Origin of the sequence: Myroides sp. (assembly GCF_032073645.1) — a bacterium.
Taxonomy (GTDB): domain Bacteria; phylum Bacteroidota; class Bacteroidia; order Flavobacteriales; family Flavobacteriaceae; genus Flavobacterium; species Flavobacterium odoratimimum.
Genome location: NZ_DAMANB010000017.1, coordinates 57,672 through 100,999 on the forward strand (window position 1 = coordinate 57,672; position 43,328 = coordinate 100,999).

At 33.9% G+C, this 43,328-nt stretch carries 46 protein-coding genes (1 of these 46 only partly in view); 26 read left to right on the plus strand and 20 right to left on the minus strand.

Features of this window, described 5'->3' with window-relative positions; translation table 11 throughout:
- The 7 genes from RT228_RS12820 to rlmH all read left to right on the plus strand — a co-directional run.
- Positions 1 to 420 carry the 3' portion of a hypothetical protein gene (locus RT228_RS12820; RefSeq protein WP_006258540.1) on the plus strand. Its footprint begins 216 nt before the window's first position, so only the last 420 of its 636 coding nucleotides appear in the window; its start codon lies off the left edge, out of view; its stop codon occupies positions 418 to 420.
- Between the two features lie 19 nt (positions 421 to 439).
- The gene (locus RT228_RS12825) at positions 440 to 1,087 is read left to right on the plus strand and encodes a hypothetical protein (RefSeq protein WP_006258541.1); all 648 of its coding nucleotides are present in this window, start codon (positions 440 to 442) and stop codon (positions 1,085 to 1,087) included.
- Between the two features lie 2 nt (positions 1,088 to 1,089).
- A complete protein-coding gene (locus RT228_RS12830) occupies positions 1,090 to 1,788 on the plus strand; it encodes a hypothetical protein (RefSeq protein ID WP_006258542.1) in 699 nt (232 codons plus the stop codon).
- 6 nt (positions 1,789 to 1,794) lie between these two features.
- Positions 1,795 to 2,445, plus strand: a complete 651-nt coding sequence (locus tag RT228_RS12835; protein ID WP_006258543.1) for a hypothetical protein — start codon at positions 1,795 to 1,797, stop codon at positions 2,443 to 2,445.
- 6 nt (positions 2,446 to 2,451) lie between these two features.
- The gene (locus tag RT228_RS12840) at positions 2,452 to 3,141 is read left to right on the plus strand and encodes a hypothetical protein (protein WP_006258544.1); all 690 of its coding nucleotides are present in this window, start codon (positions 2,452 to 2,454) and stop codon (positions 3,139 to 3,141) included.
- Positions 3,142 to 3,149: 8 nt separating this feature from the next.
- Positions 3,150 to 3,851 (plus strand): hypothetical protein, encoded by a 702-nt coding sequence (locus RT228_RS12845; RefSeq protein ID WP_006258545.1) that lies wholly within the window; start codon positions 3,150 to 3,152, stop codon positions 3,849 to 3,851.
- A 140-nt stretch (positions 3,852 to 3,991) separates the two neighbouring features.
- Positions 3,992 to 4,465: a 23S rRNA (pseudouridine(1915)-N(3))-methyltransferase RlmH gene (gene rlmH, locus RT228_RS12850; protein WP_006258546.1), complete on the plus strand. Its 474-nt coding sequence runs from the start codon at positions 3,992 to 3,994 to the stop codon at positions 4,463 to 4,465.
- A 160-nt stretch (positions 4,466 to 4,625) separates the two neighbouring features.
- Here rlmH and RT228_RS12855 read toward each other — a convergent pair whose 3' ends face one another.
- Together RT228_RS12855 and folP are read right to left on the minus strand one after the other, a co-directional pair.
- Entirely contained in the window at positions 4,626 to 5,234 is a 609-nt protein-coding gene (locus RT228_RS12855) for a hypothetical protein (protein WP_006258547.1), read from the minus strand.
- Entirely contained in the window at positions 5,231 to 6,055 is an 825-nt protein-coding gene (gene folP / locus RT228_RS12860) for a dihydropteroate synthase (protein ID WP_006258548.1), read from the minus strand. The genes RT228_RS12855 and folP overlap by 4 nt, the downstream gene beginning before the upstream one ends.
- 125 nt (positions 6,056 to 6,180) lie before the next feature.
- Here folP and RT228_RS12865 point away from each other — a divergent pair, with 125 nt between their 5' ends.
- The 7 genes from RT228_RS12865 to RT228_RS12895 all read left to right on the plus strand — a co-directional run bounded on the left by RT228_RS12865 (position 6,181) and on the right by RT228_RS12895 (position 12,283).
- A complete protein-coding gene (locus RT228_RS12865; RefSeq protein ID WP_006258549.1) occupies positions 6,181 to 6,726 on the plus strand; it encodes a DUF1599 domain-containing protein in 546 nt (181 codons plus the stop codon).
- Positions 6,727 to 6,754: 28 nt separating this feature from the next.
- Positions 6,755 to 7,855, plus strand: coding sequence for a BT_3928 family protein (locus tag RT228_RS12870; protein ID WP_006258550.1), 1,101 nt, complete (start codon positions 6,755 to 6,757; stop codon positions 7,853 to 7,855).
- A 12-nt stretch (positions 7,856 to 7,867) separates the two neighbouring features.
- Positions 7,868 to 8,944 (plus strand): ABC transporter permease, encoded by a 1,077-nt coding sequence (locus RT228_RS12875; protein WP_006258551.1) that lies wholly within the window; start codon positions 7,868 to 7,870, stop codon positions 8,942 to 8,944.
- A 23-nt stretch (positions 8,945 to 8,967) separates the two neighbouring features.
- Complete coding sequence (locus tag RT228_RS12880; protein WP_006258552.1) at positions 8,968 to 9,552, plus strand: TlpA family protein disulfide reductase; 585 nt, start codon at positions 8,968 to 8,970, stop codon at positions 9,550 to 9,552.
- 1 nt (position 9,553) lies between these two features.
- Complete coding sequence (tpiA, locus tag RT228_RS12885; protein ID WP_006258553.1) at positions 9,554 to 10,309, plus strand: triose-phosphate isomerase; 756 nt, start codon at positions 9,554 to 9,556, stop codon at positions 10,307 to 10,309.
- A gap of 172 nt (positions 10,310 to 10,481) precedes the next feature.
- Complete coding sequence (locus RT228_RS12890; RefSeq protein WP_006258555.1) at positions 10,482 to 11,339, plus strand: AraC family transcriptional regulator; 858 nt, start codon at positions 10,482 to 10,484, stop codon at positions 11,337 to 11,339.
- 215 nt (positions 11,340 to 11,554) lie between these two features.
- Complete coding sequence (locus tag RT228_RS12895) at positions 11,555 to 12,283, plus strand: FAD-binding oxidoreductase (protein WP_006258556.1); 729 nt, start codon at positions 11,555 to 11,557, stop codon at positions 12,281 to 12,283.
- 47 nt (positions 12,284 to 12,330) lie between these two features.
- Here RT228_RS12895 and RT228_RS12900 read toward each other — a convergent pair whose 3' ends face one another.
- Together RT228_RS12900 and RT228_RS12905 are read right to left on the minus strand one after the other, a co-directional pair.
- Complete coding sequence (locus RT228_RS12900) at positions 12,331 to 12,963, minus strand: response regulator (RefSeq protein WP_006258557.1); 633 nt, start codon at positions 12,961 to 12,963, stop codon at positions 12,331 to 12,333.
- The gene (locus RT228_RS12905) at positions 12,956 to 14,917 is read right to left on the minus strand and encodes a sensor histidine kinase (protein WP_006258558.1); all 1,962 of its coding nucleotides are present in this window, start codon (positions 14,915 to 14,917) and stop codon (positions 12,956 to 12,958) included. Before RT228_RS12905 ends, RT228_RS12900 begins: the two co-directional genes overlap by 8 nt.
- Before the next feature lie 165 nt (positions 14,918 to 15,082).
- Between RT228_RS12905 and RT228_RS12910 the strand changes: the two genes are divergently transcribed.
- The gene (locus RT228_RS12910) at positions 15,083 to 15,559 is read left to right on the plus strand and encodes a hypothetical protein (RefSeq protein WP_006258559.1); all 477 of its coding nucleotides are present in this window, start codon (positions 15,083 to 15,085) and stop codon (positions 15,557 to 15,559) included.
- A 180-nt stretch (positions 15,560 to 15,739) separates the two neighbouring features.
- On the opposite strand, the gene RT228_RS12915 is transcribed toward RT228_RS12910, so the two are convergent.
- From RT228_RS12915 to RT228_RS12960, 10 genes are all read right to left on the minus strand, one after another.
- Positions 15,740 to 16,285, minus strand: a complete 546-nt coding sequence (locus RT228_RS12915; RefSeq protein WP_006258561.1) for a DUF4269 domain-containing protein — start codon at positions 16,283 to 16,285, stop codon at positions 15,740 to 15,742.
- Positions 16,286 to 16,300: 15 nt separating this feature from the next.
- Positions 16,301 to 16,633, minus strand: a complete 333-nt coding sequence (locus tag RT228_RS12920) for a DMT family transporter (RefSeq protein WP_006258563.1) — start codon at positions 16,631 to 16,633, stop codon at positions 16,301 to 16,303.
- Between the two features lie 60 nt (positions 16,634 to 16,693).
- A complete protein-coding gene (locus tag RT228_RS12925) occupies positions 16,694 to 17,254 on the minus strand; it encodes a Crp/Fnr family transcriptional regulator (protein ID WP_006258565.1) in 561 nt (186 codons plus the stop codon).
- A 23-nt stretch (positions 17,255 to 17,277) separates the two neighbouring features.
- Entirely contained in the window at positions 17,278 to 17,799 is a 522-nt protein-coding gene (locus RT228_RS12930) for a GNAT family N-acetyltransferase (protein ID WP_006258566.1), read from the minus strand.
- Positions 17,777 to 18,343: an AAA family ATPase gene (locus RT228_RS12935; RefSeq protein WP_006258567.1), complete on the minus strand. Its 567-nt coding sequence runs from the start codon at positions 18,341 to 18,343 to the stop codon at positions 17,777 to 17,779. Before RT228_RS12935 ends, RT228_RS12930 begins: the two co-directional genes overlap by 23 nt.
- A 345-nt stretch (positions 18,344 to 18,688) precedes the next feature.
- Positions 18,689 to 19,486 carry a class I SAM-dependent methyltransferase gene (locus tag RT228_RS12940; protein ID WP_006258568.1) on the minus strand — a complete coding sequence of 266 codons (798 nt, stop codon included), beginning with the start codon at positions 19,484 to 19,486 and terminating at the stop codon, positions 18,689 to 18,691.
- 116 nt (positions 19,487 to 19,602) lie between these two features.
- Positions 19,603 to 21,012 (minus strand): hypothetical protein, encoded by a 1,410-nt coding sequence (locus RT228_RS12945; RefSeq protein ID WP_039851801.1) that lies wholly within the window; start codon positions 21,010 to 21,012, stop codon positions 19,603 to 19,605.
- Between the two features lie 678 nt (positions 21,013 to 21,690).
- Positions 21,691 to 22,713 (minus strand): ACR3 family arsenite efflux transporter, encoded by a 1,023-nt coding sequence (gene arsB, locus RT228_RS12950; protein ID WP_006258570.1) that lies wholly within the window; start codon positions 22,711 to 22,713, stop codon positions 21,691 to 21,693.
- Between the two features lie 4 nt (positions 22,714 to 22,717).
- Entirely contained in the window at positions 22,718 to 23,203 is a 486-nt protein-coding gene (locus RT228_RS12955; protein ID WP_006258571.1) for a DUF6428 family protein, read from the minus strand.
- Between the two features lie 65 nt (positions 23,204 to 23,268).
- Positions 23,269 to 23,598: an ArsR/SmtB family transcription factor gene (locus tag RT228_RS12960; RefSeq protein ID WP_006258572.1), complete on the minus strand. Its 330-nt coding sequence runs from the start codon at positions 23,596 to 23,598 to the stop codon at positions 23,269 to 23,271.
- Positions 23,599 to 23,830: 232 nt separating this feature from the next.
- On the opposite strand from RT228_RS12960, the gene RT228_RS12965 reads away from it, so the two are divergent.
- Complete coding sequence (locus tag RT228_RS12965) at positions 23,831 to 24,352, plus strand: transposase (protein ID WP_006264246.1); 522 nt, start codon at positions 23,831 to 23,833, stop codon at positions 24,350 to 24,352.
- Between the two features lie 210 nt (positions 24,353 to 24,562).
- Here the strand turns inward: RT228_RS12965 and RT228_RS12970 are convergent, their stop codons facing one another.
- The gene (locus RT228_RS12970) at positions 24,563 to 25,963 is read right to left on the minus strand and encodes an NAD-dependent succinate-semialdehyde dehydrogenase (RefSeq protein WP_071307620.1); all 1,401 of its coding nucleotides are present in this window, start codon (positions 25,961 to 25,963) and stop codon (positions 24,563 to 24,565) included.
- Positions 25,964 to 26,220: 257 nt separating this feature from the next.
- Between RT228_RS12970 and RT228_RS12975 the strand changes: the two genes are divergently transcribed.
- The 3 genes from RT228_RS12975 to RT228_RS12985 all read left to right on the plus strand — a co-directional run bounded on the left by RT228_RS12975 (position 26,221) and on the right by RT228_RS12985 (position 32,350).
- Positions 26,221 to 26,565, plus strand: coding sequence for a DUF6660 family protein (locus tag RT228_RS12975; protein ID WP_071307621.1), 345 nt, complete (start codon positions 26,221 to 26,223; stop codon positions 26,563 to 26,565).
- A 213-nt stretch (positions 26,566 to 26,778) separates the two neighbouring features.
- The gene (locus RT228_RS12980) at positions 26,779 to 31,128 is read left to right on the plus strand and encodes a CusA/CzcA family heavy metal efflux RND transporter (RefSeq protein ID WP_286397540.1); all 4,350 of its coding nucleotides are present in this window, start codon (positions 26,779 to 26,781) and stop codon (positions 31,126 to 31,128) included.
- 10 nt (positions 31,129 to 31,138) lie between these two features.
- Positions 31,139 to 32,350 (plus strand): efflux RND transporter periplasmic adaptor subunit, encoded by a 1,212-nt coding sequence (locus RT228_RS12985; protein ID WP_006264250.1) that lies wholly within the window; start codon positions 31,139 to 31,141, stop codon positions 32,348 to 32,350.
- Positions 32,351 to 32,553: 203 nt separating this feature from the next.
- Here RT228_RS12985 and prmC read toward each other — a convergent pair whose 3' ends face one another.
- Complete coding sequence (gene prmC / locus RT228_RS12990; RefSeq protein ID WP_036496764.1) at positions 32,554 to 33,396, minus strand: peptide chain release factor N(5)-glutamine methyltransferase; 843 nt, start codon at positions 33,394 to 33,396, stop codon at positions 32,554 to 32,556.
- 34 nt (positions 33,397 to 33,430) lie between these two features.
- On the opposite strand from prmC, the gene ribD reads away from it, so the two are divergent.
- The 3 genes from ribD (at position 33,431) to RT228_RS13005 (ending at position 36,316) form a co-directional block, all read left to right on the plus strand.
- Positions 33,431 to 34,501 carry a bifunctional diaminohydroxyphosphoribosylaminopyrimidine deaminase/5-amino-6-(5-phosphoribosylamino)uracil reductase RibD gene (gene ribD / locus RT228_RS12995; protein WP_006258580.1) on the plus strand — a complete coding sequence of 357 codons (1,071 nt, stop codon included), beginning with the start codon at positions 33,431 to 33,433 and terminating at the stop codon, positions 34,499 to 34,501.
- The gene (locus tag RT228_RS13000) at positions 34,501 to 35,127 is read left to right on the plus strand and encodes an IMPACT family protein (RefSeq protein ID WP_006258582.1); all 627 of its coding nucleotides are present in this window, start codon (positions 34,501 to 34,503) and stop codon (positions 35,125 to 35,127) included. The genes ribD and RT228_RS13000 overlap by 1 nt, the downstream gene beginning before the upstream one ends.
- A 151-nt stretch (positions 35,128 to 35,278) precedes the next feature.
- Positions 35,279 to 36,316 carry an alpha/beta hydrolase family protein gene (locus RT228_RS13005; protein WP_058699672.1) on the plus strand — a complete coding sequence of 346 codons (1,038 nt, stop codon included), beginning with the start codon at positions 35,279 to 35,281 and terminating at the stop codon, positions 36,314 to 36,316.
- 59 nt (positions 36,317 to 36,375) lie between these two features.
- On the opposite strand, the gene RT228_RS13010 is transcribed toward RT228_RS13005, so the two are convergent.
- Positions 36,376 to 37,116, minus strand: coding sequence for a hypothetical protein (locus RT228_RS13010; RefSeq protein ID WP_039330326.1), 741 nt, complete (start codon positions 37,114 to 37,116; stop codon positions 36,376 to 36,378).
- A 136-nt stretch (positions 37,117 to 37,252) separates the two neighbouring features.
- Entirely contained in the window at positions 37,253 to 37,660 is a 408-nt protein-coding gene (locus tag RT228_RS13015) for an acyl-CoA thioesterase (protein WP_006258585.1), read from the minus strand.
- Between the two features lie 187 nt (positions 37,661 to 37,847).
- Between RT228_RS13015 and dnaA the strand changes: the two genes are divergently transcribed.
- From dnaA to RT228_RS13030, 3 genes are all read left to right on the plus strand, one after another.
- The gene (gene dnaA, locus RT228_RS13020) at positions 37,848 to 39,287 is read left to right on the plus strand and encodes a chromosomal replication initiator protein DnaA (protein ID WP_006258586.1); all 1,440 of its coding nucleotides are present in this window, start codon (positions 37,848 to 37,850) and stop codon (positions 39,285 to 39,287) included.
- Entirely contained in the window at positions 39,287 to 39,742 is a 456-nt protein-coding gene (locus tag RT228_RS13025; RefSeq protein WP_006258587.1) for a low molecular weight protein-tyrosine-phosphatase, read from the plus strand. Before dnaA ends, RT228_RS13025 begins: the two co-directional genes overlap by 1 nt.
- A 99-nt stretch (positions 39,743 to 39,841) precedes the next feature.
- A complete protein-coding gene (locus RT228_RS13030; RefSeq protein WP_006258588.1) occupies positions 39,842 to 40,567 on the plus strand; it encodes an SAM-dependent methyltransferase in 726 nt (241 codons plus the stop codon).
- Positions 40,568 to 40,640: 73 nt separating this feature from the next.
- Here the strand turns inward: RT228_RS13030 and RT228_RS13035 are convergent, their stop codons facing one another.
- Positions 40,641 to 40,952 (minus strand): DUF6787 family protein, encoded by a 312-nt coding sequence (locus RT228_RS13035; RefSeq protein WP_006258589.1) that lies wholly within the window; start codon positions 40,950 to 40,952, stop codon positions 40,641 to 40,643.
- Positions 40,953 to 41,054: 102 nt separating this feature from the next.
- Positions 41,055 to 42,074, minus strand: coding sequence for a threonine aldolase family protein (locus RT228_RS13040; RefSeq protein WP_058699671.1), 1,020 nt, complete (start codon positions 42,072 to 42,074; stop codon positions 41,055 to 41,057).
- Positions 42,075 to 42,121: 47 nt separating this feature from the next.
- Here RT228_RS13040 and prfB point away from each other — a divergent pair.
- Positions 42,122 to 43,220 (plus strand): peptide chain release factor 2 gene (gene prfB, locus RT228_RS13045; RefSeq protein ID WP_115283932.1). Its coding sequence is split into 2 segments (ribosomal slippage): positions 42,122 to 42,184 and positions 42,186 to 43,220, totalling 1,098 coding nucleotides; the frame shifts between segments, so codons are not numbered across the junction.
- The last annotated feature ends 108 nt before the right edge of the window (positions 43,221 to 43,328 follow it).

Genomic DNA, 43,328 nt, shown 5'->3' on the forward strand with positions numbered 1-43,328 from the left:
AAAGGTATCCCAAAGTTTATATCTCATCCAATAGTTAAGCTTGTAACACAGCCTAATTGGACTGTATATCCCTTAACTTTCTTTGTATCAATTGGACTTACTGTTTTTTTTAGCATACAGAAAATAAGTGCTGTTACAGCTTTTGTGTCAATACTCACAATTACAATAACAGTAGCTACAATCTCTCTATACAACACTAAAAGACTAAAGGGATACTACTTAGATATATACAAACGATTATTGTTGATGGAAATCAGTGTAAGTGTTCTATTATTTGTTCTAATGGCCTTTTTAGATAACTTACTACAATTAAATTATAGTAGTATAGATTCTGTTGTTATGTATCACTTTACAATTACTTGGTATCATATCTATTTATTCAGAAACTTGATAAAAAAAGGTCAATTAAGCACCTCTTAACTATTAAATCAGCACTATTATGACAACACTAACTACTGACAAAATAAAACAGATAGAGGATACTCTAATTACTCAATACAATATCAAGTATCAAGATACTCGTGATGAGGTTCTAGATCACATTTCTTGTGAGATAGAAGAACTGATGAATGAAGGTGCTTATTTTCACGAAGCGAGTAAAATAACAATATCTAAATGGCATAGTCAACTAAAGCCTTCTAATTGGGTGATTAACAAAACGCCTAGATTTATAGTTAGTCCATTAATTGTAAAAGACATGCAAAGCATTGGATTACTATTTATTTTGGCTGTATTCACGACCTTTATAATTCATGTCTTTATCAAAGAACAATTATTCATCTTAGGTTTAGCTTTAGCTATCACAGCTTTTCCTATGTTAGTAATGGGTTACCTCAAGTATAAAAAGAATCGTTACGCGAACTTTAAACTGGATTACTACACTGAACATATCAAAGGCGTTACTTGGTTTAGTGTATTTGTATTAGATGGCATGGTAGCTTTATATTACAGTTTCACGAGTACTTTTTCGATAGTTTACTTAAACCTAACATTCTTACTACTAGCTATATTCTTATCGAGTATAGCCATGTATTTGACCTTAAAACACAACCAAGAATACAACAGTGTTTCATCTAAAATATTGTAATTATGAAAACGCTTACTACTGACCAAATAAAAGAGATAAAAGATTTTATCATCAGTAAAGATGTGAAGTATTACGAAATAATAGAAGAACTTACTGATCACCTAGCTTCTTCTATAGAAGAGAAATGGTCTGAAGGTGACAATAATAACTTAGAATATCTATTAGCTAAAGAATATGAAAACTTTGGTTCTTATAAATTCTTATCTATTCAAGAAAGTAGAGAGAAACAAAAGTTCAGAGAATATAAACATATGTTTTTTAAATCTTTAAAAGAGTTTTTCACATTTCCTTTAATAGTTACAGTTATAGCTATAATATTACTAATTGCCGCATTACTTCATTGGATAGGTCAAGAATTTAAATTCTTAACAATGATATTTATAATGAGCCCAGTTATTGTATTCTTTTATAGCTATGCAAAAGATTTAGTGTTACGCAAAAAAGTGAAGACAAAACTACTATTAGACAGAACTTATTCATCTGTTATGAGTTTTTCGTTACTCTCGAATACAATCTTCTTTAATATCATTATGCAGGGTAAAAGGCTCTTTAACCTACCTACTACTTATGACTCTATAGGGGATTGTTTATTAATGGCTTCGGGTATTACCTTAACTATACTTAGTATCTATGTAGGTCTTAATATCATCAAACCAACCTACCAAAATGAAAGAGATAGAATATTAAAAACTATTAACTAGGCACTTATGAAAACACTATCTACTGGCCAAATAAAACATATAGAAGAGACCTTAATCACTCAATACAATATCAAGTATCAAGATACTCGTGATGAAGTATTGGATCATATTGCCTGTGAAATAGAAGAATTGATGAATGAAGGGTATGAATATGAAGATGCTTTTAGACAGACTTTTATAAACTGGAAGGATTTATTAAAAACAGATCCTTATCATTTCTATAAAAACACACCCTACTTTATCTCTAAAAACTGGATTGAAAAAGATAGTAGAATAAAGAACAACTCTATCTTATTGGGGATAATTATTGCTGTTTGTCAAATGACAGTTCTAGTGTTTTCAGATAGTTTATACTTTATAGTTTCAATGTTATTAGCTCTAGTTTCATTGAATATAGTATTTATACTTAGACACTATATCAAAACGATAGTAAGTGAACACGCTGTTTATCTAAAGAAGAGAATTAAGAAGATAACTTCTTATAATGCATTAATAGTAGTGCTATTCATAAGTATCCTACTCTTTCAACATTTACTTAAAAAAGGAGATTTACTAGGCTTCACTCAAGGTTTTATAATTGGAGGGGCTTTATTTATTCCTTTTTCATTAACCTGGACACTACTTACTTATAAATCTTACAAACAACAATTTAATTAAGTCTTTATGAAAACACTTACTACTGACCAAATACAAGCTCTACACACTTTTGTAAAGAAGCACTATGTAGAATACTATGATATCGAATTGGAGCTAGTCGATCACTTAGCCAATGGAATAGAATCTCAATGGAGAGAGGATGGTTCACTTACTTTTGAAACAGCATTAGACAGAGAGTTTAAGAAGTTTGGGGTATTTGGGTTTAGTACAATCATTGAGAAGAAGGAGAATAGTCTTACGTATTTTTATCTTGGCATTATTCTAAAAGAAGTTCTGCGCTTCCTGCATTGGCCTAAATTACTCTTAACGAGTGCGCTCTTTTATATCATATATACATCACTTAATTATCTATCAACGATATTTGAGAATAGAGATATAATCTCTGTGATTATATGGAGTCTAATGCCTCTAGTTTTCATTTATTATATCATAGAGGCGACTCTAGTTAAAAAACTTCATAAAGCAACTCAAAAGAAGTGGTTTATGGATAGAATAAGATTATCCGTAATAGCATTTCCTTTATCTGCTCTATACATCACGTATTATTTTGCAAGATTTATAGCTGATAAGTCTATTGTGTTATCAAGTGTACTTATCTTATTCGTAGGACTCTGGATATACATTACATACAATGTTATATCTCCTAAGCTCAAACTAGAAAAAGAAGCTACTATAAAGAAGTTTAACACCCTATAACTACTATTATGAAAACTCTAACTACTGACCAAATACAAGCTCTACACACTTTCGTAAAGAAGCACTATGTAGAATATTATGATATCGAGCTGGAGCTAGTCGATCACTTAGCTAATGGAATAGAGTCTCAATGGAGAGAGGATGGTTCACTTCCTTTTGAAACAGCACTAGACAGAGAGTTTAAGAAGTTTGGGGTATTTGGGTTTAGTGACGTAGTGGACTCTAAAATAATAATGACAACGAATAGTTACTTAAAACAGATGTATAAGGTCTTATTAAGTTTCTTCACTATTCCTAAAATAATTGTTTCACTAGCTATATTTTTATTGAGTTTCGCTATTGGTTTAGCTCTGCCTAATTACTATTTAGAGATATTTATAATTACCTCTTTTATACTTCTTTTAGGCTTTATCGGTATGGGGATCAGATGGCAGATAGAACTCAAACAGATCAATAAAAAAAGTAATAAGAAATGGTATTTAACTAGAGTGGCTACTATGGCTCTCGGAGGCCCTGTAATACTAGTTATAGCTCCTTCTTTTAACTCGATTAATCTATTACAAAACTATATTTCATCGATTAGCTTTCTCATTCTAACCTCCTTTTTGATAACCTTATTAATACTGTGGGTTTATATATCTCTTTTTGTATTTATACCCTTTATGCGCAAAGAGATACACCATTCTATTCAACGACACCAACTAACTTAAACACACCTTACTATGATCGCATTAATCACTAAAATTGCGTTGTATATCTGCAACCTAGTATTACATTGGCTATAAATACACCTTAGACAGTGTGCTATTTTCTATAAAAAAACTACTTTTGCAAAAAATAAATCAGACAGATGAATATCAAATTACTTGCAATAGGAAAGACAGACAGTAAACCATTACAAACGTTAATGGATGAATATATGAAGAGATTGTCTTTTTATGTAAAGTTTGACCTAGAGGTAATTCCTGATATCAAGAATGCGAAGAATATGTCTGAAGATCAACAGAAACAAAAAGAAGGGGAACTAATCTTATCTAAGATAGGCCCTACTGATCAGCTAATCTTACTAGATGACAAAGGAAAGGAGTTTACGAGTATTAGCTTCGCTGATGAGCTACAAAAGAAGATGAACTCTGGTATCAAGACCTTAGTATTTGTTATCGGAGGACCTTATGGTTTCTCAGAGGACGTGTATAAAAATGCAAAAGGGAAAATATCACTTTCTAGAATGACATTTTCCCATCAGATGATTCGTTTATTTATTATCGAACAGATTTATAGAGGATTCACTATCCTGCGCAATGAACCTTATCATCACGAATAGGTTTTTAGTTAACGGTGAACGGTGAACGGTGGACAGTTTACAGTGGACGGTTTACGGTTTACGGTTTACATTTTCAGTTAATTGGTTTACAGTGGACAGTTTCACAAAAAAACGGTTTCACGGTTTCACAAACTAACGATTTCACAGTTTCACGATTCGACTAATAAATCAAATCTGTCTTTAAAAACTGGTCTACCACTTCTTTTTCTACAAAGAAAATACGGGTCTGTAAATAAGTTTCGTATGTGACGTCTTTATTCACTCCTAGTTGTAGACTATCTTTATCTTTTATAGCCTCTATTAATTGGTCTTTAGTCACTGACTTACCTTCTACTAAGAAGTTATTAGCATCTTTTAGATATACTACTTTATCTAGAGAAGTAGGTCCTACGAAACCAAAGTCTAAGTCTTTAATTGGAAAAAGAGAAAGATGCTTGTGTAGTGTATCAGCATAACTTAGATATACTCCCTTCTCATCTCTATGCATATTGTCTTCTGCATATTTGTGATCTTTAATTCTCTTTATCTCTTGTAATACTTCTTTAGCATTCAAATCACGTTGAACAGAAACAATATAGTTCGTACCAGCAATTCTGTTGGCATCATTTAAATTAAAGCTCTTTCCTTCTTCTCCTGTTTCAAAGTAAATAGGTGAATGATCGTCTATTCCTTCTTCAACAATAAAAGAAGCTCTACTTAATTGCATTTCTTTCTTATTACAGCTCACTAATAATAGTAAAGCAGGTATTAATAGTAGCACTTTTTTCATATACTCAATTGTTTTATTATTTCTCTTGTTTGTACAGCCTCTTTCACATCGTGAACTCTTAAGATATGAGCTCCTTTTTGTAAAGCTACTGTATTTAATACTGTCGTTCCGTTTAATGCCTCTTGAGGAGTAATATCAAATAACTTATAGATCATAGATTTCCTAGATATACCTACTAAAATAGGCAATTCAAAAGAAGATAACAACTCCATTTTACTCATCAACTCATAATTTTGTTCCAATGTTTTAGCAAAGCCAAAACCTGGGTCTAGTATGATATCATTAATTTTATATTCTCTTGCTTTTGCTACTCGTTCTGAGAAGTATATTTTCACTTCTTTTACTAAGTCATTATATGTAGTCATCGTCTGCATCGTCTGAGGAGTACCTCTCATGTGCATCATAATATAAGGCACTTGTAACTCCCCTACAGTAGGTAACATCTGCTCGTCTAAATGCCCTGCGGCAATATCATTTATAACAGAAGCTCCAGCAGCTACTGTAGCTCTAGCCACACCTGCTCTAAAGGTATCTATAGAAAGGTGCATAGTCGGGAACTCTTTTTGAAGTAACTCTACAATAGGTACGATACGTTCTATCTCTTCTTCTTCACTGACATACTCTGCACTAGGTTTACTAGAATACGCTCCTACATCGATAAAGTCAGCACCTTGCTTTATCATCTGCTCTGCATGATTTAAAAAAGCTAGATCAGACTTATACTTTCCTCCATCAAAAAAAGAATTAGGCGTGATATTTAATATTCCCATTATTTTTGGAGAACTTAAATCAATCAATTCTCCTTTACAATTTATTGTCATTGTGTGTAATGCGTTACTTTTTTATGTAGTTTTATATAATTAAAAACAGCTAAAATACTTCTACCTCTTTCAAAGGGTTAGTATTATTAGTATTTTTGAAAAAATATTACACAAATATAATCCAAATGAATACGACTTCTACTCAATTTGATCAAGTAATTGCGATATGCAGAGATTTATATACCAAGAAAATGAAAGACTATGGATGTGCATGGAGAATCCTTAGAATGCCTTCATTGACTGATCAAATATTTATAAAAGCACAACGCCTTAGAAGTATTCAAGAGAATGAAGTTAGAAAGGTAGATGAAGGAGAAATCCCTGAGTTCATTGGTATTATCAATTATTGTGTGATGGCGCTTATCAATTTAGAGATAGGAGTTGCTAATCAACCTGACTTATCTACTGAAGAAGCAATTGCTTTATACGATCAAAAAGTAGCTGAAACAAAGCAATTAATGGAAGATAAAAACCATGACTATGGAGAAGCTTGGCGTGATTTAAGAGTTAGTTCATTAACAGATCTTATCTTACAGAAACTATTGCGTGTAAAGCAAATCGAAGATAACAAAGGGAAAACTATTGTATCAGAAGGAATAGCTGCTAACTATCAAGATATGCTAAACTATTCTGTATTCGCATTGATACACTTAGATTTACCAAACCAATAAATCACTGTTCTAATACAATCAAATAACTATGAAAATAATTGCTCAATTATCTCGAATATTTGTAGGAATACTATTTATCCTTTCTGGATTAGTGAAACTAAATGACCCTATGGGGTTCTCATATAAGCTAGAAGAATACTTCTCCGAAGCTGTATTAAATATTCCTTTCCTAGCTCCCTATGCTGTAGGATTAGCAGTAACTCTTGTGATTGCTGAGGTACTATTAGGAGTTGCTCTATTAATAGGGTATATGCGAAAATTGACAATTACTTTACTGTTCTTAATGATTGTATTCTTCACATTCCTTACCTTCTACTCTGCATTCTTTAATAAAGTAACAGATTGTGGTTGTTTTGGGGATGCTGTTCCACTAACACCTTGGGGATCTTTCACAAAGGATATTGTATTACTTATCTTGATTCTTATTATCATGAAATATAATCAAGTAATAAAACCTATCTTCTCTGGTAAGATTAACAATATTATAATGATTCTGTCTTTAGTACTATGTAGTTTTATGGGATACTGGGTATTGAACCATTTACCTTTAAAAGACTTCAGAGTTTATAAAGTAGGTACTGATATCGTAAAAGGAATGGAGATTCCTGAAGACGCTCCAAAAGCAGTTTATGAGATTACGTTCTACTATGATGTAAATGGTGAAGAGCGCAAGTTCTCTGATAAAGAGTTAACTAAATTACCTGAAGGTGCTAAATACCTAAGAAGAGAAGAGAAACTTATCTCTGAAGGATACCAACCTCCTATTCATGATTTGACTATGGATAGAGATGGTATTGATCACCTATCTATGATGATGGCAGAACCTAAATTAGTAATGCTTATCTCTTATGACCTAACTAGAGCTGATGAAAAAGGCCTAGAAGCAATGAAAGACTTTGCTAATAAAGCTATTGTTAAAGGATATGTAGTAGCTGGTATGACTGCTTCGAATCAAGACTTAATAGAATCTGTAGTTAGTAAATACAAACTTCCTTTTGACTACTATACATGTGATGGGACTACACTAAAAACAATAGAGCGTGGTAACCCAAGTATAGTAGTAATAGAAAATGGTATTATCGTAGAGAAGAAACATTGGAATGACAGAGAATCTGTAAACTTAAAATAAGCCTACACGACCTTGTTAAGTTATTTTTTAAAGAAACTATTATACGCATTCTTCACCTTGTTTGGTGTAGTTACTGTTGTCTTCTTTCTATTTAATATTCTTCCTGGAGATCCGGCTAGGATGATGCTTGACCAAAATGAAAACTCAGAACAACTATTAGCTATCAAAAAAAAGTATGGTTTTGATCAACCTAAAGGAAAGCAATATCTGCTTTACTTAAATGACTTATCTCCTATCTCTGTACATAGTAAAACAGAAGGAGACTACAGTTTTAATACAGATCAGAAATACAATGGAACAGTCCTATTTAGCACAAGACAATACAACTTGATGCTGAAGACACCATACTTAAGAGAAAGCTTCCAAAAAAGTGGTAAGAAAGTAAGTACCATATTAGGAGAAACCTTGCCAAACACTATTCTATTAGCAACATTAGCTATTAGTATTGCGCTTGGTATTGGTGTACTACTAGGTGTTGTTTCAGCTCTATTTAAAAACACATGGCTAGACAAAACAATAGCTATTATAAGTACTTTTGGGATGAGTATTCCTTCGTTCTTCAGTGCTATTTTATTTGCTTGGATATTCGGGTACTTACTGCATAGTTACACTGGACTACCGATGACAGGAAGTCTCTATGAGGTTGATGATTTCGGAGAAGGAAGACATTTAGTGCTAAAGAATGCTATATTACCTTCGATAGTACTTGGAATAAGACCATTAGCTGTAGTAATTCAGTTAATGAGAAACACACTATTAGAAGTACTTAATCAAGATTATATACGCACAGCCAAAGCTAAAGGACTAAGTACTACGCAGATTATCTATAAACACGCTTTAAAGAACTCCCTGAATCCTGTAGTTACAGCATTATCAGGATGGTTTGCTTCTATGCTTGCAGGAGCTGTTTTCGTAGAATATATCTTCGGGTGGAATGGCTTAGGTAAAGAAATAGTAGATGCACTGAATACACTAGACTTACCTGTCATTATGGGGGCAGTACTTATTATCTCTTCTTCTTTCGTAATCATTACTATTTTAGTAGATTTGATATATGCTTATTTAGACCCTAGAATCAAGTTAAATTAAACAATAAAACAGAAATAGAATCAATGAAAAAAATATTCATAACATTAGCACTAGCTGCTGCAGTATTTACTTCTTGTAAAGAAAAAGCAGAAACAACTACAGAAGAGATCTCAACTACATTACAAGAGGAGACTTCTGCAACTCCAGAAGTAGAACAAGTAAAAGATACAACTGCATTTGCTTCTAGAGCATTAGAACAAGACTTTGCTGAATTAGATGGGAAGTCAATTACACTTCAACAAATCCTTGATCAACAAAAAGGAAAGGCTATCCTTATAGATGTATGGGCTGCTTGGTGTCCTGATTGTATCAAAGCGGTTCCTACGATGAAAGAGATTAAAGCAGAGTTTACGAATGTAGCATTCGTTAATCTTTCTCTTGATAAAACAGAAGAATCTTGGAAAGAAGCAATTGAAAAATATGGTATTGAAGGACTTCACTACTACTCTAAAGAAGGAAAAGGAATGAAAGGAGACTTTGGTAAATCACTAGATTTAAACTGGATTCCTCGTTATATCGTAGTAGATAAAGAAGGAAAAATAGCACTATACAATGCTACTGAAAAGAACTTCGATCAAATAAAAGACTTACTTAAAAAAATTCAATAATATGAGACATTCAATCGTTGCTGGTAACTGGAAGATGCATAAAACATATTCTGAAACGCATACTCTATTAGACGAGTTAATTGAAAAATTACCTTCAGGGAAAGAAGTTGAAGTAATTGTAGCTCCTACTTTTGTAAACCTTGCTAGTGCTGTAGCACATTTAGAAGGAACTAATGTACAAGTAGCTGCACAAAATATGCATCAAGCTGAAGGTGGAGCATTCACAGGTGAAATATCTGCTCAAATGCTTACTAGCATTGGTGTAGAGACTGTGATCATTGGACACTCTGAAAGAAGACATTACTTTAATGAAACTGATGCTGTATTAGCTGATAAAGTAAATACTGCATTACGTCATAATATGCGTGTTATCTACTGTATAGGAGAAGAGCTAAAAGATAGAGAGAATAAACAGTTCTTAAACGTTATCTTTAATCAATTAAGAGATGGGTTATTCCACCTTACTAAAGAGCAATGGAGCAATATCGTTATTGCTTATGAGCCTGTTTGGGCTATTGGTACAGGAATGACAGCTACTCCAGAGCAAGCACAAGAAATACATGCTTTTATCCGTCAAGAAATTGATAGAAAGTATGATAAATCTGTTGCTGAGAATACTTCTATTCTTTATGGAGGAAGTGTTAAACCTAGTAATGCTCAAGAAATCTTCTCTAAACCTGATGTAGATGGTGGTCTTATCGGTGGAGCTGCTCTTGTAGCTGATGACTTTGTCGCTATCGTAAATGCTGCTAATTAATAGTATTTCATAATATTAAAGGGCATAAACTTTTGACAGTTTATGCCCTTTTTGTATATCATAACTTATACATATTGCCTTATTTCACACCCCTTTACGAAAGTATTTATTCTCTATTTAAATAAATTCTAAATAATTACAGTATATTTGTAGTCTATTAAATAACAATATAATGACTCATACTAATGATATTATCACTTATAGCCAGTCTCCTAAAGCATTAGGAGGTATTTATATAAAGGATCATGCACATATAGAACAAAAAAAGTCTATCATTAACCACACACATAGAGATGATTACTATGTAATTTCTATTGTAACTAATGGAGAGATGAGAATGGACTGTGAAATGGAGACATTCACTGCCTTACGCAATAACATACTTATTGTCAAACCTTACCAAATACACAACGTTAGACACATTAGCGATGACTTCACGGGTTATCTTTTAGGCATACAAGAGTATAGGATACCTAATGACATCAATGACTTGCTATACACTCTACCAGAGAGCCAACAACTTCTAAACATAAAAGAAGAAGAGATGCAAATGCTTGCTACTACTTTTGAATTAATGAAGAAGCACACTGCTACCAATAGCCAACATAAGATGCAGATCATTAATGGGCTATTCTCAACTGCACTATATAGCATTTGTTCTCAAACAACGCATAACTTACAAAACAAAGAGTTAGGAGCTCAGTCACAACCAACAGTGATTACAAGCAACTTTAAACGCCTGATCACACACCAGACACATCTGAATCTACCTTCTTATTTTGCTAATGAATTAAGTATTACAACAGCACATCTAAATGACTGTGTAAAGAAAACCACAGGACAAACAGTTAGTTATTGGTTAAAGAAATCAATACTAGATGAAGCGAAACGCTTACTGTATTACACCAACAAACCTGTTAAAGAAATTGCCTTTAACCTAGGCTTTGAAGACCATACGTATTTTTCTCGTATGTTTAAAAAACTAACCTATCAGACTCCTCTACAATTTAGAGATACTGTAAGAGCTTAATTCTATACTGTGAATTAAGCTCTTTTTTATAAGAAAAAAGAGAATAGAAAACAGGAAGCAGTCAACTAAATTTAGAGATGTACATAACTCCTAATTCCCCATTGCTAATTCCTTATTCTACACTTTCCCCTTTTTTATCCAATCTTCTCCTATTTTAGTTTTACATCCTATTCCTTCTTTTTAATGAATTTTGCTTAAAACTAAAAGAGAAGAAAATGCCAAAGATTCCAAAACTAATAGGTACAATAGTAAAGACTGCATGGAGTAAGATGTTTGTTACTGTAGTAGTTACACAAAAAGAACAGCTAGCTAATGGCTTATTGAGAATACGCTTTGAAGCTGACCTTTCTAATGCTAAATACGAAATAGGACAAGCCATATTAATGCAAATATCAGATACAGAATATCGCAATTACACTCCTAGCATTTTTAATAAAGAAGAAGGGTACTTTGATGTAATATTTCATCAAAAAGCGAAAGGTCCTGGCACTACTTTTTTCAAGAATATAACAGTAGGTACTGAACTCACTTCTAGTTTACCTAGAGGTCTAAATATCTATGATGAGAACACCTATTATCACTTCTTCTATGGAGACGATACTTGTATTGGCTTCTGTCAGGCATTACAAGAAGAAATGAAAAAGAATAACCATAAACTAGAAGGTCTACTTGAGTTAAGTGATCATTCTATCCCTTATGCCAATGACCATCTACCTCATATGGAGTATATTGAAAAATCAGATGATAAAGAAGTATACCCTGCAGTAGATTATTTAGAATCTATAGATACTTACCGTTGGAATAAACTAGTTCATGGTCAATTCTACCTAATGGGTAATGGAAAGAGTATTCAGAAGTTTAGAAAGGCACTACGAGCAAAAGGAGTCTCTTCTAACAATATCATTACGCAGCCTTTCTGGATAGAAGGAAAAATAGGCTTATAAAATAGCAAACTTAACTAACTCAATAAACAACTGCTACGGAGAATAAATCAGATTAACTTATTCTCCGTAGCTATTTTTACAAGTTCAAACATATTCTTTGCTTTAAATTTCTGTAACAGATTTCGCCTATGAGTCTCCACTGTAATTACTGATATGAACAGTTTATCTGCTATTTCTGCAGAAGTCAATCCATTAGATACAGCTTGTAGCACCTGCTGCTCTCTTTTAGTCAGTCGTGGCAACTCTACAGGATTAGATAATTGAGTCAACATAATCTCTTGTACTTTCTTACTCAATGCTAACTCTCCATTAATAGCTCTTTCTACACATTCGACTATTTCTTTAGCGTCAGCATTCTTCAGAATATATCCATTACCCCCATTCTCTAAAAATTGAAAGATAATACTTCTCTCTTCCTGATTACTTATCCCTATCACAACAATACTAGGGGATTTCTGTTTAATCATCTTACAGAAATCTAATCCACTACCATCGTTGAGTACTATATCTAATAATACCACATCTACTTTATTCTTCTGTACAAAATCTACTATTGCCTCTCCACTACTGAAGAAGAATAATTGGTACCTCTCATCTACTTGAAACAATGATTTTAAGCCTTCTAATATCATTGGATGATCATCTACTATCGCTAACGTGATTATATCCTTATTACACATTACATTCTACATTTATCGTTGTTCCTTGTCCTTTTTGAGAGTCTATACTTAATGCTCCATTAATTAACTGTACTCTGCTTTCCATATTTTTAATCCCTAATCCACATACCACCTTAGTAGTGTCAAATCCTACTCCATCATCCTCTATTGTCAGAGTCAACAAGTCTTCATTTTGACTAATCTGTACAATCACATTATCTGCTTGAGCATATTTAATTATATTACTCAATCCTTCCTGTGCTATGCGATACAAAGCTAATTGTGTCTGAAAAGGAATAGTCGTACTTATAGTAAATGCTTCGAACTGAATACTCATTTTTTCATACGTCATAGATTCACACAATTCTTTTAGAGCAATTTCTAATCCTAAATTCTTTAGTGTCTCAGGCATTAGGTTTCTAGATATCCTCCTCATTTCTATGATAGACTTATCTATTTTAGCTAATAGCCCACTAGACTCACTCGTCTCTGTAGAAGAAATAGACATCCTTATATTCGCTAACATTCCTCCCATGCTGTCGTGCAGATCTTGAGCAATGCGTTGTCTTTCTTGTTCCTCCCCTTTTAATACAGCCTGAGAAGCTTCATATTTTCGCTTATTCTCTAAGTATATCAATTCTTGTTGATGGCTTATGTTGATCTGTTGATTTAGCTTTTGTTGATTTTTATAATTTCTAAAAGCTAATATAGCTATGATTACACTTAGTACTAGGCCTATTGCTAAAAACAGCATACGCATATTTCTATTTTTAGCCATCAAAGCATCTTCCTTTTTCTCTTGTATTAATTGATTAATTGTCTGCTCCTTATCATGAGTATCGTGTATAATCTCTAATTCGTTCATCTTTTCCAACAGCTTTTGTTGTTGGAGGCTATCTCCTAATACACTTGATTTTTTCATCCATTGATAAGCTTCTTTATAATCGCCTAACACCTCATTAACGGCTGCTAACTGTGTAAAAGTTATTTTGCGATTAACAGCTTCTTTACTCAAGATATTATCCTTTAAGATCTGCTCTAAGATAAGTTTAGCTCCCTCGTAATCACTCTGCATCAAATACACATTATAAACGCGGAAATAAAGCATTTGAGTAAGCTTAGGTTGCTTCATTTGCTTAGAGAGTTCTATTCCTTTATTTAAACTCACTAGAGCAGGTTTATATTCCTGTCTAGTGGTGTGATACATTGCTAATTGATAATAATAATTGGGATACTGTCTCGAATTAGGGTAGTGTTCTAACAGTTGAGTCGCTTTATCTAAATAGATCTTAGCTGCAGTGCTATTAGCTTGATAACAATAATTACTCACTAAATTAAAATAAGTAATCAAGTGAATAGTTTCCTCTTCAGGCAATTCTTTTAATACCTCTAAAGCTTTAAAGTGGTACTCTTCTGCTTTATCAAATTGTCCCACTGACATAAAGGTCAACCCTACTTGCGTATTAGCATAAGCTAGATATAACTTATTTCCTGCCTTTTCACTTAATGGAATACACTTCTCTGTCAGTATTTTTAATAAGACTTCATACCCCATATCCTCTACTTGCACATATGCGTAGTTATACCAACTTCGAATTAAAACATCTACATTTTCCTTATCCTCCTTCAGCTCTTTAATCGCCTCTTCATAATATTGTTTCGCTTTGCTTTTACTCCCTTGATTAGTCTCATAAATCCCTTGATAATACGCTATCACGCCTTTAGATAACAAATGCTTATGAGGCGAAGACAATACCTTAGTCAGCGCTTCCTTACTTTTCACACTATCTGTAGGAGCATAAAACTCTGCTAAAAGCAAATAATGCTCTAAACGATTTTTTTCACTCTTACTAGTCTTGATTTGTTCATTTATTTCTCTGAAGTAACCTTCTTCATCTAAAGGTAATAGCTGCTGACCATAACTAAAAGAAATGAATAAAGTAAAGGAAACAAGTAGATAAAGTTTTTTCAACATAGAATCATGTATTAAAGTACAAATATCACAATAAAAACACATTCATCATTTACTATTCTAAAATTAATGGTAAACCATTAGAAACAGATTCATGGTATTCTGTGATTGTCATAAAAAGCCAATCTACTGATATTTGTAACTCACATATAAAACAAAACAAAAAACATGAAAAACTCAAAATTAAGAACTGCTTTTTTAAGTGTATTAGCCGTTTTAACATTAGGCTTAGCTACTACAGCTTGTAGTAGTGATGATAATAGCACTGACAGCCCAGCTTTAGAAAAGAATACTTACAAAGTCACAGTATCCTTAACTAATGTTGGTGAGAATGATTTCGTTTCTCTAACTTATGCTGGAGGAACACTTAGCGGAAAGACAGATGTATGGAAAGTAAACGGTAAAGTTAGAACAGGTGAGTCTGCTATTAGTCTAGCGAAGAACGACTTCGGTGCTGGTACTAAAACGTATGTAATCGAAACTACTGAGCCTATCAACGCTTTTGCTAATAGTGTACAAATTATTAACTATGGAGAGAGTTTACCAATCAACTATAAAATAGAAAAAGGAGGAAAAGTATTGGTTAATGAAGAACTAACTTTATCAGGAGATGGTAAAGACTTCTCTAAACAATACGCTTTCTAACACATTCTTATTACTTTCTCAAGTATTGTTTAGTTACTAGAACATCTTTATTATTAGTTGTCTAAGATGTTTACATGAGATGTTTGTTAACGATTACCCACTATAAGTGTTAGTACCTATAGTGGGTAATTTTATGTTTAAAAAGGTACTATATACTAATACATCAACCCCACAATTCCTTTATTCATATCTATCTAACTCCTTATTACCATAAAGTAATAAGCTATCATAAGGATTGCCAGTTAACCCTAATAACTGGGCAAAAGCAGGCTCTGTTTTTATCCCTGCTTTTTTCAGCTTTATTACTTCTTGCTTGAAGCTATCACCTTTCTCCTTTAAGATGGCATATTCAATGAGCATATGTCGATAACCATTTTGTTCTTCTACAGGTCTAGGTTGAGCGAATAACTCTACAGGAAATTCTTCTAACGTAAAGTTGACTACTACAGTAGGTAGACCTCCTATCTCTACTTCTGTCAAAGTATAGTCTTCTATAAACAAAAGTTGTACGGTTTGTATAAACTCCTCTTTATTCTGATAACAACAAGCAATATCTAAATCACTCCCTTCAACGGCAATATCTATCGGAAAAGTACCGATTAATACTAGATCAAACTTACGTAACTTATCCATTACTAATCCTTGTTCTAGTACCTCAGCTATTCGCTGTTGTACCTTATTTCCTTCTCTTAGATAACTCAGCTCTTTAAAATTAATATCACTCATTCTTCTATTTATTATTTAATGCGCACTCATCTTAGAGAACACATTGATTACAACTACCCCCGCTATAATCAATCCCAGCCCTAATACAGCAGGAACATCTGGTTTTTGGTTATACAGTACTATCGCTATCAAAGTTACTAAAACGATACCTACTCCTGACCATATCGCATACGCTATCCCTACGGGAATAGTGCGAAGAGTCTGACTTAAACAATAAAATGCAGCCGCATACATCAATACAGTCAATACACTAGCTCCTAATTTAGAAAATTGTTCTGATGCTTTTAAAGCACTTGTACCTATTACTTCACACACAATAGCTACTGCTAAAAAGATAAAATTCTTCATATATCATTTATTTACGCCACAAAAATAGCCCTCAACAGAGGGCTATTTTTTTGATATATGTCAAATTCTTCTGATTCTACTCAGTGTTTCTTGGGAGATCCCTAGATAAGATGCGATATTTCCTAAAGGGATTCTATTCACATCACTCCCTAGATCTTTTAATAATCTGTGGTATCGCTCTGTAGCAGACATGGTCTGTAGTTGAAAAGCTCTATCTTCTAACTGTAAACAATAGTCTTCTGTAGAGCGTCTTAAAATCAAGTTTAACTCAGGATATTCTTTAAAAAAACGAAATATAACTTGGTTTGGAATCGCATGTACCACACAGTCTTCCATACATTGTATAAACTCAAGAGAAGCTTTGCTCTTATACATCTGATAAGTAGACCCCATGATGGTTTGTTCAAAAGCAAACCATACATCTATTTCTTGATCATTATGCATATAGAATCCACGCACAAAGCCTTCTTCTAAAACATAAAGACTACCTGACAGTTGTCCTTTTTTTAGTAAGTACTCCCCTTTTCTCTTATAAAATATCTGAGTATTTTTCTCCAAAGCCTCTTTACACATTGGTGATAAATACCCGTATTGCTCGAATAATCTAATTAACATATTCATAGCGTTCCTTCGTTATAGCCTTTTTATTTCTTAAGTCTAATATACCAAAAATTTGGCACACCTTCATCTAAAAATGTATCGACTACTTTAAAACCTACTTTTTCTAACACATGTCTAGAGCCATCATTACCTACTTCAGAACTAGCATGTATCGGTAACGTTGTCAAATGTTTGTCTGCATATACTAAGCATGCTTTCGCAGTCTCAGTAGCATATCCCTTACCCCATGCCTCGTAGATAAAGCGGTATCCTAAATCTAAGTATTCTGCGACTCCACTAGGACCGTCTTTTAAATACTTAAAGCCTGTCCACCCGATAAAAGTATTCGTTTCTTTCTCTATTACAGCCCATCTTCCGATACCGAAGTCTTCGTATTGCTGACGAATAAATCTGATTACGCCGAGCGCCTCTTCTTTACTCCCTATCGGTTTCTTACCTAAGAACTCTAACACTCGGATATCTCCGTCTAAAGCCAATATCCCCTCTACATCTCCTTCTTCTAAAGGGCGAATTATTACTCTATCAGTCTCTATTATTTCTTTCATTTTCTTCTTTCTTTAATTGATTCATTACGAAGGTTACGCGTTCATCTACTGTCCCTTTAGGCACCTCTATTAGAGTGTAACCATATCGTTGATACGTTGTTTTCATTGTCTCATAAGTTGCCCTAGCTACCTCCATATCCTGTTTGCGCTCTTTGTCTTGCGTATAGATTTCTTCCCATGGAGGTAAGATAAAGACAGTTGGCATATAGGGAAGACTGGAGGCGATATTATGCTGTGCCTCACTTATATCTAATCCTTCTAATACGGCATAGCCTATACTATCGAGTATCCCTCTGTCCCATAATATAACCTCATCCGTTATACAATGTTCGTAATCATAAACAGACTGAGACAACATCGCTTCATAAAATAATTGTTTATTCTCCCAAGGCAGTACATCGCTACCCAATGCTTGTTCGCGCTGGATAATAGCCCTCCCCACTTCAGGCATTACGGTATATCCTTGAGCTTTTAAGGCATGAAGTAACGTCGTTTTTCCGCTACCTGGCCCTCCTGTAAATATATAGAATGGTGGTATGTTCATGTATAAAATATGGTATTACTCACTCTTATTGATAAGCTCAACAAGAGCAAAACTGTTGTTACTGATACTTGTATTCTTAGGAAAAACGAAAAGCAATCACTGTAGTAGTACCTACACACTTTTCTAAAAATGAAGTCATTAAGATAGAAGACAACCTTAATGTAGTAAGGCAAATTTACTCAAAATATCCTAATCCCCAAAAAACAAACGCATTACCACCTCACTATGGATATAGATATACACCTCATATTCTATTCACTCTATACTATAATATACGCTATATATAGACTCAACTATAGGCACGGATTATACTCTGTTATCTCATATATATAATCCGTGTCATGCTTACTTTCCTGCTACGATAGCATATACTAAAGGAACTTTATCTCCAAAAGGTTTGATTTGATACTTCTTAGGTGCTATCTCTACCACCTGATTAAAACAAGGATAAGGAGAATAATTATGTTCTTCGAAGGCCTTTATTTGCAATTGATTATTAACCAATCCCTGCACAACATCAGCAATACTGTGATTCCAACTTACACTACCAAACTCTGCATCAGCAGTCTTATCTGCGTAGGTACCTGTCTCTGTCTCTACAATAGGCTCTATATTAAAATAAGAGTACTCAATCTTAGTAAAATCGTAGTCATACATCCAAATGAAAGGATGAAACTCTACGAATACAAATTTACCTCCTGGCTTGACAAACTTAGATACTACTTCAGCCCATTTATTCATATCAGGTAACCAACCTATCACTCCATAACTGGTATATACGATATCAAACTGCTCTTCTAACACCTCTGGCAGTTGATACACATCACTGCAAATAAAACGAACATCTAGTCCTAACTGCTGAGCTAGTTCACTCCCTTTTTCTACAGCTTTATCAGACAGATCTACACCTGTTACATCTGCCCCCATTCTAGCTAACGAAAGCGTATCTTGTCCAAAGTGACATTGTAAATGAAGAACCTTTTTCCCTCTAACATCTCCTAACAAGTTTAACTCTATCTCATTTAGAGAAGTCTCCCCTGCCAAAAAATCTTTCATATTATAGAACTCAGAATCTACGTGCAAAGCCACCTTCTCATTCCAAGTTTTTTTATTGATCTCTATATAGTTAGTATTTGTGTCCATGATTAGTTTACTCTTTCTATTTTAAGAAAGCTAAAAATAATAATTCCAATTTACAAATCATCTACTGAGATGGTGTATTTTAAGGATATACAGAGACCATTAGTATAATTTTAGAATTACAACTCTTTTTTTATTACATCAACAGCATTATTTATAGAGTTTTTCCCTTCAAAATACTTTGTTTTAATTTCTTCAAACTTCTTATCATCCTTAATTGTCTCCTTTAACGTAGAACATAGAAAATCATAGTTTGTAAAATCAGTTTTTGTCATAAGAATATTTCTTAACCAACTCCACATCTGTTTATCTCCGATTTCTTTTCGTATCGCCTCGAATAACAAAGGTGCATAGTAATACACATATAACTCTCTATCCAAATACTCTTCTTGAGACTTTATTTTACCAAACGGAATAACAGCTTCTTTAAACTTATCTAATGCCTCTATCTTTCTAGATACTATCCCTTTATAAATATCCTTACCTAAGACATCCTTAGTTAATTGCCAAGATAGATATTCTGCAAATCCTTCACTCATCATATCTCCTAACTCTGAATTAAACACCTTATAAGTCCCAAAGTAATAATGTCCTAATTCATGTGCTATAAAAGGTCTAAACCAATTCTGTGTCTTAGGCTTAAAAATACTTTTCAATCCATTATTTCCCCAACCAATAGTATATATACTAGGATAAGATACAAACATCCAAGAATTATTCTTAGAAGTAGGTGTAGTATTTATAAATACTGTTTCTTGTTCAAATGGAATACCGATATTAGTAGTATAATATTTTTTAAATGATTCTATCAAATGGCCGAATTCTTTTATTTGACTTTCTTCAATATCTGGATTTAATAAATAGGTATTATCAACTTTTGAATATTTGTAATCTCCACTAAAAATAGCTAGTTCTTGAGGTACATCACTTTTAAATCGATGAGTTTGGCTCTTCACTGGTATATTCCCATTGATATAAAGCGTAGTACAGTCCTTACATGTTAATTCAATATCATATTTTACCCTATCATAAGCCTTATCCTTATCTATATCGTATAAAACAGGATACCAACCTGATTGATTCCCATCTGCTCTAACAGAATAATTATTAAAAGCTATATTCCCTTTCCAATCCTCTCTACTATAATTCTCAATAGTATCAGTAGCTACAGGAAATTTACCTACATATCTTATCTGCAAAGATTTAGGTAGAAACTTGCCACTCTTAGTATTATCTGCAAAATAGTAAGCTAATGTTTCTCCTGTTGAAGTTGAATCTGTAACTGATTTATCTGCATAGATTAAAAAGTCATTTGGTTCCTTACTTCTAAAGTGTAAAGGGTTCATGCCTGAGTTTAAACGAATATAATAGTTCTTTAACTGCGGAATATCTGATAAAGTCAAGTCACATTCAAAGGTTCCCTCTTTAATAGAAATATTAACTTTTCCCGTGATTAAAGGTGCATTTTCTTGAGCAAACAAATACATTGATGTAAGGAAGATCAGTACTAGCAAATATGCTTTTTTCATAATATAGTATAGGTATGTTTAATAAGTTACAAGATAATAAAAACAACCCCTTAATAATCAAAAAGTTATACTATTAATCAAACAAATAGCTTATTCTAAAGAATTATAAAATCTGAATAACATAATTAAACCTATAGTTCATTATAAGCACACATTCAATAGTTCTAGTATTATTCTATTCTCCTAAAAATACCCTGACACATCTTAATAACTTTTTCTCTATACAATTCTCTTCCACCTCAATAGAATCACAAGAGCTAATCCTAGAACAATAGCTGGATAATAAAAGGAGCATCCTTCGACAAACCATCGCTTTCCTCCACCATTCTCTAGGTATTGTCCATGAATTGTCAAAGGATTTTGCTGTATGCCTCGTATTTACTAGGGTTAAAGCAGGTATGAGTAAAGTATAAAAAACAGTCAAAAACAAACAAAACACTAACAATCAACAACTTAAAATAAAATATCATTCAAAAAAATGATAGCTTTTTTTAATATATTGGTTGTATAAAGGTCAAAATAACTGCTTTAACTAAAAAAATAAGAGTAAAAAAAGCTATTTACCATTAAAAAACAGTAAAAAGAAGAGAGAAAACAAAAAAAGTACAGGTAGTTTTCTCGAATAGATACTGTAACAAAAAGACGCAGTTCTGTGGTGAACTACGTCTCTATCTATATTTATTTTTGATAATATTTCTTTTGCCAATACAAGCTTAATCTCACAAGAGCAATTAAAACAGGTACTTCTACCAAAGGCCCGATTACTCCAACAAAAGCTTGGGGAGAATGTATTCCAAAGACTGCAATAGCAATGGCAATAGCTAATTCAAAGTTGTTTCCTGAAGCAGTGAAAGCGATAGCAGCATTGTGATCATAAGGTAATTTCATACGATAGTTCAGCCAAAAACTGATGGCAAACATCAATACAAAATAAATGACTAAAGGAATACCTACTTGTATCACTTCCATCGGTAATTCTACTACTTGCTGTCCTTTAAAAGAGAACATCAACAGTATCGTAAACAATAAAGCATACAAGGTAAAAGGTGATATGCGTGGAATAAACCTGTGATTATACCACTGCTCTCCTTTGTATTTCACCAAGTATTTTCGGCTTAAGAAGCCTGCTAAAAAGGGAATTCCTAAGTAGATCAAGACACTTTGTATCACATCACTTATCTCTATATGTACATCATAAGTAGCCAAACCTAATTTGGCAGGTAGTACATTGATAAAAAGCCATACATATACACTGTAAAAAAGTACTTGAAACACACTATTCAGAGCTACTAACATAGCAGCATATTCTTTATTTCCTTTTGCCAAATCATTCCAAACCAAAACCATCGCTATACACCTAGCCAATCCGATTAGAATCACTCCTATCATATAGTCAGGCTGATCCCTCAAAAAAATAATAGCCAACACAAACATAAGAACAGGACCAATCACCCAATTCAGTAGTAAGGATGAAGTCAATGCCTTTTTATCTTCAAACACTTTTGGTAATAAGTTATAATCCACCTTAGCTAATGGAGGATACATCATCACAATCAACCCTATCGCTAGAGGGATATTCGTACTCCCAATAGACACCGATGCCATAAGATCTTGAATGCGGGGAAAGAAATAACCGACGCCGACACCTAATATCATGGCCAAAAATATCCAAAGGGTAAGGTAGCGATCTAAAAATTTCATCCTTTTATTTCTCATCCGAACAACAATCGCTACTAGGTGAACAACAAGATTCTGCTTTTAAAGAAGACAGAGCTACTTTAGGTTTAGATACAGGTATACCACATGCATCTTCTGCTAAACACGCTGTCAAGGTATTTTGTAATACAAAGTGCTTATTAGTTGTATCAAAACCAAGATTATATTTACCTATAGTAGCCTGTTGGTATTCTACCTCTACTTCAGCATCTTGGATCTGTAATAAACGCTCAGACAAATTAATAATGTGCAATAGCTTCTCAGCTTTCAGTTGATGATCGTAATCATCTGCTAACCATAATTGGAAACTCACTTTCTGCTCTTTTCGTACAGTACCTCCACAGTCAATAAAGTTTTTATCAATCTGACCTACTTCTGTAATATGAAAATGCGAGGGTACACTATTACCATCTTCTAATTTAAATACCACGTCTTGCATGGTGGCTAACACTTGTTTTACTTCTGATAATTTCATATTTCTAAATTTTAATACTCATTAATACATCGCAATATTACGATACGTTAGTTTAAAAAAATGCCTTAGCAGCATTCGTTATTTTGAATTGATTGCGCAAAGAATAATCCAAATTCTTGAGCAAATTCATTCCATACCGTATCATCTATACAATAACAGACAGACTTTCCTTCTATACTTCCCTTAATAAGACCACTGTTTTTTAACTCTTTCAGATGTTGAGATATAGTTGCTTGTGCAAGACCTAATTCTTCTACTAAGTCATTACAGATACAGGCTTTCTGATTAATGATGTATTGAAGAATAGCTAATCTAGCTGGATGCGCTAATACTTTAAACATACTCGCTAACCGATTCTTTTTCTCGCTAAACAATTCTGCTTTTGTAATTCCCATAATCTGTCCATTTAATACATCGCAATATTACGATACATTATTTAAATAGCAAAGGAAATGAGGGATAATTACACGAATGATATAAGGAGAGACGCAATACTTTGCGCCTAACAGAATAATACACACAATCAAGGTCATGTAGAGACGCAACACTTTGCGTCTAACACCCAGTATTTAAATGCATTAAAAAAAACAGGAATACTTTTTGTAGATATTACTTAAACCAAAAACAATGAATCAAAACAATAAAATATATAGAAGTCCTACTAACAGGGCTCAATGGTGGGATTATAGTAATAATGGTACTTACTTTATTACAATATGTACAAAAGATAGAATCAATTACTTTGGTACAATTCAACAAGAAGAAATAATCTTGAGCCCATTAGGACATAGCGTATTAAAATGTTGGAATAATATTCCTTCATATCATCCTTATGTCATACTTGATGCTTTTATCATAATGCCTAATCATATACATGGTATTTTACATATTAACAACAGTAACACATTTAATGACAACAGCACATTAAAAAAGGAATGCAAAGTTACTTCTGGTAGTTTAGGCTCTATAATAAGAGGATTTAAAGTAGGAGTAAAGAAAGATGCTTACACACTAAATATTCCTTTTTTCTGGCAACCAAGATATCATGATCATATCATACGAACTGCAGAATCTTATATTAAGATTGCTAATTATATTATAATGAATCCTATTACATGGAAACAAGACAAATTCTATAATAACCTATAAATCATATTGATGGACATACTATACGGTAGACGCAATGTATTGCGTCTCTACAGAACATTACTGATATACACACTACACGTTAGATACAATGTATTGTGCCTCTACAGAACATTCTTTGTCATATAAAATTCATTAACCTATGAATATAAAAAAAGAGGATGTTCTATAAAGAACACCCTCCACTTAAACAATTAAAAGTACTTATTACTACTAATAAGCTTTATCTATATCAGTTACTCTGATCAGTTTTTCATTGACGAATTCATGGATACCGTATTTCGCTTGTTCTCTACCATACCCTGACTTCTTCGTACCACCAAAAGGTAATTCTGGTGAGATACCTGTCACATGGTTGATATACACCATTCCGGTAGCAATCTGACGAGCGACCTTCACTCCTCTTTCTTTATTCTCTGTGAATACACTACCGCCTAATCCATAATCTGTATCATTAGCTAATGCGATAGCCTCTGCCTCGTTCTCTACTTCATAAATCATGAATACAGGACCGAATATCTCTTCGCTATAGGCATCCATCCCTTTTTTGATACCTGTTAGAATAGTTGGTTCCATAAACCATCCCTCTCTATCTAATTTATTTCCACCATAGACTAACTTAGCGCCTTGTTCTACAGCTTTCTTCACTTGTTTTAATACATCTTCTCTTGCTTTCTCACTACTTAGAGGTGCTAACTGAGTATCGGCTGACATAGGATCCCCTACTTTCGTTTGCTTTACTTGTTCAGTCACTCCTTCAATAAACGCCTTAGCTAATTTCTTATCTACTATAAGACGTTTAGGCGATACACATACTTGACCTGCATTCCATAGTCGACCTTCCACAGCACCCTTAATTGCTTTCTTAAGATCTGCATCATCTAGTACTACGAAAGCATCACTACCTCCTAACTCTAATGTCGTTTTCTTAATGTGCTTACCTGCAGCAGCAGCTACACTCGATCCTGCTGGCTCACTTCCTGTGAATGCTACAGCTTTCACTCTAGGATCACCGATAATCGCTTCTATAGATGCTCCTGGCACAAATAAGTTAGTGTATACCCCATCAGGTAGACCACATTCTTTAAAGATTATCTCCATAATCTCTGCACACTGAGGAATATTAGAAGCGTGTTTTAACACCATTGTATTCCCTGCCATAAGATTAGGAGCAGCAGAACGTGTAATCTGATAGAATGGGAAGTTCCACGGCTGTACACTAAGAATAGTACCTATGGGTTCTTTACTAATAAATGCTTCTCCGTGAGGTATTTTTATCTTTTCATCTGCTAATAAGGTTTCTGCATTAGTAGCATAGAAGTCAAAGATATCCGCACATAATAGCACTTCTCCTATCCCTTCACTGTGTAGTTTACCCATCTCACGAGTGATTAAGGCTCCTAGCTCTTCCTTGCGTGCTCTGAAAGCTTCTGCTACTTTATGAATAATAGCTGCTCTTTCTTTTATCGTTGTCTTTCCCCATGTCAGAAAGGTCTTATCTGCTTTAGCTAAGATCTTATCTATTTCTTCAGGTGACATCACTGGATACACTTTTTCTTCTTTTCCCGTAGTTGGGTTAATTGTTTTAATACTTGATTTTATCTGTGTACTCATAATTATATTTTTTTAAGTTCCCACTAATTTACTTAATTGAAAATGAAACACTTAAAAACTTATGTTAAATCCCTATAAGCGAAGAAAATATAACAAATGTGAGTCTGAATAACACAAGGATCTCATAAGAACAAGAACTGTTGTACTATAATAAACAGTAGTATGAGTCTATTGTATTCCATATTTAGCTATGCAACACTGTTGCAAAGACATAGTCTATGTTTTATCATCTCATCTCTTTCTACTATATTTGCCTTATGAAACAATTCAACAACATATTAAACTTATTTCTTTCGTTAGTTTTTCTAGCGATAAGTTTCTATCCTTGTGCGGATAGTTATGTTGATTTGAATATTACTCAAAGTACAAAATCTATACACTTAACTTCTTTACAACAGGCTGACTCTGATATAGACCACTTAGATGTGTGCTCTCCATTGTGTAGCTGTTCTTGTTGCGCAGTTTCTTTAACTGTGGCAGAAGTCATTAATGTAATAGACCTTTCTTCTGTAAAACACAACCACAAAATCCCTTCATATCACAAAGATACTGTGATTAGAATGGAGTACCCTATTTGGCAACCACCTAAAATAGTTGCTTAATACCCTTTTAACTTTCTTTTTCTATCTATTCATTGAGCTATAATGTTGTTCAATGAACCTGTAGAGCTACTTATTTCTGTAGCTATATTCTAACAGAGAACAAGATTGTAGCTATCCTATACAGGCTTATAGAATCATAAAGTTAACTCTTGTTATGGGGCATTACTTAGCCCATACAACACATCACAAATCATTTTTAAGACTATTACTACTATGTTAGATAAAATCATACATTTTAGTATCCGCAACAAGTTTATTATTGGACTATTTGTTCTAGGGTTAATCACGCTTGGGACTTATTCTCTACTTAATTTACCAATGGATACTCAACCTGATATAACCAATAATCAAGTTCAAATTATCACTAGTTCTCCTACACTAGCAACACAAGAAGTGGAACAATTCATCACCTATCCTATCGAGCAGGCTGTAAAGCCTATTCCTAATATAACGGAACTTCGCTCTATCAGTAGGTTTGGACTAAGTGTGATCACTGTAGTATTTACAGAAGACACGGATATATACTGGGCTCGTAATCAAATATCAGAAAAACTAAAAACTGCTGAAGAAGTCATTCCTAAAGGAGTAGGAACACCTGAGTTAGCTCCTGTGAGTACAGGGCTAGGCGAAATATACCAATATGTAGTCTACCCTAAAGATGGCTACGAAGAAAGATACAATAGTATGGATCTACGTACTATACAAGACTGGATTATCAAACCACAACTGGTAGGTGTAAAAGGAGTGGCTGAAGTAAACACCCTAGGAGGTCAATTAAAGCAATACGAAATAGCAGTAAAACCTGACTTGCTTAACAGTATGAACACCTCTATCCTTGAGATATTTAACGCACTAGAAGCCAATAACGAGAATACTGGAGGGGCTTATATTGACAAAAAACCTTATGCTTACTTCATCAGAAGTGTAGGAATGGTAAAAAGCATAGAAGACATAGAGCGAATCGTAGTGAAGTCTAACAACGGTACACCTGTATTAGTGCGCGATGTAGCAGAAGTACGCATCGGGAGCAGTATTCGATATGGTGCTGTGACTAAAGATGGAAAAGGTGAAGATGTGAGTGGTATGGTGATGATGCTAAAAGATGCCAATACACAAGAAGTGGTCAAAGCGGTAAAAGAAAGAATCACTCAAATAGAAAAAACACTACCTGAAGGAGTAGCAATAGAACCTTTTATAGATAGAACTAAATTAATCGACAAAACAGTTAGCACAATACAAACAAACCTTATCGAAGGTGCTCTGATTGTCGTATTTGTACTAGTATTGCTTTTAGGAAACTGGAGAGCAGGGCTAATCGTAGCTTCTGTGATACCTCTAGCCTTATTATTCGCTATCTCTATGATGAAGTTATTCGGTGTAAGTGGTAACTTAATGAGTTTAGGAGCGATTGATTTCGGATTAATAGTCGATGGAGCTGTTATTATTGTAGAAGCCATAGTACATCGACTCCATGCAGGTAAAAATAGAGTGCTCACCCAAGACGAAATGAACACTGAAGTATATACTGCTTCGTCTAAAATAAGAACAAGTGCTTCGTTTGGAGAAATTATTATCCTAATCGTGTACTTGCCTATATTAGCTTTAACAGGCATCGAAGGAAAAATGTTTGGCCCTATGGCGATGACTGTGTCATTTGCTATTCTAGGAGCTTTCATTCTTTCGCTTACTTATGTACCTATGGCCTCTTCGTTATTCTTATCAAAGAAAGCAGGAAAAGAAAAACCAAACTTTAGTGATAAGATTATTGACAAACTATATAGTTGGTATAAACCTCTATTAGAAGGTGCTTTTAAAATAAAAAGAATCGTTCTAGCTATTGCTTTTGGATTATTTGCCATTGCTTTATTTGTCTTCGGTCGTATGGGAGGTGAGTTTATTCCTACTCTAGACGAAGGGGATTTAGCTACACATATTATTATCTCTTCTGGTAGTTCGCTATCCCAAGAAATAGAGACTACGACTAAAGCAGAACAGATTCTAATGGAGCGCTTCCCTGAGGTGAAAATGGTCATCTCAAAAATAGGTAGTGCGGAGATTCCAACAGATCCTATGCCTATGGAAGCTGCCGATATGATTATTATTTTAAAAGAGAAAAAAGAATGGACATCAGCTAAAACCAAAGAGGAACTTATTTCTCTAATGGAAGAAGCGTTAGAAGAAATACCGGGAGTAACGACAGAGTTCTCTCAACCTATCCAAATGCGTTTTAACGAACTAATGACCGGAGTAAGAAGTGATGTAGCGATTAAAGTGTTTGGAGACGACCTAGATCGCCTAGCGAGTATAGGTGATGAAATAAGTGGTCTAATCTCAGGTGTACCTGGTGTAGCTAGTACTAAACTAGAAAGAGTAAGCGGATTGCCACAGATATCGATTAAGTATAATCAAGATAAACTTGCGCTATATGGGCTTACCATATCTGAAATCAGTCAAGTCGTAAGAGCTGGTTTTGCAGGAGAAACTGCAGGAGTAGTTTATGAAGGAGAAAAGAGATTTGACCTAGTCGTACGCTTAGAAAGCAATTCTAGACAAGATATTGAAAACCTTAGAAATATGTTTATTCCATTAGCGAATGGGCAACAAATTCCCTTAGGGCAAATCGCTAATATCGACTATGAAGACGGTCCTCAACAGATCAGTAGAGAAGATGGTAAAAGACGTATTGTATTAGGATTTAATGTCCGCGAACGAGATGTAAAAAGTGTGGTGAATGATATTCAAGCCATCTTAGATAAAAAACTAGATATGCCTGATGGATACTTTATCACTTATGGAGGACAATTTGAAAACTTAGTGGAAGCAACAAACCGATTAATGGTAGCTGTACCAGTAGCTCTAGCATTAATATTTGTGTTGTTATACTTTACTTTTAAATCAGTAAAACAGTCCTTGATGATTTTTACTGCTATTCCTCTTTCTGCTATCGGTGGAGTAGCTGCATTATGGCTTAGAGATATGCCATTTAGTATCTCAGCAGGAGTTGGATTTATCGCACTTTTCGGAGTCGCTGTATTAAATGGTATCGTACTAATCGGTCAGTTTAACTCACTTAAAAAAGAAGGTATGGATTTATATGAAAGAATAATAGAAGGAACTAAAATACGTCTACGCCCTGTATTACTTACAGCAGCTGTAGCTTCTCTAGGTTTCTTACCAATGGCACTGAGCACTAGTGCTGGAGCAGAAGTACAAAAACCCCTAGCTACAGTAGTTATTGGAGGGTTAATCTCTGCTACTATCTTAACGTTAATCGTCTTGCCTATTATCTATTACTATGAAGAAAAAGGATTGGGAATAGGCAAAAAAAATAAAACTATAGTAGCCTCTACTCTATTATTACTAATAGGAATAGGTACACAAGCACAAGAAGTCAAAAAGCTTACATTACAAGAGGCCTTAGAACTAAGCGTAGCAAATAATAAAGGAATAAAAGCGGCAGAGTATAATACAATTGCTCAAAAGCAAATGATAGGAACGTACTTTGACCTAGCTAAAACAGATATCTCAACAGGTTTTGGGTATTTAGATACTAAAGAGAAAAAGGACATTACCTTGTCTATTTCTCAATCTTTCTCACCGTTTACCTATGGAAAGAAAAAGTCTGTTCTAAATAAGGCTTACGAGACAGCTGTTATCCAACAACAAGGAGCTGTTAATGTTACGGAATACGCAGTAAGACAAGCTTGGGAAAACTTATTGTATGCACTTTCAAAAGAAGTACTACTCAAAGAACAAGCAGACTTGTTAAAGGATTTTTCTAAATCAGCTAAGCTTCGCTATGAAACAGGTGAAACTACACTGATGGAAAGTAATGTAGCTTCTGCTAAAGAACAAGAGTTAAGAGTACTTATCACACAAAATAAAACAGGGATAGACAACGAAACTTCTAAGCTAAAAGCTCTATTAAACTTAGAGGAAGATTTCATCCCTATGAACACTGATATTGTGTATGACAAACACGAGGCGGATGTTGACTTTGATTTGAGTTTAAACAACACTATTCAGCTAGCAGAAAAAGAGATCGAAACAATAGAAGCAAATAGAAGACTAGAGAAGGCAAACTTCTTACCTGACTTCACATTAGGTTATAATATAAAATCAGATTCAGGAACTGTAACAGGGAGTAATGGACTACCTGTCACTTATGGGAAAGAATTGCGTGTACCAAGTTATACTGTTGGGATTTCTATACCTATCTTCTTTGGTAGTCAAAACGCTAAGGTAAAAGCGATGAAGTATGAAATACAACAAGCTACAGTGCAAAAAGAATACCTGCACAAACAATTAGAAGAAAATGTTCAACAACAATTTGACATTATCAAAGCACAAGAGAAAGTAATCGATTACTATCAAGAAAATGCTTTAAAGAATGCTGCTCTTATCAAAGACCACGCTAAGAAATCTTATAATAATGGGGATATCTCTTATGTAGAATACATTCAATCCGTAGAAACAGCACTAGCGATTCAGATGAATTACTTAGATGCTATTCTACAGTATAACCTAAGTCACAATACCCTACATTATTTAGTAAACCAATAATATCAGAGAAATGAAAAAGTCGATTATATTTTTATCAATAGCTACAAGTATTCTATTATTTAGCTGTAAAAATGCTGAAGAAGACCATTCTGGTCATGATCACGAAAACGAAAAAACAGAGAGTACTACAAAAACAGAAGCGAAAGAAGAATCTGCTAATAAAGAGGTAGAGCTCAACCAAGCTCAATACACTGCTTCTAACATTCAACTAGGACAAGTACAGCAAAAAAACTTAAGTGATGTCATTAGAGTAAATGGTAATACTGAGCTTCCTGCTCAAAGTCAGGCTGATGTATCTTCTTTTTTAAGTGGTACAATCACAAATATCAATGTGAATCTAGGAGACTATGTAAAAAAAGGGCAAACAATAGCAATTATAGATAGTCCTGAATATATTCAGCTACAAGAGGAATACCTCGTTTCTAAAAACACATTAGAATATTTAGAACTAGAGTATAAACGTCAGCAAACTCTAAGAGCAGAGAATGTCAACTCTGAAAAGACATATCAGAAGACTAAATCAGACTTAAATATAGAACGCGCAAGATACCAATCTTTAAGCAATAGACTAAGCTTAGTTAATACAGCTCCTGGGTCTATCTCTAAATCGTTGAGAATAGTATCTCCTATATCTGGTAATATAGCTACTATACCAGTCAAAATAGGTACTAATGTTATGGCGGGGCAGTCTCTATTTACTATTGTAGATAACTCTAGAATTCACTTAGATTTATTAGTGTACGAAAAAGACATGCCTTTTATCAAAATAGGACAAAAGGTCTCTTTTAACTTTACTAATATCAATAATTCAGAGGTAACTGCTACTATTTTTAGTATCAATAAATCTTTTGAACCTGGTACTAAAACCGTAATCGTACATGCTAATATTGATAATGTACCTGAGACTCTGATACCAGGACTTTATGTTAATGCATTAGTACATATCGGAGAGAGAACAGTAGATGCTCTGCCTAATGACGCGATTGTCAAAGCAGATGGACGTGAGTTTATTTTCATTCTAGAAGATGCTCATAAAGAAGAAAGCGGTATGTCATATCACTTCCAAAGAATAGAAGTCAAAGCAGGAGTATCAGAATTAGGGTACTCACAGGTAACAGTCTTACAAGACATTCCTAAAGATAGTGAGATTGTACTATCTGGTGCTTACTATATTCAAAGTCACTTGATCAAAAACGAAGGAGGCGGAGGACACGCTCATTAATCTAATTATAACTAATAAAGGCTATCCTAGTGATAGCCTTTATTAGTTTATATGTCCTTATTCAATAAATTCTTAATTATAAGTTCATGAGAATTGCTTACAATACTTGTGAGGTGTTACTACTAGAAATAGAATATTCCATAAATTCAGCTACTACAGCAGGAAAAAGCTTTTATCTCTATGACGTTAATTACTCTACTCACTTATCGTTTAACAGCTTTAATCATTCTATCATTTCCTACCATATCTTTTCTTAACTCTACACCTGTGAAATCAAGAGATTCAAACAATGTTTTAGTCTCCTCTCCTAAATACTGGTTAATTTCATAGAACAACATACCTCCTGTTTGTAAGTTGTTATTGGCTAGAAGAGCTATCTTTCTATAAAATATCAGTGGATCATTATCTTCTACGAATAGAGCTAGATGAGGCTCATAATCTAATACATTCTTTTTTATTTCTACTTTTTCTAAGTTGCGTACATAAGGAGGATTAGACACTATAATATCGTACTGACTCTTCAACTTTTCTAGTTGTAATACATCTTGTAAAATCGTTTCCACAGCCACTCCATTACTTACTGCATTCTGTTTCGCTACTTCTAAAGCCTTATCAGAAACATCCATTAAAGTAACTCTAGCTAGAGGTAATTCATTCGCTAATGTTATTCCTATACAGCCACTTCCTGTTCCTATATCTAATATTCTAATAGGTTTAGATGGGTTGACACTATTTATTATCCACTCTACTAATTCTTCTGTTTCTGCTCTTGGAATAAGAGTAAACTCATTCACCTTAAAGGTCAATCCGTAAAAATAGGCTTGCCCAAAGATATATTGAATTGGTTTTTCTTGTTTTAATTCTTCTAATACAGATTCCCATACTGCTACCTTATCTGTCTGCATCGTTGGATTCATAACTAGATCAATTCTAGTTTTCCCTTCTATCTCTTCTAAAGCAATCAAAAATAATTGCTCCGCTTCCACAGCATCATAAATAGGAGTTAAACTCTCTTTAAAATAGGATTGGTAGTACTTTATCTGCATAGTATTCTTTAAAAACAAATGTTTTAGTTTAATTTTGTTCAAAGATACATTATTATCAATTTTGGAAAGACACGAATTATATATTTCTCGCTGTATTCAGTTAGCACTACAAGGAACTTATGCTGCTATGCCTAATCCTTCTGTAGGAGCTGTGGTAGTACACAACAATCGCATTATCGGAGAAGGCTTCACTTCTCCTTATGGAGGTCCTCATGCTGAGCCTAATGCAATAGCATCTGTTCAGAATCAAGAGCTCCTTAAAGAAAGTACTTTATATGTCAGTCTAGAGCCATGTAGTCACTTTGGTAAGACTCCTCCGTGCTGTGACTTGGTAATCGAAAAGAAGATACCTAAAGTCGTTATCGGTACTGTAGATCCCTTTGCAAAAGTATGTGGCAGAGGAATTCAAAAAATGCGTGATGCAGGAATAGAAGTAATAGTAGGTGTATTAGAAAAAGAATGCCAAGATAGTAACAAGCGTTTTTTTACATTTCACAATCAAAAACGCCCTTATATTATCCTAAAATGGGCTGAGTCTATAGATCACTTTATCGCTCCTATACAAAGAACTACTAATAGACCTTTCTGGATATCGAATGCCTATTCTAAACAATTAGTACATCAATGGAGAAGTGAAGAAATGGCTTTCTTAGTAGGTACACAAACAGTTCTTAGTGATAATCCTTCTCTTACTACAAGAGATTGGTACGGCAAAAGCCCTATCCGTGTATTTATTGATAGAATTGGCAAAATAGACAATTCCTTTAGCATTAAAGATAATAATGTCAAAACAATCTGTATCACGGCTAATCAAGACTTAGTCTCTACTGATAATCTAATCTATGAGCATGCAGATTTTAGTCAATCTCTAGTACCACAGATTCTAGATATTTTATACAGACATCAGATTATGTCTGTTGTAGTAGAAGGTGGTACGCATACACTTCAGCATTTTATTGATGCAGAGTTATGGGATGAAGCAAGAGTATTTATTGGAAGTACTCCAATAACAGAAGGTATCCCTTCTCCACATCTTTCAGGATTTGATAAAGTAGTAAAACATCGTATTTTAGACAACGAATTAAGAATAGTATATCGCAAATAATGGCAGAAGCATTAGATTCATATAAAACAATAAGTAAACCGACAGAAGAAGTATTGTATAAAGAAAAGAATAGTAAGTTTTTTGGCTATGCTTTTCCTATTCAACGCGAAGAAGAAGTAAAAGAAATCATCGATCGCATCAAGAAAGAGCATTATAATGCGCGCCACTGGTGCTATGCCTTTCAACTTGGAGCAGAACAGGTATACTATCGTGCTAATGATGATGGAGAACCTAGTAATACTGCAGGCGCTCCTATCTATGGACAAATACAATCTTATGAGGTCACAGATATTCTAATCGTAGTGGTACGCTATTTCGGTGGTATAAAGCTGGGCGTAGGAGGACTCATCACTGCCTATCGTGCAGCAGCTCAGATGGCCATGGAAGAAGCGGAAATTATAGAAAAAACAATTGATAAGAAGTTTAAAGTTCGCTTTGAATACAAAGACATGAACAATGTCATGCGTGTAATCAAAGAAAAAGACTTAAACATTCTAAGTCAAAAAATGGAAATGAGCTGTGAAATAGAGTTATCTATACGCAAAAATGAATATGAACAAGCGCTAGCTGCTTTTGTTCCATTTTATGAAGTAAAAGTTGTCGAAGAAACGGACGAAGCATATTAGTTTCGTTCTTTACTTTCACTCAATAGTCTATTTTAGATACAATTAGCTTTTTCTCCTTTATTTGTAGTTTCAGTACTGAAAAAATACTGTTGAGTTAAATATATTATTTTTCTATTCGCGTACCTGCTTATATTTGGCTAAAAATACAGCTATGCTTTGGAAAATACTTGCAGCAATCTTTACTACCTTTCTCATTATTTTTCTTTATTTTTTCTTCTTAGGAAGTCAAGATTTTGATGACACGACGATTACACAAAAGGAAGTAATCTTTACTTCACAAGGAGAGGAATTGTCTGCCACTTTATTTCTACCTAAAAAAGAGTTTTTTAAAACTGCTCCTATCGCTATTTTTATTCATGGAGATGGCCCACAAAACAAGACCTCTAACTCAGGCTACCTTCCTTTAATACATCATCTAGTAGATCAAGGAATTGCTGTATTTACCTGGGACAAGAAAGGTATAGATAAAAGCAAAGGAAATTGGTTAAACCAATCCATCACGGACAGAGCTGTAGAAGCTAAAGATGCTTTTGACTTTCTAGTACATGACAAAGGAATTGCTCCGAATAGAATTGGATATCTAGGTTTCTCTCAAGGAGGCTGGGTCATTCCAAAAGCAGCTATCCTTACTAAGCCTGCTTTCTCTGTTATCATCGGAGGAGCCGTTAATTGGATGGATCAAGGTTATTACTATACAACTAAACGCTTAGAGGAAGAAGGATACTCAGAACAAGAAATAAAACGAAAAGCAGACTCTATACAGCAAGCAGATTATAAACTATTCACTGATTTTAATGATTGTACAATTAAAGAATCAGAAATAGAAAAAGATAGATTCTTATTCATTGCTAGAAATCTCAAAGCTGATTCTTCTGTTGATTTACAAAATATGCAAGGTCCTCTATTAGCCTTATGGGGAAGTGATGATCTTAATGTCCCTGCTGGTACCAATGCTCAACTTTATCAACAATATACTTCTAATAGAGAATCAGACACTACCACTATCAAAGTATATCCAAGAAGTACACATGGTCTACTAAATGCAAAGTTATTCAACTATCAATTAGATGCGCAATGGCCTGAATGGAAAAAGTGGTTATTTGTCTTCCAAGGTCGTAAAGCTTATAGTAAAGATGCTTTATTTGATATCTCTACTTTTATACTTAAGACCAATAAAAAAACTGAATAATAGCGTACTATTACTCAGTTTCTATAATAATATCATGATATGATTCTACATTAAAATCATTATTCTTCTAAATCCATAAACCCTAAGAAATCAATATATTCTTGAGCTAAATAAAGTTTAAAACCTTCTGTGCGCTCTACTTTTATTTTTTCAAAACTAGGCTGAGCTACTACGTAGTAAAGAAATGCCTCTAAACGTTCTTCAGGAATTTTAAAATCCTCTAACAGTTCTTCTCTAGTGTAGTCATCTAAGAACTGCTGCACTTTTATATCTAATTTTTCATAAAGAATCGCCTGTTTATCTCTTTTCTTTTGACCAGATATCATATTAACTAAGGCATCTAAACTAATTCCCATTCCATAGTTAGATGTTGAGGAAAAAACAGTATTATTCTTTTTATAACGTTTCTCTGCTGCTGTAAGGTTTTTATTAGGAACACCTTCAAAGAAGTCATCACCAAAATCTTTGCGAACAATGATAATCTCATCTAAGGACTGCCCTTTTTTAGTCATTAGTACATTAAACCTACTGGCATTCAAATCTTCTTTGCCAATGATATAATTAACAGAAGCTAACTTCTTATCAGAAAAACGAATAGTATCCCCTACAGCTGCATCCATGATAAAATACCCACGTCCATCAGCTTTAGTCACTTCTTTACTTCTTTTATTTTCAATAGTAACAGGAACTACATTTCCATCATATAAACGTACACGACCATCTAACAACTTTGGTTCTTGTGCATACGTCCCTATTGATAAAAGTGTACCTAGGCTCATCAGCCAATATATTGGTTTCATAATTTATAATCTTTTGTGTAAATATAAATATTTGTTTTAAGTAATGCTGTACCTAATTTGTCTTTTTTACCATTAAAAGACAACTAACAAAAACAATTGTTCAACTAGATTATTTTTATTCACTCTAAAATGACTGCTATTTTTCTAACATTTGTATTTTATCAACAACATAATCTGGTGCAGCCATTGGTCTTCCTGTTTCCATATTCACAAACACTAAAACGGAATTACCTGTTGTTAATAAATCGCCTTTTTCGTTATATAGTTCATAATCAAATTCTATCTTCACAGAACTAAGTTTTTTAAAGATTGTACGTATGGTTAAATCGTCATCGTAGAAGGCTGATTTCTTATAATTCATAGTTAACGATACCACAGGTAACATAACACCAAGTTCCTCCATTTTCTTATACGATATACCTAAGTTCCTCAACCACTCAACTCTCCCAATTTCAAAGTATTGCGCATAGTTACCGTGATATACAACGCCCATTTTATCTGTCTCCGCATAACGTACGCGAACCTTATAATCAAAATATTTCATAATCTTTCTAATAAACTTGTGAGTTATTTTTTTTCTTATACTTAACAAATTATTTTATACTTTGCAATGACAAAAAGGTTTTTTTATCCCAAAAATTGTTCACATATTTGCCACTGAAATAAGAGGTCATTTTCTCCCCTTGAAAATCCCTCAAAAGTAGTAACTGTTTTTATAATTCTAACCTAAAATGCACGATAATACAATTAAGACAGCAGAATCTGTATGGAATAATTGTCTTGAATTCATAAAGGATAACATCCAAGAACAAGCATTCAAGACATGGTTCATGCCTATTAAGGCTATTGAGCTTACAGAGAATGCTCTTTATATTCAGGTGCCTAGTAAGTTTTTTTACGAGTGGTTGGAAGAACACTATGTAAAAATCCTAAAAGTAGCCCTAACAAAACAGTTAGGAGCTGAAGCAAAGTTATTGTATAAGATTCAGATGGAAACTCCTTCTGGAAACAAACAACCTTATACAGAACAATTACCAAGTACACAAAGAGGTCCAGTAAAACCTCAAGAGTTAGATGTACCTATTCAAAACAAGAATCCAGAATTAAAAAACCCTTTTGTAATTCCTGGAATCAGAAACGTAAAAATCGAATCTCAGTTAAATTCAAACTATTCATTTGATAACTTCTTAGAAGGTGATTCAAATAGATTGGCACGTTCTGCTGGTATGGCTGTTGCGAATAAACCAGGTGGTACTTCTTTTAACCCACTTCTTATTTTTGGAGGAGTTGGATTAGGAAAGACTCACTTAGCACACGCTATCGGTGTTGAAATTAAAGATCTTTACCCAGAAAAAACTGTCTTGTACATTTCTGCTGAAGTCTTTACTCAACAGTATATTGACTCTGTACGTAAGAATACGCGTAATGACTTTATCTACTTCTATCAATTAATAGATGTACTTATCGTCGATGATATTCAATTCTTATCAGGTAAATCAGGTACACAAGATGTGTTTTTCCATATCTTCAACCATTTACACCAAAATGGTAAACAAGTAATTCTTACTTCTGATAAAGCACCAGTAGATATTCAAGATATCGAACAACGTCTTTTATCTCGTTTTAAATGGGGATTATCTGCAGAGATATCACACCCAGATTTTGAAACAAGAGTAAAAATTGTTGAAGGAATATTATTCCGTGATGGAGTAGATATGCCAAAAGAAATAATCGAATATGTAGCTAAAAATGTAAACTCTAATATTAGAGAATTAGAAGGAGCTATCATTTCATTAATCGCTCAATCTTCATTTAATAAGCGTGAAGTAACAATTGACTTAGCAAGACAAGTTGTTGAGAAATTTGTGAAGAGTGTGAAGAGAGAAATCTCTATCGATTATATTCAAAAAATTGTTTCTGATTATTTCCAAATGGACACAGAAACATTGCGTTCTAAGACAAGAAAAAGAAACATAGTTCAAGCTAGACAACTAGCGATGTTCTTTGCTAAAAAATACACTAAAGCTTCTTTAGCTTCTATTGGTTCACAAATAGGAGATAGAGATCACGCTACAGTATTACACGCTTGCAAAACTGTGGATAATTTATTAGAAACGGATAAGGAGTTTAAGAAATTCCACGATGATATAAATATTAAATTCAGTATGTAATGACAAAAGTATTGATGGTTTGTTTAGGCAATATTTGCCGTTCGCCTTTAGCAGAAGGGATATTACAATCAAAGCTTTCTACAGAAAGTTTTTTTGTTGATTCAGCTGGTACTGGAGATTGGCATATAGGTAGTCAACCAGACAAACGATCAATAGCTGTTGCTAAAAAATACAATATTGATTTAACTACACAACGAGCAAGACAGTTTAAAGTAAGTGACTTTACTAATTTTGATCGCATCTATGTGATGGACAAATCTAATTACGAAAATGTAATTAAGTTAGCACCTAGTCAAGAAGCTAAAAATAAAGTAAAGTTAATTCTTAATGAAAACACACCAGGTCAAAACCTAGAAGTACCTGATCCATATTTTGGAGGAGATGATGGTTTTGAACATGTTTTTCATCTTTTAGATGAAGTTTGTAATGTAATAGCCAAAGATTTAAAATCTTAGATATATGTAAGTAAAAGGAAGAAAGTCATTTTCTTCCTTTTCTTTTTTGTACTATACTTTATCTTTACCTTTGTACTCTATTTGAGAGAAATTTGACAAATGACAAATAATATACCTACAGGTACACTATACCTAATCCCTATCACCCTAGGAGACACTACAAATCCTATGGACGTTTTGCCACAAACTGTAAAACGCGCTATCGAAATGCTTGACATATTCATAGTTGAAAATGAAAAAACAGCAAGACGTTTTATTAAAAGCATATGTCCTGAAAAAAAACAATCAGAACTTATTCTTTTTCCTTTAAATAAACACACTGAAGTAAGTGAATACAAAGAATATATTAAACCATTATTAGAAGGCAAAAGCGTTGGTGTAATGAGTGAAGCAGGTTGTCCTGGTGTCGCAGACCCTGGAGCAGTTATTGTAGACATAGCTCATAAAAGAAATATTAAAGTAACTCCTTTAGTAGGTCCCTCTTCTATCTTATTATCCGTTATGGCTTCAGGAATGAACGGACAAAGCTTTGCTTTCAATGGATACCTACCTATAGATAAAAGTGATAAAAAGAGTGCTCTTAAAGCTTTAGAGAGAACTTCTCAAGAGAAAAACCAATCACAGTTATTTATAGAAACTCCATATAGAAATAATCAACTGTTACAAGATATGGTACAGATATTAAATCCAAACACTCTTATCTGCGTAGCTTGTGATATAACCTTAGAGACAGAGTTTATACAGACTAAACCAGCTTCTCAATGGAAAAACACAAAAGAAGACTTACACAAAAGACCTTGTATCTTTATCATTCACAAGAACTAAATAGAACAAAAAAAGCTGAAAGTATTAACTAATACTTTCAGCTTTTTTATAAATATAATAATTGGTAAACTTCTTATTTATCTTTTGGCACTAAAGAACCAAAACCCATTCTTCTTAGCATTTTCATCACGAAATTCCAAAAAAAGCGATGTTGTCCAAATATAGTACCCACACAAATCAAAATAACTTTATAAACGGGCAGAATTAGCACAATATACAGAACCCAATATATAAACGGATTAGTTGTAGCTCTGTCTAGCCCTATGCTAGTTAAAATAGGTTTCGATATGTAAGCTGCAGTAGAACCTGTAATTGCAAAAACTAATAAGATTACACCCATTTGCCAATTTGATGTAATACCCCAACGTTGTTTTAATTTTTCCATTATTTAATTTAAATCTAAACAAAGGTAAGTCAATTTCCCTGATCTAAAAACATAAATATTACTAAATAAACGATTTACATCGTCTTACCTCTACCTCTACAATTATAGTTTAGTAAGAGCTTCTATTACATATTCATGCATTACTTCGCGATAATCTAAATGTGTCACCATACGAAGCCATCCCCCTCCCATATCACTGATAAATATATTCTTTTGTTTCAACTTATCTATAAAGACTTTGTTTTGAGCTATTTCTTGCAGCCTAAAAACGACGATATTAGTTTGAACAGGCAAAACCTCCTTAACCCATATTTTCTTACTTAAAACCATCTCTATTTGCTTCGCTCTGAAATGATCTCTTTGCAGGCGACCAACATTATTTTTTAAAGCGAACAAAGCAGCCGAAGTTAAATACCCAATCTGACGCATTCCTCCCCCCATTAATTTACGTAGGCGAATAGCTTTTTTGATATCTTCTTTCGATCCTAACAACACAGAACCCACTGGAGCTCCAAGTCCTTTAGAGAAACACACTGATATCGTATTAAATAAAGCACCGAACTGACTTGGATGTTGTGATTTAGCCACCAATGCATTCCATAATCTAGCCCCGTCTAAGTGCATCTTTAATCCCTTTTCATTACACACCTCACGAATACGCTCTATCTCACTTAGCTCATAACAAGCTCCTCCACCTAAATTTGTCGTATTTTCTATACAAACTAATTTAGTGATTGGCAAGTGAATATTATTGGGGTCATTATAGTTTTCCAAGACTTGCTCTGCTGTAATACGTCCTCTATCTCCATCTATTAATGCACAACTCACTCCACTGTGCACTGCTATCCCTCCCCCTTCAAACATATTGATATGAGAACTTTTATCACAAATTAAATGATCTCCAGGTTGAGTATGCAATTTTATAGCGACTTGATTTGCCATTGTTCCTGAAGGAAAAAAAAGGGCTGCTTCCATCCCAAACAACTCAGCAACAGCAATTTCTAATTCATTGGTACTTCCATCTTGCTTGTAAACATCATCTCCTACCCTCGCTTTCATCATGTAATTCAACATTTCAGGTGTAGGCTTAGTGATTGTATCACTGATTAAATTAATTTCCATAAATTGATAGGAATAAGTATTTTTGTGCTATAAAAGTATTAAAAATTATGGTAACCACAGAACAACAGAAGGATATTATTGATCGCCTTGGTGCGTTAAGGAGGTATCTTTGACATCGATAAGAAGCTTATCGAAATAACAAACGAGGAAGAAAAAACTTTTGCTCCAGACTTTTGGAATAATCCTAAAGAAGCAGAAGTTATCGTTAAAGCCCTGAAGTCCAAAAAGAAATGGGTAGAAGGCTATGAATCTGCTATATCTAACCTAGAGGAATTAAAGATTCTTTTAGAATTCTATGCAGAAGGTGAATACACAGAAGAAGAAGTAGTAGAACAGTATGAAAAAACGCTTCAGATTATAGAAGAACTAGAGTTTAAAAACATGCTTTCTGACGAAGGAGATAATATGAGTGCTGTACTACAGATTACGGCAGGTGCAGGAGGTACAGAGAGTTGCGATTGGGCAGCTATGCTGATGCGTATGTACATCATGTGGGGAGAGAAGAACGGCGTTAATGTAAAAGAACTAAACTACCAAGAAGGAGAAGTTGCTGGTGTAAAAACAGTAACCTTAGAGTTCGATGGAGAATTTGCGTTCGGATACTTAAAAGGCGAAAACGGAGTTCACCGTTTAGTGCGTATCTCACCATTTGACAGCAATGCTAAGCGTCATACCTCATTCGTATCTGTTTATGTTTATCCATTAGCAGATGATACTATCGAAATCGAAATTAGCCCATCAGATATCTCTTGGGAGACTATGCGATCTAGTGGTGCAGGTGGACAGAACGTTAATAAAGTAGAGACAGCAGTACGATTGCGTCACCACCCTACTGGTATTATTATTGAGAACTCTGAAACGCGTTCTCAATTAGACAACAAAACAAAAGCAATGCAACTTTTAAAGTCTCAATTATATGAAATTGAGCTTAAGAAGAAACAAGCAATGCGTGATGAAATAGAAGCAAATAAGAAGAAAATAGAATGGGGTTCGCAAATCCGTAACTACGTGATGCATCCTTATAAACTAGTTAAAGATGTCCGTACACAATTCGAAACTACTGATGTAGATTCTGTAATGAATGGAGAGATTGACAACTTCTTAAAAGCATATCTAATGATGATGGGACAAAAAGAAGAAGAATAAAAAAAGGAGCTAGCAGCTCCTTTTTTGCTTCATTAACACATCAACTTCCCGCAATAAAAACACACATGATATCGGGTATCACCAACAGCCATTAAAGTCATAAGCGTA

Coding starts and splice junctions, on each gene's coding strand:
- RT228_RS12825 (WP_006258541.1), top strand. CDS start 440: ATGACAACACTAACTACTGACAAAATAAAACAGATAGAGGATACTCTA.
- RT228_RS12830 (WP_006258542.1), top strand. CDS start 1,090: ATGAAAACGCTTACTACTGACCAAATAAAAGAGATAAAAGATTTTATC.
- RT228_RS12835 (WP_006258543.1), top strand. CDS start 1,795: ATGAAAACACTATCTACTGGCCAAATAAAACATATAGAAGAGACCTTA.
- RT228_RS12840 (WP_006258544.1), top strand. CDS start 2,452: ATGAAAACACTTACTACTGACCAAATACAAGCTCTACACACTTTTGTA.
- RT228_RS12845 (WP_006258545.1), top strand. CDS start 3,150: ATGAAAACTCTAACTACTGACCAAATACAAGCTCTACACACTTTCGTA.
- rlmH (WP_006258546.1), top strand. CDS start 3,992: ATGAATATCAAATTACTTGCAATAGGAAAGACAGACAGTAAACCATTA.
- RT228_RS12855 (WP_006258547.1), bottom strand. CDS start 5,234: ATGAAAAAAGTGCTACTATTAATACCTGCTTTACTATTATTAGTGAGC.
- folP (WP_006258548.1), bottom strand. CDS start 6,055: ATGACAATAAATTGTAAAGGAGAATTGATTGATTTAAGTTCTCCAAAA.
- RT228_RS12865 (WP_006258549.1), top strand. CDS start 6,181: ATGAATACGACTTCTACTCAATTTGATCAAGTAATTGCGATATGCAGA.
- RT228_RS12870 (WP_006258550.1), top strand. CDS start 6,755: ATGAAAATAATTGCTCAATTATCTCGAATATTTGTAGGAATACTATTT.
- RT228_RS12880 (WP_006258552.1), top strand. CDS start 8,968: ATGAAAAAAATATTCATAACATTAGCACTAGCTGCTGCAGTATTTACT.
- tpiA (WP_006258553.1), top strand. CDS start 9,554: ATGAGACATTCAATCGTTGCTGGTAACTGGAAGATGCATAAAACATAT.
- RT228_RS12890 (WP_006258555.1), top strand. CDS start 10,482: ATGACTCATACTAATGATATTATCACTTATAGCCAGTCTCCTAAAGCA.
- RT228_RS12895 (WP_006258556.1), top strand. CDS start 11,555: ATGCCAAAGATTCCAAAACTAATAGGTACAATAGTAAAGACTGCATGG.
- RT228_RS12900 (WP_006258557.1), bottom strand. CDS start 12,963: ATGTGTAATAAGGATATAATCACGTTAGCGATAGTAGATGATCATCCA.
- RT228_RS12905 (WP_006258558.1), bottom strand. CDS start 14,917: ATGTTGAAAAAACTTTATCTACTTGTTTCCTTTACTTTATTCATTTCT.
- RT228_RS12910 (WP_006258559.1), top strand. CDS start 15,083: ATGAAAAACTCAAAATTAAGAACTGCTTTTTTAAGTGTATTAGCCGTT.
- RT228_RS12915 (WP_006258561.1), bottom strand. CDS start 16,285: ATGAGTGATATTAATTTTAAAGAGCTGAGTTATCTAAGAGAAGGAAAT.
- RT228_RS12920 (WP_006258563.1), bottom strand. CDS start 16,633: ATGAAGAATTTTATCTTTTTAGCAGTAGCTATTGTGTGTGAAGTAATA.
- RT228_RS12925 (WP_006258565.1), bottom strand. CDS start 17,254: ATGAATATGTTAATTAGATTATTCGAGCAATACGGGTATTTATCACCA.
- RT228_RS12930 (WP_006258566.1), bottom strand. CDS start 17,799: ATGAAAGAAATAATAGAGACTGATAGAGTAATAATTCGCCCTTTAGAA.
- RT228_RS12935 (WP_006258567.1), bottom strand. CDS start 18,343: ATGAACATACCACCATTCTATATATTTACAGGAGGGCCAGGTAGCGGA.
- RT228_RS12940 (WP_006258568.1), bottom strand. CDS start 19,486: ATGGACACAAATACTAACTATATAGAGATCAATAAAAAAACTTGGAAT.
- RT228_RS12945 (WP_039851801.1), bottom strand. CDS start 21,012: ATGAAAAAAGCATATTTGCTAGTACTGATCTTCCTTACATCAATGTAT.
- arsB (WP_006258570.1), bottom strand. CDS start 22,713: ATGAAATTTTTAGATCGCTACCTTACCCTTTGGATATTTTTGGCCATG.
- RT228_RS12955 (WP_006258571.1), bottom strand. CDS start 23,203: ATGAAATTATCAGAAGTAAAACAAGTGTTAGCCACCATGCAAGACGTG.
- RT228_RS12960 (WP_006258572.1), bottom strand. CDS start 23,598: ATGGGAATTACAAAAGCAGAATTGTTTAGCGAGAAAAAGAATCGGTTA.
- RT228_RS12965 (WP_006264246.1), top strand. CDS start 23,831: ATGAATCAAAACAATAAAATATATAGAAGTCCTACTAACAGGGCTCAA.
- RT228_RS12970 (WP_071307620.1), bottom strand. CDS start 25,963: ATGAGTACACAGATAAAATCAAGTATTAAAACAATTAACCCAACTACG.
- RT228_RS12975 (WP_071307621.1), top strand. CDS start 26,221: ATGAAACAATTCAACAACATATTAAACTTATTTCTTTCGTTAGTTTTT.
- RT228_RS12980 (WP_286397540.1), top strand. CDS start 26,779: ATGTTAGATAAAATCATACATTTTAGTATCCGCAACAAGTTTATTATT.
- RT228_RS12985 (WP_006264250.1), top strand. CDS start 31,139: ATGAAAAAGTCGATTATATTTTTATCAATAGCTACAAGTATTCTATTA.
- prmC (WP_036496764.1), bottom strand. CDS start 33,396: ATGCAGATAAAGTACTACCAATCCTATTTTAAAGAGAGTTTAACTCCT.
- RT228_RS13000 (WP_006258582.1), top strand. CDS start 34,501: ATGGCAGAAGCATTAGATTCATATAAAACAATAAGTAAACCGACAGAA.
- RT228_RS13005 (WP_058699672.1), top strand. CDS start 35,279: ATGCTTTGGAAAATACTTGCAGCAATCTTTACTACCTTTCTCATTATT.
- RT228_RS13010 (WP_039330326.1), bottom strand. CDS start 37,116: ATGAAACCAATATATTGGCTGATGAGCCTAGGTACACTTTTATCAATA.
- RT228_RS13015 (WP_006258585.1), bottom strand. CDS start 37,660: ATGAAATATTTTGATTATAAGGTTCGCGTACGTTATGCGGAGACAGAT.
- dnaA (WP_006258586.1), top strand. CDS start 37,848: ATGCACGATAATACAATTAAGACAGCAGAATCTGTATGGAATAATTGT.
- RT228_RS13025 (WP_006258587.1), top strand. CDS start 39,287: ATGACAAAAGTATTGATGGTTTGTTTAGGCAATATTTGCCGTTCGCCT.
- RT228_RS13030 (WP_006258588.1), top strand. CDS start 39,842: ATGACAAATAATATACCTACAGGTACACTATACCTAATCCCTATCACC.
- RT228_RS13035 (WP_006258589.1), bottom strand. CDS start 40,952: ATGGAAAAATTAAAACAACGTTGGGGTATTACATCAAATTGGCAAATG.
- RT228_RS13040 (WP_058699671.1), bottom strand. CDS start 42,074: ATGGAAATTAATTTAATCAGTGATACAATCACTAAGCCTACACCTGAA.